Here is a 55,668-nt window from a genome sequence, read left to right as displayed (position 1 = left end):
GTCGACGACCTCGGCCGGGGAGCCCGCCAGACCGTTGGTCTTCAACTCGTCGACCTCGCGGCCGATCGCCGCGGCACGGCGGGCGACCTCCTGGTCGTCCCGGCCCACGCAGACGACGAGGGCGTTGGAGTAGATCAGGTCGTCGGGGTTGCGGCCGATCGCCTCCGCGGCGGCCCGCACCCGGCCGAACTGCCGCTCGCTGTCCTCGACCGAGGCGAAGGGGATGTTGAACTCGTCGGCGTACTGGGCGGCCAGACGCGGTGTGCGGGTCGTGCCGTGGCCGCCGATGAGCACCGGGATCTTCGCCTGCGCCGGCTTGGGCAGCGCGGGCGAGCCGGTGAGCTCGTAGTACGTGCCGCGGAAGTCGAAGGTCTTGCCGACCTCCGTCGCCCACAGGCCCGTGATGATGGCCAGCTGCTCCTCCAGGCGGGCGAACTTCTCCTTGGGGAAGGGGATGCCGTACGCCTTGTGCTCCTCCTCGAACCAGCCTGCTCCCAGGCCGAGTTCGATCCGTCCGCCGGACATCTGGTCGACCTGGGCGACCTGGATGGCGAGCACACCGGGCAGCCGGAAGGTGGCGGCCGTCATCAGCGTGCCGAGGCGGATGCGCTTGGTCTCACGGGCCAGCCCGGCGAGGGTGATCCAGGCGTCGGTGGGGCCGGGCAGACCGTCCACATGGCCCATGTGGAGGTAGTGGTCGGAGCGGAAGAAACCGTCGAAGCCCAGCTCCTCGGTGGCCTTGGCCACGGTGAGCAGGGTGTCGTAGGTCGCCCCCTGCTGGGGCTCGGTGAAGATGCGAAGATCCATGTCTCCATCCTGCACGCCGGCCGGCGCACGGGCGGACGGGCCCCACCGGTGGCCGTCGTCCTTCCGGCCACCGGTCGGGTGACATGTGGTCAGCCCGCCTCCCGCTCCGGCAGTGCCGCCTCCCGCGCCGCCAGCTTCCGCAGCATCTCGCGGACCCGGTCCCTCGACTCGTCGGCGGCGTCGATCGCCTCCATGCACTGCCAGTACGTCGTCTCGTCGGGAGCCGCGCTCGCGACGGCGACGAGGGCGATGCCGGCCTCGCCGAGCAGCACGTCCAGGCACCGCAGCGTCTGACGGGCGTCGTCCAGTCGGGTGAGCCGGGCCGCCCTCAGCTCCCCGGGGTCGAGATCCAGGACGTTCAGCACTCCGCAGCCCCGGCCCGCCAGCTCCATCAGCCCCACTGCCTCGCTGCGCAGTTCGGGCGGTCCGTGGACCGCCAGCCGGCTGCCGATCGCCTGCGCCAGGGCCTGCGCCTGCCACACCTCGGCCAGGGCGACGGAGATCTCACCGCTCCCCGCCAGGGCACGTCTGCTCGCCCGGATGAGCCGCACCGCGTCCATGCGCCGCCCCGCCTCTCGACGCGCTTGCTCGCACGTCCGTCCGAACCCCCTCGTTCACTACCCAGAGTGAAGCCATGTGGGACAAAAAGCTAGAGGAAGACGGAAATCTGCGGACAACAAATCGGTTTCCATCCCGTAAACAGCTACGGAGCGTAGCGATGGAGGATGTCATTCCCCTGCCGGGAACCGCTGTTCGTTCCGGTCGATCTTCTCCTCCAGTGCCGTCAGCGGGTCCACTCCGAGCACCTCGCACAGTTGCAGCAGATACGCGAGGACGTCCGCGATCTCGTCGCGCACGCGGTGGGCGGTCCCGGGATCGGCCATGACACGGGCCGACTCCTCCGGGGTCAGCCACTGGAAGATCTCGAGGAGTTCGGACGCCTCCACGCTGAGCGCGGCGGCCAGGTTCTTCGGGGTGTGGTACGGCTGCCAGCGGCGGGCCGCGGCGAACTCGGCCAGACGCCGCTGCAGCGCGGCCAGGCCGGGACGCCCGGAGCGCTCGGACGGCTCGGACTGCTCGGGTTGCTCAGGCCGCTTGGGCTGCTCGGAGGACTCGGTCACGGCACCAGGTCTATCACCGGTGCCCGGTGCGCGGTTCACCCTCCGCCGACCGCCGCGCTCTCCACGAGCCCGCTCACCTCGGTGCCGGGCGGGGTGAGCAGGAACACATTGCGGTCGACGCGGTGCATCCCGCTGTTCAGGCCGAAGACGACTCCGGTGCTGAAGTCCAGGACGCGCTTGGCCACTTCGTTCTCCGCACCGGTGAGGTCGAGCAGGACCGGGACGCCCGCCATCAGGGTCTCGGCGACCTCACGGGCGTCCGCGAACACGTTCACCCTGAGGACGACGAAGCGGCGGCGCATCTCCGTCTCCGCCTCCGGCAGCGCGCGATGGTCCGCGGAGGACGGCCAGGCGTCGCGGCCCCGCAACGGAACGACCTGGGCGAGCCCTTCCCACTGCTCGTCGGTGACGTCGCGACTGCTCACCGGCTCCCCCTGTCCTGACTCGCGCTTCTCGCCTGCATCAGCCAATTCTTACGCAACGTCACCCGTTCGGCCCAGCAACGACACGGTGCGCGACGACCGGGGCCGAACTTGTCCGAAACGCTGCGCGAAACACTGCACGAGGCACCGACCGGAACACTGCACGCAACACCGCAGGAACACCGCGGACGGTGCCGCGGGAGACACTGTTCGGGGCGCCGCAGGGAACGCGGCACGAAGCGCTGCCCGGCGCACCGCCCGGATTCCTTCCCCGCACCGGTGCGGGGAAACGGCCGTGGCGCGACCGTCACGGACAGCCGCGCCACGGACGGGCTTCGCATCGCAGGAGTGCTCCGGGCGGCTCCGCCCCCCGAAGTCGCCCGGAGCCGCCCGGAAGCCCCCTGAGCCGGTCCCGGAGCTGCTCGGGGACTGCTCCGGGGCCGGCCCGCCCTGCTAACTGGTGCTGCAGGAGACCGTGGGCCAGGTCCAGTTGCCGTTGGTCTGGATGGTCACGCCCCAGTTGTTGCCGTTGCCGTTGGGCCTGGCGACCAGCACCTGGGAGCTGGGATAGCTCGCGCTGACGTTCCAGGTGGCGATGATCCTCGCCGGGTACGGCACGTTCATCGTCACCGTCCAGTTGTTGGAGCCGCTGACCGAGACATTGAGGTTGTAGCGGTCGCTCCACTGCTGACCGGCCGACAGCGTCGCCGTGCAGCCCTGCGGACCGCCGCCGTCGTCGCCACCGTCGTCGCCGCCGTCAGGGGCGACCGCGCGACCGGTCTGCGGGGAGATCATGCCGGTGCACAGACCCTTGGCGGCCAGCGTCTGAGCGATGCGCGGGATCGCGGCGAGGGTGTTGGCGGGCCACTCGTGCAGGAGGATGATCTGGCCGTCGCCGAGCCGGGAGACCGCCTGCACGATGGCGTCGGTGCTGGCGCCGTTCCAGTCCTGCGAGTCGACGTCCCAGAGGACCTCGGTCAGACCGTACTTGGCCGCGGCCGCCTTCACCGTCGCATTGGTCTCGCCGTAGGGCGGGCGGAACAGCTTCGGTGTGCCTCCTCCCGCGTTCGCGATGGCCTGCTGGGTCCGGGAGATCTCGGAGTCGATCTGCGACGGACTCTGCTGGGTCAGGTGGGGGTGGGTGTAGCTGTGGTTGCCGACCCACATGCCCGCGTCGACCTGTGCCTTGACCTGGGCCGGGTAGGCGGCGGCGTACTGGCCCTGATTGAACATCGTGGCCCGCAGCCCGTGCTGTTTGAGGGCGTTGAGCAGGGCCGGTGTGCGGTCGTTGGACGGGCCGTCGTCGAAGGTGAGTCCGACGTAGCCGTTGCAGGTGGCCGCCTGCGCGGGGGCCGCGTCGACGATGAGGGTGCCGGCGACGGCCAGCGCGGCGGCGACCAGTGTCGTGACCAGGGACCGCAAGGACGAAAGTGGTTTCCTTCTCACGTGAGGTGACCTTTCGTTGGCCTCTCAGGGGTGTGGAGGGCGGTCAGCTCGTACTGCAGGAGACCGTGGGCCAGGTCCAGTTGCCGTTGGTCTGGATGGTCACGCCCCAGTTGTTGCCGTTGCCGTTGGGCCTGGCGACCAGCACCTGGGAGCTGGGATAGCTCGCGCTGACGTTCCAGGTGGCGATGATCCTCGCCGGGGACGGCACGTTCATCGTCACCGTCCAGTTGCTGGAGCCGCTGACCGAGACATTGAGGTTGTAACGGTCGCTCCACTGCTGACCGGCCGACAGCGTCGCCGTGCAGCCCTGCGAGCCGCCGCCGTCGTTGCCGCCGTCCGAACCGGAGCTGCCCACGGTGATGTTGGAGCTTCCGCTGCTCTGGTAGCCCTCGGTCGCGAGGATCATGTAGTTGAAGGTGCCGAGGTTCATGCCGTGGCGGGCCCAGGCGTCGAAGTGGTTGCCGGTGGTGATGGTGCCGCCGGTCCGCTTGGACTGCCGGACGCTCCAGTACTGCTTGAAGGTCCTGATGCCCTCGATGGAGGGGGCGTCGTACCGCATCGTCTCGTAGATGTCGTAGGTGCCGCCGTCACTGGTGACCGTGCCCTTGTACGTTCCCGTGGGCCGGTAGGTGCCCCAGTTGTCGACGATGTAGTACTCGACGAGCGGGTTGGTCGACCATCCGTAGAGGGCCAGGTAGGCGTTGCCGGACGGGTTGAAGGTGCCCGAGTAGGTGACCGTGCGGCGTCCGCCGGTGCTCCATCCCTTGCCGGCGACGAAGTTCCCGGTGTTTCTCCAGGAGGTGCTGTAGCTGCCGCCGGAGCCCATGTTCATGGAGACGGTGCCCTGGCTGTCGGTCCAGAACGAGTAGAAGTAGCCGTTGTGGGTGCCGGTCTGGTTCGTGTCGACGTAGGTGTCGGCCCTGGCCGTGCCGGGCAGCATCGCCGCCGCGAGGGCGGCCAGTGCGATGACGCAGACACTCCTGATGAGGAACGCGAGGCGGCCGCTTCCACGGCCCCTCGCCTGGACGAGCGCATTCATGTTCGTACGTCCTCCTCGTGGGGGGTGATGGGGTGCGGACAGCACGACGGAACCCCGCGGGCTCGACGCCGCGCATCGCTGGCAATTTTGATTTGCCCACGTCAACTGTCAATGGTTTCGGTAGAAGTTTCGAAACATTCGCCTTACCCGAAGATTCTTGAGTGGGACGAATCCCCAGTTCAGAGTGCACCAAGCCTCGGCGAACACCAGTCACGCACCACGGGCATGGAGCGCAAGATCAAAAATCAGCCCGGCAATTTCGAAAGTTTCGAAGACAAGGCGGCCAGGGCCGAGCGGTTAAAGTCTTCCGGGTTCACTCTGAAACCCGATCGATGTCAGACATGTCAGACAGGGAGACCGTCATGGGGGCCGCCCGCATGAGCAGAACACCGCTACCCGGAATAGGAACACGCTATGACCTGACCACGCGGGAGCGGCGCCGTCTGTCGGTCGTGGCGCACCTGGACGGCTCGCGGACCCTCAACACGTACCGGGAGGACGACCCGGACGCCTGCGCCCTGTCGGTGCGGCTGACCTCGGGAGAGGCGGAGAGCCTCATCGACGCGCTGGCACCGGCGCACCACAGCCCCAACCTGCTGTCGACCACCGAGCTGGGCCTGGTGGCGGAGCGGATCGAGCTGGCTGCGACGTCCCACTGGAACGGACGGCTGCTGGGCGAGACCCGGATGCGCACGGAGACCGGTGTGTCGATCGTGGCCGTGCTCCGCCGGGCCGAGGCCATCCCCTCCCCCGGTCCGGACTTCCGCCTGGCGGGTGGTGACATCCTGATCGTCATCGGCACGCGCGAGGGCGTCGACGCCGCCGCCACGATCCTTGGGCGGGAGTGAGTCGATGCACTCTTCCGCGATCTTCCTGATCGAGTTCGGTGCGATCATCCTTGCGCTGGGACTGCTGGGCCGGGTCGCCGGACGGCTCCGGTTCTCGCCGATCCCGCTGTATCTGCTGGCCGGTCTGGCCTTCGGCAAGGGAGGCCTGCTGCCGCTCGGGGCCAGCGAGGAGTTCGTGGCGATCGGCGCCGAGATAGGCGTCATCCTGCTGCTGCTCATGCTCGGTCTGGAGTACACGGCCAGTGATCTGGTCTCCAACCTCAAGACCCAGTACCCGGCCGGCCTCGTGGACGCGGTGCTCAACGCGACACCCGGAGCCGTGCTGGCGCTGCTCATGGGCTGGGGGCCGGTCGCTGCCGTGGTGCTCGCCGGTGTGACCTGGGTCTCGTCCTCCGGTGTGATCGCCAAGGTGCTCAACGACCTGGGCCGGGTGGGCAACCGCGAGACGCCGGTCATCCTCAGCATCCTGGTGCTCGAGGACCTGTCGATGGCGGTCTACCTGCCGATCATCACCGCCCTGCTCGCCGGGGCCGGTCTCGCGGCGGGCAGCATCACCCTGGCCATCGCCCTCAGTGTCGCCGGGCTGGTCCTGCTGCTCGCCGTGCGCTTCGGCCGCCACATCTCCCGGTTCGTCTCCAGCGACGACCCCGAGAAGCTGCTGCTGGTGGTGCTGGGCCTGACCCTGCTGGTCGCCGGTGTCGCGCAGCAGCTCCAGGTCTCCGCCGCGGTCGGCGCCTTCCTGGTCGGCATCGCCCTGTCCGGCGAGGTCGCCGAGAGCACGCACCACCTGCTCACCCCCCTGCGGGACCTGTTCGCCGCGATGTTCTTCGTCTTCTTCGGCCTGCACACCAACGCCGCGGACATCCCGCCCGTGCTGCTGCCCGCCCTCGCCCTGGCGGTCGTCACCGCCCTGACGAAGATCGCCACCGGCTACTGGGCGGCGCGGCGCGCCGGGGTCTCGCCCAAGGGCAGCTGGCGGGCCGGCGGCACCCTCGTCGCCCGCGGCGAGTTCTCCATCGTCATCGCCGGTCTCGCCGTCACCGCGGGGGTCAATCCCGCCCTCGGCCCCCTGGCCACCGCGTACGTGCTGATCCTGGTCGTCCTCGGGCCGCTCACCGCCCGCTACACCGAGCCGATCGCCCGGCGCTTCACCAGCCGCCGGGAGGCCGTCCCCGTGTCCGCGACCGCGTCCCAGGACTCGACGGCCGCCACGGCGTCGGCCTCGGACACGGCGGCGGACGACCAGGCCCCGGCCGGCCGGTGACGACCGAAAGCGCCCGCCCGTCCGGGCACGGATCCCGCTCCTTACCGGGTCCGGCGGCGGGGGCCGCAGCAGCTCCGGTACCGCCGCGCAGAACGACGGCCCCGGGCGGCACGCCGCCCGGGGCCGCCGCCTGTACGGAGCCGTGCGCGCCGTTCACCCAGCCGCGTGCGCTGCTCCCCGGCAGGGTGCACGGCCCTGCGGCGGCCCCGTCGGCGACCGTCCCCCGCTGCGTCCCTCTCCCTGCCCGTCCCTTTGTGTCCCCCCGCGGCTGTGTCCCCCTGCGGCCCCGCGGGTCTCCCTGCGCACCTCCTGGCGCAGAAAGTCACGCGCTGCTGTCCTTGCCGTCCTTCCGACGCGGGTTGCGGGCGGCGAAGTCGTCCGCGATGTGGTCGAAAGTCGCCCAGCGGACGCCTTCGTGGGCGTTGATGCGGTCGATGAGCCGCTCCAGCATCAGCAGGACCTGGGGGCGGCCGGACACGTCGGGATGGATGGTCATGGTGAAGACGGCGTAGTCCATCTCCCGGTGCACCCAGTCGAACTGGTCGCGCCACATCTCCTCGATGTCACGGGGGTTGACGAAGCCGTGGCTGTTCGGGCTGGCCTTGACGAACATCATCGGAGGCAGGTCGTCGAGGTACCAGTTGGCCGGGATCTCGACGAGGTCCGTCTCGTGCCCCCGCGTCAGCGGCTTCATCCAGCTCGCCGGCCTGCCGTAGTCGATCCTGGTCCAGGAGTCGCCGACCCGGACGCAGTGCGGCTCGAAGTCCCGGTGCATCAGCGAGTGGTCGTACTTGATCCCCCGCTCCAGCAGCAGTTCGTCGGTGACCGGGCTGAACTCCCACCAGGGAGCCACGTATCCGGTGGGACGGCGGCCGGACCGGGTCTCGATCAGCTCGACGCAGCGGTCCAGGACCGCGGCCTCCTGCTCGCGGCTCATGGCGATCGGGTTCTCGTGGCTGTAGCCGTGGAGCCCGATCTCGTGGCCGGCGGCGACGCAGGCGTCGAACTCCTCCGGGAAGGTCTCGATGGAGTGGCCGGGCCAGAAGAAGGTCCGGGTCAGACCACGGCGCCGGAACAGTTCCAGCAGGCGCGGCACGCCGACCTCGCCCGCGAACAGGCCGCGGGAGATGTCGTCGGGCGAGTTCTCGCCGCCGTAGGAGCCGAGCCAGCCGCCGACGGCGTCCACGTCCACTCCGAAACCGACGAGGATTTCCTTGGGCATCGCAGCTCTCCTTGCCTGAGGGCACTGGGGGCACTGGGGGCACTGGGGGCACAGGGAGTACGGATCCGAGCGACATGTACCGCTCTGCACATATCCGCCTGGTTCTGCAACCATCTATTCCTTTTTGCGAAGAGCGGACCTGGCAGTGGGGGCGGGCCGCGGGGCGACGGCTCAGGAACCGTCCCCGGACAGCGGGTCCTGTCCGGCGAGCCAGGCACGGACGAGCTCCTGCGGCGACCGGCCGGGTACGGCACTCGCGGCGGCCAGGAGCAGCCGGGCCTGCCAGGGACTGAGGTCGCCGGCGAAGAGGGCACCGGCCCGCCGCAGCTCGGCGCCTGCGCTGGCGTAGAGGGGCACGACCGGGCCGGAGTGCACCCGTGAGCAGACGAGCACCGGGTGGCCCGCCGCGACCGCGTCGCCGACCGCTGCCACCAGCTCGGGGCCGGCGTTGCCCGCACCGGCCGCGGCCACCACGACTCCCGTGGCGCCCGCGTCCAGGCTGGCCCGGACGAACAGTCCGTCCGCGCCGGGGTAGACCGGCACCACGTCCACCCGGGGCAGCCGGGAAAGGCCGAGGTCGAGGGGGAGCCGCGGGCTGGGGCTCGGCCGCCACAGCGGCACCACGCGCCCGTCCACCACGCGGAGCGCCGGTCCGCGCCCCGGCGCGGTGAAGGCGTGCGCCGACAGGGTGTCGCTCTTGCGCACCCCGCGGGCGGGGAAGGCGAAGCCGTCGAAGACCAGCAGCGGGCCGTGCCCCCCGGGCCGTGTCGTCGGCGGCCACGGCCAGGGCGTCGCCGAGGTCGGCCGGGCCGTCGGCGGCACGGTCGTCGAACGGACGCTGGGCGCCGGTCAGCACGATCGGCCGCGGATCGTCGAAGGCGAGGTCGAGCAGGAAGGCGGTCTCCTCCATCGTGTCGGTGCCGTGGGTCATGACCACTCCGTCGGCGCCGTCGCGCAGTGCGTCACCCACCTCGCGGGCCGGCGCGAGCAGATCGCCGGTGTCGAAGGCGTAGCTGCCCCGGGTGCTCACGTCCCGGACGTCCACCTCCATGCCGTCGGGCAGTGGGCCGACCGACGCGACCAGTTCCTTCGCCTGCACGGCCGGCCGGCGGCCCTCCGCCTCGGACCGGCTCGCGATGGTGCCGCCGGTTGCCACGATCCGGATACGGCGCATGGGGCCCTCTCCTCGCAGTCGTCCGCTCCGGGGCCCGGGTACCGCGTACTGGTCCGGCCCAGACATTCACGGGCATGCACAAAGGTGCGCAGCACAGCGACATGGCGACGGCGATCGGCCATGTGCCCGAGGAAGAAGACCCGAAAGGGTGCCGGGCGCCCTTCTTCCCGGGGTGCCTCGCCCGGCGCGGTCCGGAGGATCCGCCCCGGACGGGCGGGATCGCGCGGCCATGCGGCCGACCGGCGCAGGTCTCGTACTCGGCGGCCTTCGGGATGCCGATCGACCCGGTGATCCCGAAGGTGATCTTCTTCAGTTGATCGATGACGATACGGAGCCGGTGGTGCCGGACGACGGCCGGAAAGTGCTCATGTCGCCGTCCCGGACGCTGCCGCAGCTCGTCCCGCGTGCCTGGCCGGAACCGTCGTGCACTCGGCCCACACCGTCTTGCCGGGACCGAGGCGGTCGCATACGCCCCAGTCGACGGCGAGCGCGTCGACGAGGAGCAGGCCACGGCCCCCGCCCTCGTCGGGACCGGGGGACGTGCGCGCAGGCAGGGCGGGGTGGGTGTCGGCCACCTCGATCCGGACGACGCGCCGATCGTCGTCGCAGCAGAGGAACAAGGCGAAGCCCCTACCCGGGACACGGCCGTGAAGGACGGCGTTCGCGGCGAGTTCGGCGACGACGAGGACGACGGTGTCATGCACCTCGGTCCCGCGAGGGTGACCCCACTCGGTGAGCTGATGCGCCGCGAGCAGCCGGGCGAGGCGGGCACCGCGCCGGGTGGCGGAGAAACGCTGGGTGAACGAACGGGCGTGGGCGGGACGTTGTGTGCGTGGTGCTGACATGCGGGCCACCCTGCCGGGAGCTGACGCCCCGTCGGCAGGTCCGGCACCGATACAGATCGCGTTGTACCGGTTCACGCAGTGGACCGGGACGGTCGCCGTACGTGAGCATGGACCGGTCTGGCGGGGCGCAGCGCGGACGGCGAACAGTACGGCACAAGGCCGGGCACGGCACGGGTACGGCCCAGTGGTACGGGGAAGGCGGCTGCGATGGTGTCGGACAACGGTGGCGCAGTGGGCGGGGGCTGCGAGCCGGAGCTCTCCGAGAGTCTGAGGACCTTCGGCGCGGTCCTCAAGGCCCTGCGGGAGGAAGCCGGCCTGACCCAGGAGCAGTTCGCGCCACTGGTGCGCTACTCCCCCGCGTACATCGCCAAGATCGAGCAGGGGAAGCGTTTCCCGCCGCGGGAGCTGCTGAAGCGGTCGGACGAGGTCCTGGGCGCGGTCGCGGCACGGGTGCTGGAGGCCGCGGCGAAGAGCCTGACACGGAAGGCCGGCCTGGCCTCCTGGTTCCGGCAGTGGGCGGGCATCGAGGAAGAAGCGATCTCGCTGTACGCGTACGAGTGCCGTGCCATTCCGGGACTGTTGCAGCCCGAGCCGTACATCAGGGCTGTCTTCGACCGAAGGCTTCCCCCTGTCACGGAGGAACAGCTCGACCGTGCCGTCGCCGCCCGTCTCGATCGCCAGCAGATCATCGTTCAGCGGCCCAACACCGCGTTCAGCTTCATCATCGAACAAGCCGTCCTGGAACGGCATCTCGGGGGAAGCCAGGTGACAAAGGCCGTCGTCGATCACCTGCTTGCCGTGAGCCGCCTGCGCAACGTCGAGATCCAGGTCATGCCGCTCAGGCAGGAGGATCACTGCGGAGTCGACGGCCACATGTACTTGGCCGAGACGCCTGATCATCGCTGGCTCGGCTACACCGAAGGCCAGCGGTCGAGCAACCTGATCAGCACGCCCAAGGATGTAAGTGTCCTGCTCCAGCGCTATGGAAAGCTGCGCTCGCAGGCCCATGATTGCAGGGCCACCGTGAGCCTGCTGGAACAGATGCGAGGAGCGCTATGAGCACCACTCAACAGGGCTGGTTCAAGAGCAGTTACAGCGGCAGTGAAGGCGACAACTGCATCGAGGTCGCCCTGCGCCCCGGCATCGTTCTCGTCCGGGACTCTAAGGACACCCGAAAGCAGCCCCTGACCGTCTCCCCCGACGCCTGGACGGCGTTCACAGCACTGGCCGCCAGCTCACGCGTCTGAACCTCCGGCGGGGCGGTGCCCACGCTGCCCCACCGACACCCCACGACTGCTTCGCGTCAGTCGAGATCCAGCTCATGCCGCTCGGTGCCGAGGCGCCTGATCATCGCTGGCTCGGCTACACCGAAGGCCAGCGGTCGAGCAACCTGATCAGCACGCCCAAGGATGTAAGTGTCCTGCTCCAGCGCTATGGAAAGCTGCGCTCGCAGGCCCATGATTGCAGGGCCACCGTGAGCCTGCTGGAACAGATGCGAGGAGCGCTATGAGCACCAGCGAGCCGGCCTGGTTCAAAAGCAGCTACAGCGGCGGCAGTGGCGACAACTGCATCGAGGTCGCCCTGCGCCCCGGCATCGTTCTCGTCCGGGACTCTAAGGACACCCGAAAGCAGCCCCTGACCGTCTCCCCCGACGCCTGGACGGCGTTCACAGCACTGGCCGCCAGCTCACGCGTCTGAACCTCCGGCGGGGTGGCGCTCGCGCTGCCCCACCGATACCTCACCGCTGCTTCGCGCCAAGCGCGGCTTGCTCGGTTCCTCACGTCGCTGCGTCTGTCTCCGCGAGGAGCCTCCGGAGCCACCGTGTACAGAAACAGCACGACGACCAGGAGAACGACCACGGTGAAAACGACGAGAGGCGGGCGCCCCGACGCGGTGGTCATGCGAGGCGTACACAGCCGGGAACAGCCGGCCTTCGCGCGGTCGTCCATCATCGCGAACGCCGTCGCACCAACCTCTCGGCAGGAACTCGCGACTTCCGGTCATTCAGAACCAGAGGGAACACCGCGTAACAGCTCGGCTGGCGACCAGCCCTCGGCATCGCTTCCGTGTGGGACATCCCGGCCATCGCTGGCAGATCGCCTCAGCTTCCTGAGCCAAGGCCTCCACTGACTGCGGCAGCTCGTACCCATCGGCTCACGAGGGGCGGCAATGCCGGGCAACATGCCCGGACGGCCACTCCGTGCGTCACCGTTCAGGGCAAGGCCGAGGGTGGTCCACACCCTTGACCTTGCTGCAGTTTCCTGACGCTCAGTGAGCGCGGCACCTTCGAGATCCGTCCCGTGGCTTCCGGGAGGACGACGGGCAGGACGACCATGATGCCGACCCAGTGCGAGGCGGCCCCAACGGCCGGCTGAGCCTTGCGGAAGCACGAAAGGAACTTCCATGCTCCGGGAGCTTGCGACGAGCGATGCATCCCGTTCGTACGCGCTCCCCTGCCGGACGGGCATCCCACGGTCTGACATCACCAGCCGACAACAACGCCATCGAACGACCGCGGATCCCGGCAACCGGAACCGAACCGCGGACCACCCGGTGGGCACGAACCGGGTCGCCCTGCGACTGAGGAGCCGGACTTCCCGCGTCGGAGCAGGAGCACGATGCAGAGCACGGTCAACAGGACGGCACGACGGCGACGGCTTCAAGTGCGGCCCGGCCCTCGGCCCGGCCTGCGCCCTGTCCGCGCCCTGTCCGCGCCCCGCTCCAGCCCGGCCGGCGCCTGTGCCGCGCGCACAGCAATCAGCCGCCCGACGCCGTCGATGACACGACCGCAGGCCAGAGCCCTGGCCCCTCACTCTTCGGCCGCCGTTCGCCGGGTTCATGTGCGAGCCCGGCGAACGCCGGTGCGTGCGATCAGCCTGCTGCCGTCCTCGGTGAGAAACAGCATGAACGTCCGGGAGCCGTCGGCAGCTCTGATCCGCCCCAGGCGGACCGGCCGCCGGTACCGGCCGAGCAGCTCCACGGCGTGTACCAGGTTCGTGGTCTCGATGCCCCGAAGGCGCGTGTGCCGCAGTCGGCGTCCGTAGATCAGGGCGAGCTGCTCGGCAGGCGCAGTCCCGTCCCAGACCACGTGGGAACCGCCGCGGCGGAGCGCAGCCAGAGCGGCCACGGACGCCTCGTCGTCACCGGCCAGCAGCCGTTCGAACAGTTCCCGCTCCATGCCACCACCCCCACCAGGGGATCCTGCTGCCCAGCAGCTGGATGCAGCAACCGCCCACCCCTTGGCCCCGGCCGCCGGGCGGCCGGGGCTTTTCGAGGTGGACGGTCACCGTCGACCGGGGAGGTCAGCGCTGCAGGGTGAGGACACCCGGCCGCCACGGCAGCAGGTTGTACTCACCGCCCGCGTTGGGGGACTTGCCCTGGTAGAGGAACTGCAGGTTGCAGGGGTCGATGGTCATGGTCTGGTCGGGGTTGTCGCGGACCAGGTCGCCGTGGCTGATGTCGTTGGTCCAGGTGGCGCCGCTGTTGGCCTTGCCCGCGAAGGGGTTGCTCTCGGTGGCGGCCTGCGGGGTCCACGAGCCGCTCAGGCTGGAGGCCGTGAAGGAACGGAAGTAGCGCCCGTTCGCCCCCATCGCCTCGACGATCATGAGGTACTGGTTCTGGCCCTTGACCTTGTAGACCTGTACGCCCTCGAAGAGGTTGGCCTTCGTGTCGCTCATGATCGTCGTGTACGACGAGCCGAAGTTGCCCGGGAAGTTCCCGATCGGCATGCTCGCGCGGTAGATCTTGCCGTTGTCACCGGCGAAGAACAGGTAGATGTTCCGGTCGTCGGCGATCAGGGTCTGGTCGATCGGGCCGGTGTCGGAGTCGGGGATGCTCCCGGTGAACAGCGGCTGCGGGGCGGACCAGCCGTTGGGGTCGGTGGGGTCGCTCGACGTGCGGTAGATGAAGGGCCACGCACCCCACTGGTACGCCAGCACCCATATGTTCTTGGGCGCGAAGTAGAACAGCGTGGGCGCCACCGCGGCCTGGTTCATCCCGAGCTGGCGGGCCGATGCCATGTCCGACCAGTTCGTGAAGGGGCTGAACATCATCGAGCCGTACGACGATCCCGAGAAGTTCGTCCCGTAGACCAGGTACTTGCCGTTGTGCTTCACGGCGGTGAAGTCCTTCAGCGAGACCCATCCGTTCGCCGGCTGCGCCAGCGCGCCCGTCGAGGTCCAGCGGTACGTCGACGGAAGAGAGCACGTGTCGCCGGGCTGAGTCGGGGTCTCGGGCAGGCCGGTCCACTTCTGGTGGCTGCCGCCGTTGCACGTCCCGATCTGCACTGCCGTGCCGTTGGCCGTACCGGCGCCCGCGGTCTCCAGGCACAGCCCGGACTGCACGCCGACGATCGTGCCGTCGGAGTTGACCCGCCACTGCTGGTTCGCACCGCCGGAACAGGTCCAGATCTGCACCCGGGTACCGGGCGTGGTGGCGTGCCCCGGCACGTCCAGGCACTTGTCGCCGTACACGGTGAGCTGATTGCTGTCCGTCAGCGTCCACTGCTGGTTGGTCCCGCCCCAGCAGTCGTAGATCTGCAGATAGGTGCCGTTGGTCTGGCTGCCACCCGGTACATCGAGGCATCGGTTCGAACCGACACCGCGTAATGAACCGGTGGAAGCGGCCTGGGCCGGGGTGGCCGCGAGCATGGCCGCCAATGCGGCCAGGACCGCGACCGCGGCGGCGAGCACCGCGGACGGGTGCCTTCGGCTGAGACATCTTGTGCGCATGGAGACTTCCTCGACCTCGAGTAGGCGGTTCCGGTCGGCCTCGTCAGAGGGTGGCCGGACTGTCGGTGTCGTGCGGTGGCGGCGGTCGCCGTCGGCATGGTTCAGGGCGTGGAGCGACCGGAGAAGACAAGGGAAGGGCTTGGCGGGAACATGACATGCATGCGATACGCCCCTTCGCGGCTCTGCTCCCGACGACGTGGACCGGGCTCGCCGCTGCTGTGCAGCGGGAGCGACTTCGACACGCTCACGTTCGCAATATCGAACAAGGATTGATATATCGATCGACCCGAATGATAGGAAGCCGGTGAGCGGCGTCAATACCTCTCGCACGTATCGCATGCAATTCCGAAACATTCGGGACGTTCGGAGAGGACTTTCGAACGTCCGGACGATCCCGACGCGATGAATGCCCCACCTACCGCAAAAGTCTCCCGGGCGATCACCCCGAAGATCGCCTGGAGGCAACAGCCCTGCGGCGCCCATCGGCGGCGACACAGGGCCCGCCGTTCGGCTCACCGAACTTCGAAACTTTCGAAGCAAGAACAGAAACTTTTTCTGTGAGAAGTGTTGACGATGCATCGTCAACACCCCAATCATCCCTGTCTGAGGAATCGGCCGCAGCGCGGCCTGCCGAAGCACATCGGGCCCTGGTCAATCCGTGCCGCACGGCAGATCCGCGCACAGCCGTACGACAGACCCGCGTACGCACGCACCTGCACGACCCTGTTCCGTTCCGGTGAGGTTCGCACCAGCGCGTCCTGGTTCTCCGCACGGTTGGAGAGGGACGCGACGCCGCGTGACGATCCCCCGGCTGAGCCGCGATGGACTTACCCATGCCTGTGTCGAGACACCGCCGCTGCCCGCCGTACGCCACCCGACGGCCGACCAGGCCGGCCCGCGCCGGCTGAGACCGCCCCGGTCGCACGACCGCGGTGCCCGGTGAATCCGCGCCGCCGACGCTCCGGCACCGCCCCGTCCATCCGCCGGAGGGGAGCGGACGACGCACCCCCGCGCTGACGCGCTTCCCGCGCTTCAGTCCTTCCGTGATGTCTATCCAGGAGGCACCTTCATGGGCTCACGCGCCCTTCCCAGATCCGTTGTCCGACGGAAAACCCGCGGCCCGCTGCTGGCGCTGTTCGCCGGCGTCCTCGGTGTGGTCGCCTCACTGGTCACGCCGCCGACCGCGCACGCCGCCGAGAGCACACTCGGCGCCGCGGCGGCGCAGAGCGGCCGTTACTTCGGCGTCGCCATTGCCGCGGGCAAGCTGGGCGACCCGACGTACACGACGATCGCGAACCGTGAGTTCAACTCGGTGACGGCCGAGAACGAGATGAAGATCGACGCCACCGAGCCGCAGCAGGGCCGGTTCGACTTCACCGCCGGTGACCGCGTCTACAACTGGGCGGTGCAGAACGGCAAGGAGGTACGCGGTCACACCCTCGCCTGGCACTCCCAGCAGCCCGCCTGGATGCAGAACCTCAGCGGCAGCGCACTGCGCCAGGCGATGATCAACCACATCAACGGCGTGATGACCCACTACAAGGGCAAGATCGCCCAGTGGGACGTCGTGAACGAGGCCTTCGCCGACGGCAATTCGGGGGCCCGCCGCGACTCCAACCTGCAGCGCACCGGCAACGACTGGATCGAGGTCGCCTTCCGCACCGCGCGCGCCGCCGACCCGTCCGCCAAGCTGTGCTACAACGACTACAACGTCGAGAACTGGAACGCGGCCAAGACCCAGGCCATGTACGCCATGGTCCGGGACTTCAAGCAGCGCGGCGTGCCGATCGACTGCGTCGGCTTCCAGGCGCACTTCAACAGCGGCAACCCCTACAACAGCAACTTCCGCACCACCCTGCAGAACTTCGCCGACCTCGGCGTCGACGTGGCCGTCACCGAGCTCGACATCCAGGGCGCCCCGGCGTCGACCTACGCCAGCGTGGTCAACGACTGCCTGGCCGTCTCGCGCTGCCTCGGCATCACCGTCTGGGGTGTGCGCGACAGCGACTCCTGGCGATCGGAGCAGACGCCGCTGCTGTTCAACAACGACGGCAGCAAGAAGGCCGCCTACACCGCCGTCCTCAACGCGCTCAACGGCGACGACACCACCCCGCTCCCCCCGGAGGGCGGACAGATCAAGGGCGTCGGCTCGGGCCGCTGCCTGGACGTGCCCAACGCCAGCACCGCCGACGGCACCCAGGTCCAGCTGTGGGACTGCCACAGCGGCAGCAACCAGCAGTGGACGTACACCGACGCCGGTGAGCTCAGGGTCTACGGCAACAAGTGCCTGGACGCCGCCGGCACCGGCAACGGCGCCAAGGTCCAGATCTACAGCTGCTGGGGCGGCGACAACCAGAAGTGGCGTCTCAACTCCGACGGATCCATCGTCGGCGTCCAGTCCGGACTCTGCCTCGACGCCGTCGGCGCCGGCACCGGCAACGGCACCCTGATCCAGCTCTACTCCTGCTCGGGCGGCAGCAACCAGCGCTGGATCCGCACCTGACGCGACCTGCCTCCGGCACGAGGAACGCCTCGACGACGGACTGCGGCGCGGCTCCTCCCCCGCCTGTCCAGGAACGTCGTCGATGGTCCCGGGTCGCCGCCGTCACGGCGGCGACCCTCGCGTCTTCTCAGGAAAAGGCGGGTCAGGACCCCTTCTTCACGGGTTCCAGGACCGCCACGCACTCCACGTGGTGCGTCATCGGGAACAGGTCGAACGCCCGCAGTGTCCGCACCCGGTAGCCGCCCTCGCGGAAGTACGCCAGGTCGCGGGCGAGGGCGGCCGGGTCGCAGGCGACGTAGGCGATCCTGCGTGCCCCCAGGGACGACAGGCGGGCCACCGTCGTGCGGCCCGCGCCCGAGCGGGGCGGGTCCAGGACGATCAGGTCGGTCTCGGTGATGCCGGTGCGCGGCAGGACGGACTCGACCCTGCCCTGTTCGATGCGGACACGGGGGAAGCCGGCGAGGTTGTGCCGGGCGTCCTGGACCGCGCGCTTGCCGGCCTCGATGCCGAGGACCGCGCCCTTGTCGCCGACGCGGTCGGCCAGGGCGCCGGCGAAGAGGCCGGCGCCGCAGTAGAGGTCCAGGGCCATGTCGCCCTTGCGGGGAAGCAGGCCCTGCATGACCGCCTCGACCAGGATGTCCGCCGCCTTGGGGTGGACCTGCCAGAAGCCTCCGGCGCTGACGCGGTAGGTGCGGCCGTCGGCGCGTTCGCGGACGAAGGGGCGGCCGTGGACCCGGTGGACGCCGCCCGTCTTCTCGTCGACCCGCAGGACGGAGACCGGACGGTTCAGCTCGACCAGCGGAAGGCGGGCACCCGGGCGCGGGGTCAGGATCACCTGACGGTCGTGCGAGCCCGTCGCCGCCACCGCCTCGACCGACTCCATGCCCGTCCAGTCGCGCTGCTCGACGCCCAGCTCGTCGACGCCCTCCGCCGCGATCATGCAGTGGTCGACCGGCTCGACCTCGTGGGAGCGGTGGCGGCGCAGGCCGGCCCTGCCCGTGGCCGGGTCGACCGCGTACTGCACCCGTGTGCGCCACCGCGGGACCTCGCCCGCGGGCAGTTTGTCGCCCTCGGCCGGCACCACCGTGCCGTCCCAGCCGGCCTCCTCGGGGGTGAGGCCCGCGAGCCGCTTCAGCTGCTCGGCGATCACCTCGGCCTTGAGCCGTCGCTGTGCGCCCGGCTTGGCGTGCTGCCAGTCGCAGCCGCCGCAGCGGCCGGGGCCGGCGTAGGGGCAGGGGGGCTCGATGCGGTCCTTGGAGGCCTCGACGACCCGCACCGCGTCCGCGCGCAGGAAGCGGGCGCCCTCCTCGCCCTCCGTCACCCGCGCCACGACCCGCTCGCCGGGCAGCGCGTGCCGTACGAACAGCACCTGGCCCTCGGGCGTGCGGGCGACACAGTGGCCGCCGTGGGCCACGGGGCCGATCTCGACCTCGTACTCCTGGCCCACCAGCGTGCCCTTCTCCGGTCCCACCTGCGTGTTCCTCGGTTCTGTCTGCATGGCGGGGTGACTCCGGATCCAGAAGGGGGGACGGTCTGACAACAGCCCACCAGTCTACGGGAGAGTTCGTCAGTCCTTTCCCGCCGGTGGTTCCTGCTCCTCCTTGGCCCGTTTCCGCCGTTCCCGCGCCTCCTCGGCCCGTTCCTGCCGTTCCTTCTCCTCCTTGGCCCGCTCCCGGGCCGGTCCCCGCCGCACCGATCCCGGTGCGTTCCACTCCTGGTACCGGCGGGCGCGCTGCTTGGCCGCCTCGGAGGAGGCCAGCTGGTAGGGCACCGAGGTCACCATCACGCCCGGGGTGAACAGCAGCCTTCCCTTCAGGCGCAGGGCGCTCTGGTTGTGCAGCAGGTGCTCGTACCAGTGACCGACGACGTACTCGGGGATGATCACCGAGACGACGTCCCGCGGGGACTCCTTGCGCAGGCTCTTGACGTACTCGATGACCGGCCGGGTGACCTCGCGGTACGGCGAGTCGAGCACCTTCAGCGGGACGTCGATGCCGCGCCGCCCCCACTCCTCGCACAGCTTCCTGGTCTCGGCCTGGTCCACGTTGACGGTGAGCGCCTCCAGGGTGTCCGAGCGCATCAGCCTGGCGTAGGCCAGGGCGCGCAGGGTGGGGCGGTGGATCTTGGATACGAGGACGACGGAGTGGACGCGGGAGGGCCGTGCCATGTCGTCGCTCGGGCCCTCGGGGGCGGCGAGCTCCTCGGCGACGCGGTCGTAGTGCCGGCGGATCGCGGTCATCATCACGTAGAAGAGGCACATCGCGAGCACGGCCACCCAGGCGCCGTGCGTGAACTTGGTGACGAGGACGACGACCAGCACCAGGGCGGTGAGCAGGGCGCCGAAGGCGTTGATGGCACGGGAGCGGATCATGTGACGGCGCCTGGCCGTGTCCCGTTCGGCGTCCAGCTGCCGGTTCCAGTGCCTGACCATGCCGATCTGGCTGACCGTGAAGGACACGAACACGCCGACGATGTACAGCTGGATCAGCCGCGAGGAGTGGGCGCCGTAGACGGCGATCAGCAGGGCCGCGGCGCCCGCGAGCAGCACGATGCCGTTGGAGAAGGCGAGCCGGTCGCCGCGGGTGTGCAGCTGGCGGGGCAGGAAGCGGTCCTGGGCGAGGATCGCGCCGAGCACCGGGAAGCCGTTGTAGGCGGTGTTGGCCGCGAGGAAGAGGACCAGGGCCGTGGCCACGGCGAGCACGACGAACGGGATGCTGCCGTGGCCGAACACCGCTTCGGCGACCTGGGAGATCACCGGGTCCTGGACGTAGTCGGGGCCGACCGGGACGCCGTTGCGGAGCAGGTCGGTGGCCGGGTATTCGGCCATGCGGACCTTGGTCGACATGGCGAGGGTGATGATGCCGCAGAACATCGCCACGGCCAGCAGGCCCATCATCAGCAGCGTGGTCGCGGCGTTCTTCGCCTTGGGCCTGCGGAAGCCCGGGACTCCGTTGGAGATCGCCTCGACGCCGGTGAGCGCGGCGCAGCCGGAGGAGAAGGCGCGCAGCAGCAAGAAGACGAGGGCGAAGCCGGCGATTCCCTGGTGCTCCGGCCTGATGTCGAGGTCGGCCGTCGGTGCCCGCATGGTGTCGCCGAGCACCAGTCCGCGGAAGGCGCCCCAGCCGATCATGAGGAAGACGCCCGTGACGAAGACGTACGTCGGGATGGCGAAGAGCGTGCCCGACTCCCTCACCCCGCGCAGGTTCATCAGCGTCAGCAGCACGATCACGCCGACCGCGCAGAGCACCTTGTGCTCGACGACGAAGGGGATCGCGGAGCCCAGGTTCTCGATGCCGGCGGAGATGGACACGGCGACGGTCATGACGTAGTCGAACAGGAGCGCGCTGGCGACCGTCAGGCCCGCTCGGGGGCCCAGGTTGGTGCCGGCCACCTCGTAGTCGCCGCCGCCGCTCGGATAGGCGTGCACGATCTGCCGGTAGGAGGCCACCACGGTGAGCATCAGTACGGCGACCGCGACCGCGATCCAGGGGCTGAAGTGGTACGCCGACACTCCCGCGAGGGACAGGACCAGCAGGATCTCCCCCGGCGCGTAGGCCACGGAGGACAGCGGGTCGGAGGCGAAGACGGGGAGTGCGATCCGCTTCGGCAGAAGGGTCTCGCCCAGCCGGTCACTGCGCAGTGCGTGCCCGATCAGGATGCGTTTGGGCACGTCGGTCAGTTTGGACACAACAGAGGATCGTAGACCTTCGCGTTTCCCGCGGCCCATCGTCCTCCACGGCCGTGGACGCCCGGGCGCGGGTGCCCCGGGCGGGGTCTGCCTCGCGGGTGAAATCCGGGGCCGGGGCCCGTGGACCGGGCGGGCGAGGGGTGTGCCGTGCCTGGCTGTCCGGATCGCGTTCCTCGTCGCACTCGAGGCACCCGGAGGTGGCATGTCCTCGACCGCGGAGCCGATCGGCGCCGCCGCCGCACTGCTCGGCCTTCTGACCCTGCGCGGCGCGCGCGGCATCACCCGGCGCCGGCCGTTCGGGGTGGAGTGGGAAAAGCCGGGAGAACCGGGGGAACCGGCAGAAGGCGAGCGGGAGGACCGGGAGGACGCAGGAAGCCGGGAGGAGAGCCGGAGGGGAGCAGGGTGAGAGGCTGGAAGCCGGGAACCGTCCGGCATGCGGCAGGGGGGTGCCCACCGCGCACAGCACGTGTGTAGCTTGTCCCTCTGTCTGAGACCCTGATGGGGCTGAGCAGTAGCTGTTGACACCGGAAGGACGGTCGTGCACATCGTCATCATGGGCTGCGGGAGAGTGGGCTCCGCTCTCGCCCAGACCCTGGAGCAGCAGGGGCACACGATCGCGGTGATCGACCGGGATCCCACCGCCTTCCGCCGACTGGGTCCCGGATTCGGCGGCCGCCGGGTCACCGGGATCGGTTTCGACCAGGACACGCTGCGCGAGGCGGGCATCGAGGAGGCCGGTGCCTTCGCAGCCGTCTCCAGCGGCGACAACTCGAACATCATCTCCGCGCGGGTGGCCCGCGAGACGTTCGGGGTGCAGAACGTCGCGGCCCGGATCTACGACCCGCGCCGTGCCGAGGTGTACCAGCGTCTGGGCATCCCGACCGTGGCCACGGTCCGCTGGACCGCCGACCAGATGCTGCGCCGTCTGCTGCCCTCGGGCGCGGAGCCGTTGTGGCGCGACCCGACCGGCGGCGTCCAGCTCGCCGAGGTGCACGCCTCCCCGAAGTGGGTGGGGCACAAGATCAGCAGGCTGCAGGAGGAGACGGGCGCCCGGGTGGCGTTCCTGACCCGTCTCGGCGAGGCGATCCTGCCGACCTCGCAGACGGTTCTGCAGGAGGGCGATCTTGTGCACGTGATGATGCGGACGGGCGACGTGGACAAGGTCGAGGCGGCCTTCGCCGAGGGGCCCCGAGAGGAAGGCGGTCGCTGACATGAGGGTCGCCATTGCCGGGGCCGGCGCGGTCGGCCGCTCGATCGCGAGCGAGCTGCTGGAGAACGGCCACGAGGTCCTTCTCATCGACAAGGCGCCGACCGCGATCTCGGTCGAGCGCGTCCCGCGGGCGGAGTGGCTGCTCGCCGACGCCTGCGAGATCACCTCGCTGGACGAGGCGGCGCTGCAGCGCTGCAACGTGGTGATCGCCGCGACCGGCGACGACAAGGTGAACCTGGTCGTCTCCCTGCTGGCGAAGACGGAGTACGCCGTGCCGCGGGTGGTGGCCCGGGTGAACAACCCGAAGAACGAGTGGTTGTTCAACGAGTCCTGGGGCGTGGACGTCGCCGTGTCGACCCCGCGTCTGATGTCCGCTCTGGTGGAGGAGGCGGTCAGCGTGGGCGATCTGGTCCGCCTGATGCGCTTCAGCCACGGCGACGCCAACCTGGTGGAGCTGACCCTGCCGGAGGAGTCGGCGCTGGCCGGCACCCGGGTCGGCGACGTCCAGTGGCCGGAGGACACCGCGCTGGTCACCATCATCCGCGGCACCCGTGTGCTCGCCCCGTCCCGGGAGGACTGCCTGGAGGCGGGCGACGAGCTGCTGTTCGTGGCCGCGCAGGACCGGGAGGAGCAGCTGGAGGATCTGCTGTCGGTCCGCCGCAAGGACTGAGGCCCGGCGGACCGGAAAACCGGCGGACGAACGACGGCGAGGGGCGCCCGGGGATCCCCGGGCGCCCCTCGCCGTGGTACGAGCCGTGGTGGGGCCGTGGGTGCGGACCGTGTCCGCCGTGGCGGCAAAGGCCGCATTCACGTCCGGCGGCGGTGGCGGCCTCCGGCCGGTGCCTCGCCGTGTTCCCCGCCTTCCCGTGCGAGGGCCGCCCTTTTCTCCTCCTCGGCCCTCTCCTGGGCCTCCATCTCCGCGAACACGTCGATCGGCGGGGGCGCCTTCGCCAGGAAGACCCAGGTCAGCCAGACCGCCAGCAGGAAGGGCGGGACCTTGAGCGCGACCAGGACCCAGCCGAACTTCGTGGTGTCGGCCCACCAGTACAGCGGGAAGAGGATCGCGCACTTGCCGAGCAGGATCAGGCCCCAGGCCCAGCTGGCCTTGGCGTACGCCTTCTTGCGGCCCGGGTTGCGGGTGCGCCAGGAGAGGTTCTCCCGGAAGACCGGGCCGAGCATCAGGCCGATCAGCGGGACCCCGGCGAGGGTGGTGATGATGTACGCCAGTCCCAGGCCCAGGGTGTAGAGCATCCCCGGCAGGTAGAAGTCCTTGGCGTTGCCGGTCATCATCGCGAAGACCACGCCGAAGGCGACGCCGAAGACTCCGCTGAAGGCGTGCTTGACGGTGTCCCGCATCGCCAGCCGGACCACGACCAGCACCAGCGAGACGGCCAGGGCGGCGATCGCGGACCAGTGCAGGTTCTTGTTGATCGTGAAGATGGTGACGAAGACGAGGCCGGGCACCACCGTCTCGACCATGCCCCGGACTCCGCCGAACGCCTCGAACAGCGCGGCCTCCGTCACCGCCCGGTTGTCGTCGGCCGTCGTGTCTTCGGTCGGCTTGTCGAGTGACGTCACCGGCTACTCCCGTCCGAGAGGTCGCAGTTCGTATTTGGGGTTGAACAGCACCCGGCGGCCCCGGTTCATCGAGATCCGGCCCGATGCGATCAGCTTGCGTCCCGGTTCTATTCCGACGATGGAACGCCTGCCGAGCCACACCACGTCCAGGGCGCCGGAGCCGTCGAACAGCTCGGCCTCCAGGGTCGGGACCCCGCCGCGCGGGCGCAGAGTGACCGTGCGCAAGGTACCAGTGACCGTGACGACCTGCCGGTCACGACAGTCGCAGATCCGCGTGCAGCCCGCGGTCTCGGTGTCCTCCCGCAGTTCCTCGGACTCCAGGTCCTCCTGCGACGAGGAAAGCCGGCCGAGCATCCGCCGGAACCGGCCCGCCGGCTTTTCGGGACGAGGAACAGCACCCATGCCTGAAGCGTACCGGGGGGCGCCGACCGCGGTATAACCGCTCGCTTCCCGGGGCGAGGGCCCTGGAACGAGGGCCCTGGGGCAAAGAAGCCCCTGGAGCGAGCCCCTGGCCGGCGCGGTGGCGCCGTGCCGCGGGGCGCGGCTCACCGGTGCGTCACGGCCCGGCCCCCGGCCCGACGAGCGTCACGGTCCGGCTCACGGTCCGACGATTCTTCCGTCGCGCAGCTCCAGGACCCGGTCGGCGTGCTCCATCAGGGTCGCGTCATGGGTGGCGACCAGTGCGGTGACGTTCTCGCTGCGGACGACGGCGCGCAACAGCTCCATCACGGCGCGGCCGGTCTCCGCGTCCAGCTGGCCGGTCGGCTCGTCGGCGATGAGGAGCGCCGGCTCGTTCGCGAGGGCGCGGGCGATGGCCACGCGCTGCTGCTGGCCGCCGGAGAGCTCCGTGGGCCGCTGCCGGGCGTGGTCGGCGAGGCCGACCAGGGACAGCAGCAGCTCGACGCGCTCCTCCCGCTCGCGCGGGTCGGCGCGGCGCAGTCGCAGCGGCACGCCCACGTTCTCCGCGGCCGTGAGGATCGGAATGAGCCCGAAGGACTGGAAGACGAACCCGATGCGGTCCCGGCGCAGTGCGAGCAGGCCCTCCTCGCCGAGCTCGGACAGGTCCTGTCCGTCGACGTGGACCCGTCCCTCGTCCGGTGTGTCCAGCCCGCCGACGATGTTGAGCAGGGTGGTCTTGCCGGAGCCCGAGCGCCCCTTGAGGGCGACGAGTTCACCCCGCGGCAGCTCGAAGGAGACCCCCCGCAGGGCGTGCACGGCGCCGGCGCCCCGCCCGTAGGACTTGTGGACGTTCTCGACGCGCACCATGGTCTCGGTGGCGACCTGGCTCATGTGCCCTCCCCGCTGCGGTCCCCCGTGGACCGCACGCCAGTATCACGGTCCCCGCCGCTCCCCTCAATCCCCGGTTCGGTCCCGGTCTCCCGGACGGGCATGCGCCCGGGTGCCCCTGGCGGGCGTGCGTCCGGTCTCCCCGGCGGGTGTGCGACCGCCGGGATCCCTTCGCGCGGGGGCCGCCTGCGGCGGGAGGCCGTGGGTGCCGGAAGGCGGCCGTGCACCGTGAAGGGCCGCCCCCCGGGAAGACCGTGCGGGGTACGGCCCTCGAACGGCCTGTGCCGAGGTGACGGCGGCGGCCGCTGCCCCGGGGAGGGACCGTTCCGACGCCGCGGGAGCCGGGCGTGTTCTCCCCCGGGTCCCGCGGGCAGAAGGCCGCGTCCCCGCTCGTCCGGACCGGCGGGGTGCCGTGGCACCCGGGCCGGCGGAGTGCCGTGGCCGGGGCCCCGTCCGGGCCGGCCGCGGGGCACCGCTCACCGGGGCCGGGCCGATCCGGACGCGCTCCGGGCCCGGCCCGAACGGCTTCCTCAGCGGACCTCGGTGATCTCCGGGCCGCGCTGGAACTGGGCCAGGCCGCCGGAGAAGCGGGACTGGCCCTCCTGCTGCTGGGCGCCCTCGGGCACCATCTGCGCGTCGTTCGGCAGCTTCAGGACGATCGGATCGCGGGGGGCCATCGGGCCGTCGCCGCGGACCACGACCGTGTCCCGGAAGATCTGCTCCAGCAGCCCGGCCGCCTGCGGCTGCACCGCGCCCTGACCGGAGATCACTCCGCGCAGGAACCAGCGGGGGCCGTCCACGCCGACGAACCGCACGACCTGGAAGCCGCTCGTGCCGTCCGGCAGCTGCACCGGGACCTGGGCGCGCAGCTCCCAGCCCAGCGGCCCCTCGACCTCGTCCACGATGCCGCCCTGCTGGGTGATGCCGGCGGCGATCTCCTCGCGCACCTCGTTCCAGATGCCCTCGCGCTTGGGCGCGGCGAAGGCCTGCAGCTGGATGGCGCTGTCCTGCAGGACGACGGTCGCCGCGACGATCGCGTCGCCCGCGACCTCCACCCGCAGCTCCATGCCGTCGACGCCCGGCACGAACAGGCCTCCCAGGTCCACCCGGCCCGCGCCCGGGTTGCGCACCTCGGAGATGTCCCAGGGCCCGTCGGGCCGCGGTGCGGGCTCGAGCCTCACCCGCTCGCGCTCGCCCTCCTCGTCCGCCTCGGTGCCGACGTTGTCGACGACCTGCTCGGCCTCGCGGGCCGCGCTCCTGGCGGCACCCCTCTTCTTGCGACGTCCGAACACGTCACTGTCCTTCCCGGTCACATACGACCGAAGCGTATCGATTCCCACCCGCCGGACCGCCCACGGCGGCCCGGCCGTCCGTGCCGCTCGTGCCGTCCACGGCGGCGTGTCCGCCCGTGGACCCGAAGCCCCCCTCGGCCCGCGCCGAGTCGGGAAGCTCCGCCGCCTCCTGGAAGCAGACCCTCTCGACCTGCTGGACGACCAGTTGGGCAATCCGGTCGAAGCGCTCGAACCGCACCGGCTCGCGCGGATCGAGGTTCACCACGATCACCTTGATCTCTCCACGGTACCCGGCATCGATCGTCCCCGGGGCATTCACGAGGGCGACACCGCAGCGGGCCGCGAGGCCCGAGCGCGGATGCACGAACGCCGCGTACCCCTCGGGCAGGGCGACGGCCACGCCCGTGGGCAGCACGGCCCGTTCCCCCGGCGCCAGTTCGCACGCCACGGTGGTCCGCAGATCGGCACCGGCGTCGCCCGGATGCGCGTACGCCGGAAGCGGTACGTCGGGGTCGACACGCCGGACCAGCACATTCAGCGGCCTGCGGCTCACGGATTCACCTCGAAGGCACGGGCGCGCCTGACCTGGTCCGGGTCGTTCATCGCGGCCTGGATCTCCTTCTCGCGGCCGTGCTCCACGAAGTGGTCCACCTTGACCTCGATGAAGAGCGCGTCGGCGCGCACGGCGACCGGCCCGTCGGGACCCCCGATGCGGCCGGTGGCCGTGGAGTAGATCTTCCGGCCGGCCACCGCGGTGACCTCGGCCTCCAGATACAGGGTCGCGCCGACCGGCACCGGCCGCACGAAGTCGGTCTCCAGCCGTCCGGTCACGGCGATCGTGCGCAGCAGCCAGTTCAGCGAGCCGAGGGTCTCGTCGAGGGCGGTGGCGAGGACACCGCCGTGCGCGAGACCGGGCGCGCCCTGATGGGCGGGCTGCACGGTGAACTCGGCGGTGACGCTGACGCCCTCCCCGGCGCGTGCCTGGAGGTGCAGCCCGTGCGGCTGCTCGTCGCCGCACCCGAAACACTCCTTGTAGTGCGCGCCGAGGAGCTCGCCGGGCGCGGGCGCATCGGGGTGCCGTATGGGTTTCACGGCGTCGGCAGGGGGCTGAAGCGCTGCGGAAGTACCACTCACAGGCGCAGACCTTACCCGCGCGTCGGCGCCGACCGGACACCGTGCCAAGCTTGGTGCATGCAGCTCTCCGCGCAGCCGTACGAAGAACGTCTCACCGCGCCCCGGTCCTGGTGGCTGATCAGCCTGCTGATCGGCGTCTCGGTCGGCCTGATCCTGCTTCCCCTCGGCATCCTGCCGATGCTGGCCGGCCTGGCCGGCGGCACGGCGGTGACGGCGATCGCGGTGAGCTCCTACGGATCGGTGCGCATCCGGGTCGCGGGCGGCCTGCTGATCGCGGGCGAGGCGAGGATCCCGGTCACGGCGCTGGGCGAGGCCCAGGTGCTGGACGCGGAGGAGGCGCGCGCCTGGCGCACCTACAAGGCGGACACCCGGGCCTTCCTGCTGCTGCGCGCCTACATTCCGACGGCGCTGCGGGTGGAGGTCACCGACCCGGAGGACCCGACGCCGTATCTGTATCTGTCGACGCGGGAGCCGGAGCGGCTGGCCGAGGCGCTGCGGGCGGCGCAGGCGGCGGCGAAGCCGGGGGCCGCGTAGGCGCGGCACCGGTCCGAGGGCCGGGGCGGCACCGGTGCGGGGACGGACGAGGAGGAGTGCGGGACTGTCCGGGCCTGTGACGGCGCCACGGGAGCCCCCTTCTTGTCCCCCTGACCCTCTTTCTCCCGGACCCCTTCTTCCGGCCTCCTCGGGGCCGTCGCGGTGGTCGTGGTGCCCGCCGGGGCCTTCCGGTCGCTCGTCGGCGGGTTCCCGGGCCGGGTCCGAACGGCACACTCCCACAGGGCCGCGTCGAGGGTGGACGGCCTGCGCAGCACGTCGACGCCGTGCTCCTCCGACCGGGAGGACGGACGCACGGCGCTGCGGGTCTTCAGATGTCCGGGGGCCGCGTCCCGTACGCCCCGTGGGGCTCGGTGATCAGCTCGGGCTCGACCGCCGTGACCTTGGTGAGCTCCGCGGCCGGACCGGTCGGCGTCGCGGGCGGTACGGGCGGCACGGCCGCCGCCCCGACGCCGGCTCCGGCCGCGGAGGAGGCGGTCACGGCGCCCGTCGTCGGCTCGTCCGCGAGCTGTGCGGGCCCGAGGCCCGGAAAGTGCCGCCGGAGCGTGGCGAGGTCCCGTACGGGGACCGGTGGGGGCATGTCGGCGATCCGGCCGGCGAGAGGTTCGAGGGGCCGCCCTGGCGCGGACCCCGCTTCCGCGGACGCCGTTCCCGGCGGCCTCCTTCCCGACCCTGCTCCGAGCGTCGCGGCCCGGCGTACGGCGGGCGCGGCGCCTTTCGCAGGAGCGGCGAAGGCACCGCGCCCGTAGACGGGAGTGAGCGAGGCCGATCCCGGCGGTCCGGTCGTGCCGGATGGACGGAATGGGCCTCGCTCGTCGTCACGCGCGCCGTGAGAGCCGTCGGACGGTCCCGGGTTCGTTCGGTCCGCTTTCCCGAGGAGCTTCCCGTGAAATCTCCCGCGGGAGAAGCGGTGCTTCCAAGGAGGGGTCGAGCCGGACACGGCCGACCCTGCCTCAGTCGCAGTCTCGGCAGATCGGCTGACCGTTCTTCTCCCGGGCCAGCTGGCTGCGGTGGTGCACCAGGAAGCAGCTCATGCAAGTGAACTCGTCCTGCTGCTTGGGAAGCACCCGGACGGCCAGTTCCTCGTTGGAGAGGTCGGCGCCGGGCAGCTCCAGGCTTTCCGCGGCCTCGAACTCGTCGACGTCCACGGAGGAGGCCGACTTGTCGTTCCGCCTGGCCTTCAGTTCTTCCAGGCTGTCCGAGTCGACGTCGTCGTCGGTCTTGCGTGGGGTGTCGTAATCGGTTGCCATGTCGCTCTCCCCCTCTGGGTGTCTGCGGTGTCTCCAGCGCACGTAACGCGTGAGAGGCCGGACTTGTGCCCGACCCGAGGCGGAGATTTTGCCTCACATCAAGGTCTGTTACTCAATCGACACCCAACCGCACTCCTCAAGAGTGATCGGCTCGGGTGGCGATCGGGACCGTACACGGTTCGGATCCGGCGCTTCAAAGCGGTCTCCCCGTGTACTTCCCGTGGTCAGGACAGCCGAAAACCCGGATTTTCCTGGCTTTTCGGCTGCCGCTGCGACCACGGAGAGTAGATGACCGGAAAACCGCCCATGTGATCGATCACACAGGAAGAAGCGGGGGGCGGACCCCGAGAATTCCGCGCAAAGCGAACACTCCCCCGCGTGTCGGCGCCCGGTCTCAGACGGGAAGCGTGACCCGCATCACGAGTCCGCCCCCCTCGCGGGGCTGAGCCGTGATGTATCCTCCGTGCGCTCTTGCCACGGAGCGGGCGATGGACAGGCCCAGGCCGACGCCCTTGTCGCTGCCCGTGCGCTCGGTGCGCAGCCGTCTGAAGGGCTCGAAGAGGTTGTCGACCTCGTACGCCGGGACCACGGGCCCGGTGTTCGTGACCACCAGGACCGCCTGGCCGTGCTGGATGTCGGTCACGACCTCCACCCAGCCGTTCTCGGCGATGTTGTACCGCACCGCGTTCTGCACCAGGTTCAGCGCGATCCGCTCCAGCAGCACGCCGTTGCCCTGCACGACCGCAGGCTTGCGCTCGCCGCGGATCTCGACCCCCTTCGCCTGGGCCTCCGCATGCACCTGGTCGATGGCCTGGGTGGCCACCTCGGCCAGGTCCACCGGCTTGCGCTCGACGATCTGGTTGTCGCTGCGGGCGAGCAGCAGCAGGCCCTCCACCAGCTGCTCGCTGCGCTCATTGGTGGCCAGCAGGGTCTTGCCGAGCTGTTGCACCTCCACGGGCGCGTTCGGATCGGACAGCTGCACCTCCAGGAGCGTGCGGTTGATCGCGAGCGGTGTGCGCAGCTCGTGGGAGGCGTTGCCGACGAAGCGCTGCTGGGCGGTGAAGGCCCGCTGCAGCCGCTCCAGCATGTCGTCGAAGGTGTCCGCGAGCTCCTTCAGCTCGTCGTCCGGGCCGTCCAGCTCGATCCGCCGGGACAGGTCCGAACCGGCCACCGCGCGGGCGGTGCGGGTGATCCGGCCGAGCGGCGCCAGCACCCGGCCCGCCATCGCGTAGCCGAAGGCGAAGGCGATCACGGCGAGGCCGAGCAGCGCCAGCAGCGAGCGGCTGAGCAGGCTGTCCAGGGCCTCCTGGCGTTGATGGTCGATGCACGCGCTGATCGCGGCGTTGAACTCGGCGAGCGAGAGGTTGCTCGCGTTGTTGACGGCGGGACAGTTCTCGCTGGCGACCCTGATGGCGGTGCCGTCCACGATCTTGAACAGCGGCCTGTTCCCCGTGTTCAGCGCCTGTGCTGCCAGCAGATAGATGATCAGCAGCAGCAGGATGCCGGCGATCAGGAACATGCCGCCGTACAGCAGCGTGAGCCGTATCCGGATGGTCGGGCGCAGCCACGGGAAGGGCGGCTCCGGCCTTCTGGGGTCCCAGGTGGGTTTCGGGGGCGCCTGGGGCGGCGCGGGAGTGGCGGCCACGGCGGATCAGATCCGGTATCCGGAGCCGGGCACGGTGACGATCACCGGGGGCTCGCCGAGCTTGCGGCGCAGCGTCATCACCGTGACGCGCACGACATTGGTGAACGGGTCGGTGTTCTCGTCCCAGGCCTTCTCCAGCAGCTGCTCCGCGGACACCACCGCGCCCTCGCTGCGCATGAGCACCTCCAGCACGGCGAACTCCTTCGGCGCGAGCTGGACCTCCCTGCCGTCACGGAAGACCTCACGACGGTTCGGGTCGAGCTTGATCCCGGCGCGCTCCAGGACGGGCGGCAGGGGCACGCTGGTCCGCCGGCCCAGGGCACGCACGCGTGCCGTCAGCTCGCTGAACGCGAACGGCTTGGGCAGATAGTCGTCGGCGCCGATCTCCAGGCCCTCCACACGGTCGCTGACGTCGCCGGAGGCGGTCAGCATCAGCACGCGCGTGGGCATGCCGAGCTCGACGATCTTGCGGCAGACGTCGTCGCCGTGCACCAGGGGGAGGTCGCGGTCGAGGACGACCACGTCGTAGTCGTTGACGCCGATGCGCTCCAGGGCGGCCGCACCGTCGTACACGACGTCGACGGCCATGGCCTCCCGGCGCAGTCCGGTGGCCACCGCATCGGCGAGCAGTTGCTCGTCCTCGACGACGAGTACGCGCACGTCGCTTGTCCTTCCTGTGTCCGCCCGCGCGGCGCCGTTCAGGCGCGGCACGGGCAGGGGTTGCCTTCACGGTTCTGTGCGTCTCCATCCTGCCCCTTTTGGCCTAAGTCGGCTGTAAGCCGGGGGCGGGGAACCAGCCGCCGTGAAGGAAGTGAAGATCGGATGAAGGGTGCGGGAATGGCGGATTTTTTCGCCGGATCGAGGTTTCCCCGGGAGGAAGCCTGGGGAGGACGGCTTTACACCCCGCGATCACGCTCTGCATGTGCCGTGCCACCATGCGGCACTCCGCGATCCGCTTGCGCAGAGTGGGTGTGGGTGTCCGACGTCGCCGCCGCCCCGCGGGGCAGCGCATCGGACGCCTGCCGAGGCGTGATCGCCCCTTCCGAACGGCACACCCCCGTGCCACCCGACCCACGACCCAGGACGAGGGGGCGCAGCATGGACGCTTTCACCGCAGGACTTCTGCAGCGCATAAGGGCGACCGAGTCCATCCTGACGCGGGCTCGCGACGAGGGCGACGACTTCCTCGTCGAGGTGGAGCTGGGCGAACTCGACGACCTGCGCCGCCTCGCCGCCGAGCACGGTGTGGAGGTCGGCACGTCCGGCGCCTGATCGACCTGCACGCGAGCGGGGCCCCGGCGAATCCAGCGCCGGGGCCCCGCTCGTTCGGCAAGGACGCATCCGCTCGTGGGATCTGCGGACGCGGACCGCACGCAGGGACGGCGTACGGCGGCCCGGTCGCCCGCGGGCGCGGAAGCCGGCGGACGGGGAAGGCCGGTCGTGCTCGGCGCCGCGCGTCTCCGTGGGCCTCTGCGCTCCCCGCGCTCCCCGCGCTCCTCCGCGTGTTCCGCACTCCCCGCGCTCCCCCGGGCCCGCGGCGGGCGGAGGGACCCTCGTCGTGCAAGGGCCTCATGGCCCTCGCGCAGGGCCCCCTGGTCCCTCGACACGCAACGCGCCCGCTGCTTTCCCGCAGTCGGCGGGTGGAAGCAGCGGGCGCGAAGGGGCTCGCACCCCCGGGAGACGGGCTCCGGACGGGGCCGTGCCCCCGGCCGGGGCGCCTGCCGCGCAGGTCACGGCGCTGTCCGCCGCGCGGGTCAGTCGTGCCAGGCCCCGTACTCGTCCAGGAGCCGCTGGAGCGGCTCGAAGACGCCCGGGGTCGCCGCCACCATCAGCTCCCCCGACGGGGGCTCTCCCGGGCGGCCGCCGGTCAGGGCGCCCGCCTCCCTGGCGATCAGGTCGCCCGCGGCGAAGTCCCAGGGGTTCAGACCGCGCTCGTAGTAGCCGTCCAGACGGCCGGCCGCCAGGTCGCAGAGGTCCGTCGCGGCCGAGCCGCTGCGGCGGATGTCGCGCACCTGCGGGATCAGACGGTGGGCGACCTCGGCCTGGTGGGCGCGGACCTCGGTGACGTAGTTGAAGCCGGTGGAGACCAGGGCCTGGTCCAGGGGCGGAGCCGGACGGCAGGCCAGCCCGCGCTCGCCGGACCGGCCGCCGGTGACCCAGGCTCCCCGGCCGCGTACGGCGTGGAAGGTCTCGCCGCGCATCGGCACGGTCACGACCCCCACGACGGCCTCGCCGTCCTGCTCGGCCGCGACGGACACGGCCCAGGCCGGCAGGCCGTAGAGATAGTTCACCGTGCCGTCGAGCGGGTCTATCACCCAGCGGACGCCGCTCGTGCCCTCGGTGACGGCACCCTCCTCGCCGAGGATGCCGTCGTCGGGGCGCCGGTCGGCGATCATGCCGGTGATCAGTTTCTCCGCGGCGATGTCCATCTCGGTGACGACATCGATCGGGCTGGTCTTCGTGGCGGCCACCGCGAGGTCGGCGGGGCGGCCGTCCCGGAGCAGGTCTCCGGCGCGTGCGGCGGCCTCGAGGGCGAGCCGCAGCAGTTCCGTGTGCAGGGCGTCGGTCACGGGGCTCCTCAGGCGTAGGGGCTGTCGGCGCCCGCGGCGGCGGGACGGGACTCACGGGCCGGGCAGCAGCCCACCGGGCAGAGGTGGTGGCTCGGGCCCAGGGTGCCGAGGGCGCACGGGGTGACCTGCTCCCCGCGTTCGACGGCGGCGCGCTCCAGGACCAGGTCGCGGATGGCGGCGACGAACCGCGGGTCCGCGCCGACGGTGGCCGAGCGGCGCACCGGCAGGCCCAGTTCCTCGGCCTTGGCCTTGGCCTCGGTGTCGAGGTCGTAGATGACCTCCATGTGGTCGGAGACGAAGCCGATGGGCGCCATGACGACCGCCGGGACGCCGGCCGCGTGCTGCTCCTCGAGGTGGTCGCAGATGTCGGGCTCGAGCCACGGGATGTGCGGGGCGCCGGAGCGGGACTGGTAGACGAGCCGCCAGGGGTGGTCGACGCCGGTGCGCTCGCGGACGGCGTCGGCGATCAGCCGGGCCACGTCCAGGTGCTGGCGGACGTACGCCCCTCCGTCGCCGTGTCCCTCCACGGGGCCGGAGGTGTCCGCGGCCGAGACCGGGATCGAGTGGGTGCAGAAGGCGATGTGCGCGCCGTCGCGGACGTCCTCGGGAAGGTCGGCGAGGGCCTGGATCACACCGTCGGTCATCGGCTCGACGAAGCCGGGGTGGTTGAAGTAGTGCCGCAGCTTGTCGACCTTCGGCAGCTCGAGGCCCTCGGCCTGGAGGGTGGCGAGGGCGTCCGCGAGGTTCTCGCGGTACTGGCGGCAGCCGGAGTAGGAGGCGTAGGCGCTGGTGGCGAGGACCAGGATGCGGCGGCGGCCGTCGCGGACCATGTCCCGCAGGGTGTCGGTGAGGTAGGGCGCCCAGTTGCGGTTGCCCCAGTAGACCGGCAGGTTCAGGCCGTGGTCGGCGAAGTCCTCGCGGAGGGCGGCCAGCAGGGCACGGTTCTGGTCGTTGATGGGGCTGACCCCGCCGAACAGGAAGTAGTGCTCGCCGACCTCCTTCAGCCGCTCGGTGGGAATGTTGCGCCCCCGCGTCACGTTCTCCAGGAACGGAATCACCTCGTCCGGCCCCTCGGGGCCGCCGAACGAGAGCAGGAGCAGGGCGTCGTACGGGGTGGGATCGAGCACGTCAGCCATGCCTCGATCCTGCCACTTCGCCCGAACGACCGGGATCCCGGCCCGCGCCGGAACAGCCCGCTTGTAAGCTGTACAGGCTATCTTCACGCCTTACCGGATCCCCGGAGACCCTGTGCCCAGCCCTTACCGTGCCCTGTTCGCCGCCCCCGGCTCCAAGGGCTTCGCCGCCGCGGGGTTCATCGGCCGTCTGCCCCTGTCGATGATGGGCATCGGCGTGGTGACGATGATCTCCCAGCTCACCGGGCGCTACGGCCTCGCGGGGGCGCTGTCGGCCACCATCGCCCTGTCCGCCGCCCTCATCGGCCCCCAGATATCCCGGCTGGTCGACCAGTACGGGCAGCGCCGGGTGACGCGGCCCGCGACGCTCGTCTCGCTGGCCGCCGCGGCGGGGCTGCTGCTCGCCGCGTCCCTGCGGTGGCCGGACTGGGTGCTGTTCGTGTGCGCCGCCGGGATCGGCTCGGTGCCGAGCGTGGGCGCGATGGTCCGCGCGCGCTGGGCGGCCCTGTACCGGGGAACCCCGCAGCTGCACACGGCCTACTCGTTCGAATCGGTGGTCGACGAGGTCTGCTTCATCTTCGGGCCGATCGTCTCCATCGGGCTGTCGACCGCCTGGTTCCCGGCGGCGGGGCCGCTGCTGGCCGCCTGTTTCCTCGCGATCGGCGTCTTCTGGCTGACCGCGCAGCACTCCACCGAGCCCGAGCCGCACCCGCGCAAGCAGTACGGCGGCGGTTCGGCCCTGCGGTCGGGCGGACTGCAGGTGCTGGTGGTCACCTTCGTGGCGACCGGGGCGATCTTCGGAGCGGTGGACGTGGTCACCGTGGCCTTCGCCGACGAGCAGGGTCACAAGAGCGCCGCGAGCGTGGTGCTCGCCCTGTACGCGGCCGGGTCCTGCACGGCGGGCATCGTCTACGGACTGCTGCGCTTCTCGGGGCCGCCCGCCCGTCGCTGGTTGCTGGGCATCTGCATGATGGCCGTGAGTATGATCCCCCTCCTACTGGTCGGAAACCTGCCGTTTCTGGCCGTGGCGCTGTTCGTCGCGGGCCTGTCCATCGCTCCTACGATGATCACGACAATGGCCCTCGTCGAGGAGCACGTACCACGCGCGCAGCTGACCGAGGGCATGACCTGGGTGAGCACCGGGCTGGCGATCGGGGTGGCCCTGGGTTCCTCGGTGGCCGGCTGGGTGATCGACGAGGCCGGGGCGCGGGCCGGGTACGGGGTTGCGGCAGTGTCCGGAGCCGCCGCGGTCGCGGTCGGTTTCCTCGGGTACCGCCGGCTCAACAGGCCGGTTCCAGGTCGGGGAGGCTCCGTTGAACAGCACAACGAGCACGAAGAACGGCACATGGCGTAACTGGGGCGGCACCGTCGGCATCCGCCCCGCGCGCGAGGTCACGCCGGCCTCCGTGGAGGAGCTGGCAGCAGCCGTGCGCAAGGCCGCCGAGGACGACCTGCGAGTGAAGGCCGTCGGCACCGGTCACTCGTTCACCTCCATCGCGGCGACGGACGGCGTCATGATCCGTCCGGACCTGCTGACCGGCATACGCGCGATCGACCGTGAGGCGATGACGGTCACCGTGGAGGCCGGCACCCCGCTCAAGAGACTCAATGTCGCTCTCGCACGCGAGGGCCTGTCGCTCACCAACATGGGCGACATCATGGAGCAGACGGTGTCCGGGGCGACCAGCACCGGCACCCACGGCACGGGGCGCGACTCGGGCTCGCTCGCCGCCCAGATCAAGGGTCTGGAACTGGTCACGGCGGACGGCTCGGTGCTCACCTGCTCACCGGAGGAGAACCCCGAGATCTTCACGGCGGCACGCATCGGACTGGGGGCCCTCGGGATCGTCACGGCCATCACCTTCGCCGTGGAGCCGATCTTCCTGCTCACCGCCCGCGAGGAGCCGATGCCGCTCGAGCGGGTGCTCGCGGAGTTCGACCAGCTCTGGGCGGAGAACGAGCACTTCGAGTTCTACTGGTTCCCGCACACCGGCAACACCATCACCAAGCGCAACAACCGCAGCCCCGGCCCGGAGAGACCGCTGGGACAGCTGTCCGGCTGGTTCGAGGACGAGTTCCTCTCCAACGGGGTGTTCCAGGTGGCCAATCTGGTGGGCCGTGCGGTGCCCGCCACCATCCCGTCGATCGCCAGGATCGCCAGCCGGGCGCTGTCCACGCGGACCTACACCGACATCCCCTACAAGGTCTTCACCTCCCCGCGCCGGGTGCGCTTCGTGGAGATGGAGTACGCCGTCCCGCGCGCGGCCCTGGTGGACACGCTGCGCGAGCTGAAGGCCATGGTCGACCGCTCCGATCTGAGGGTGAGCTTCCCGGTGGAGGTGCGCACCGCGCCGGCCGACGACATCCCCCTGTCCACGGCCTCGGGCCGCGACAGCGCCTATGTGGCGATCCACATGTTCCGGGGCACCCCCTACCAGCGGTACTTCACCGCCGCCGAGCGCATCTTCGTCGCGCACGAGGGCCGGCCGCACTGGGGGAAGCTCCACACCCGGGACGCCGACTACTTCGCCGAGGTCTATCCGCGCTTCGGCGAGTTCACGGCGCTGCGGGACCGGCTGGACCCCCACCGCCGGTTCCAGAACGACTACTTGCGGCGGGTGCTGGGGGCGTAGCGGTCGCCCGAGCGGCGGGGCGGCGGCTCCGGCCCCGGCCGGATCGCCCGCCCCGGCGCCCTCCGGGGCCCGTGCTTCCGCCGTTCTCGGTGCTCCCGCCGCCGTCCGCGGGTTTCGGTGCCGGCGCCGGGCCGTCCTGCTGCCGCGGGAGCGGTGCGCGGCGGCCGCTCGTCACCTCGCCGCCCCCTGCCGCCGCCGAAGGTGACGGGTGACGCCCGCGAGTTGAGAGGGGCTCAGACCGATCCTGTGCTCATCCTTCTTTCTGCCGTTCTTCTGCCGTCCGCGTCCGGCTCCTCGTCGCCGACGGACCTTCCCCGCGCTTGCGGTCCCTTCCCTCTTCTGCCGTACACGGCCGCACCTTTCACATGTGGTCGGCCGACCGCACGAGAACCGCATGAGAAGGGAGCGAGAAGGAGGGACGCGAACGAAACCGTTAGTTCCGATTCCGGGGATTACGTGAAGTACGCCACGTTCATGATCGAAAAAACCGGTCGGGGGCGGCCAAGTCCCGCTCCTTGCCAGAAGTTGGGCGGCGTGCCAATCCACGCACGTGGTCCGAATGGAGTACGGTTGTGAGCCCTGGGGCCCGGCCTCCCTTTGGGGTGTCCGCGGCTCTGCCGGATTGCCGGGAGGGGGCTGGTTGCACAAGGTGACGAAGGTGGTCACTCACCGTTGCCAACGGGTAACCGTGCCATAACGGCGATCCAGGGCCCGCGCCCGACACGCCGGGCAACTCGGCAAGGTTGTGGCAGGCTGCACCCGGGCAGGCCACACTCGACTAGCGGAAGCAGCGACGCACGTGACGTCGGCAGGCACCACCCGGGAGGTCCCCATGCCCGAACTGCGTGTCGTGGCCGTCTCCAATGACGGCACACGGCTGGTGCTGAAGGCTGCGGACGGCACGGAGTACACGCTTCCGATCGACGAACGGCTCCGCGCCGCCGTGCGCGGCGACCGTCCCCGTCTCGGCCAGATCGAGATCGAGGTGGAGAGCCATCTCCGCCCCCGCGACATCCAGGCCCGGATACGAGCCGGTGCGACCGCGGAGGAGGTCGCCCAGCTCGCCGGCATCCCCGTCGACCGTGTACGGCGCTTCGAGGGCCCCGTGCTCGCCGAGCGCGCCTTCATGGCCGAACGGGCCCGCAAGACCCCGGTCCGCCGCCCCGGCGAGAACTCCGGCCCGCTGCTCGGCGACGTCGTCCAGGAACGGCTGATGCTGCGCGGCGCCGAGAAGGACACCGCCCAGTGGGACTCCTGGCGACGGGACGACGGCACCTGGGAGGTGCTGCTGGTCTACCGGGTCGCGGGCGAGACGCACACCGCGAGCTGGATGTACGACCCGCCGCGCCGTCTGGTGCAGGCCGTCGACGACGAAGCACGCGCCCTGATCGGCGAGACCGACGACCTCGGTGTGCCGGGGCCCACCTACCCGTTCGTGCCGCGCATCGCGCGTCTGCCGCGCGAGCGCGCCTTCGACCGGGACCGCGACCGTTCGGTGGTGCCCGCGCAGTCCTCCGAGCCGGCCGAGGAGAGCGCGGGGGAACGCGACTCGCTGACCAGCCTGCTGGAGGCGGTGCCGAACTTCCGCGGCGACCTCGTGGTGCCCGAACGCACGTCGGAGCAGGGGGAGGAGTCCGGGAAGGAACCGGAGGCGGAGGAGCCCCCGGCCCCCGCGGCCTCCGCCGGCTCCGCCTACGCGGACGTCCTCATGCCGCGCTCCGTCAGCAGCCACCGCGACCGTCTGATCGGTGCCACCGACCGCCAGGCGGAGGCGGACGGCGTCCGTCCCGGCCGCCGGGCCGCGGTCCCGAGCTGGGACGAGATCGTGTTCGGTACGCGCCGCAAGAAGCAGGAGTAGCAAGATCACAGGCCATGGGCGGAGGGCCGCGCCCACCGGGTGCGGCCCTCCGCCCGTGCGTCCGTGCCGGCCTGCGGCCGGCGGCCGGTCACTGCGGGTCCGGGCCCACCGCGACCGGCCGGGACGGGTCCGACGACCACTCCGACCAGGAGCCGACGTACAGCGCCGCCGGGATTCCCGCGACGGCCAGGGCCAGCACCTCGTGCGCCGCGGAGACGCCCGAACCGCAGTAGACGCCGACCTGCCGGCCGTCGGCCGCTCCCAGCGCCTTGAAGCGGGCCGCGAGTTCCCCGGCGGGCAGGAAGCGCCCGTCCGGGCCGGTGTTCTCGGTGGTGGGCGCGGACACCGCGCCCGGGATGTGCCCGCCCACCCGGTCGATCGGCTCCACCTCGCCCCGGTACCGCTCCCCCGCGCGCGCGTCGAGCAGCAGCCCGGAACGCGCCAGCTCCCCGGCCGCGTCGGCGTCGAGCAGCGGCAGCGCCCCCGGGACCGGCGAGAAGTCGCCCTCGGCCGGCTCGGGCCCGGGCGCGGCGCTCAGGGGGCCCTCCCAGGCCGCCAGCCCTCCGTCGAGGACCCGTACCTCGGGATGCCCGGTCCAGCGCAGCAGCCACCAGGCGCGGGCCGCCGCCCAGCCCAATCCGCCGTCGTAGACGACGACCGGCCGGCTCGCGGACACCCCCGCGCGGCGCATCGCGGCGCCGAAGACCTCCAGGTCGGGCAGCGGATGACGGCCCTTCTCGCCCGGCGCCGAGGCCAGTTCGCGGTCCAGGTCGACGAAGACGGCGCCGGGGATGTGCCCGGCCTCGTACGCGGCACGCCCGTCGAAGGGCGGCTCACCGGGCGCCGTGAGCTGCCAGCGGACGTCGAGCAGCACCGGCGGACGCGGTCCCTCCAGAGCGCTCGCGAGCTCGGATGCGGAGATGATGGGGTTCATGGCCACCATCCTTGCGCACGGGGTGGCCGCAACGCCCGACTCCGGCTACTCTGCCCGCCGAACAGGTCCGGTCACGACGCGTACGGGACCGGACACACGCCGTACAGCAGACCGACCTTCACCGGCACGCACGGAACAATCACGGGAAAACGGGCAGCACATCGCGTACCGGGCCCCCCGCGGACGGGACACCGCCCCCGGGGAGGCCTTCAGGGACGCCTTCCGGGAAGGCGGAATCGATGCGGCCGCCAGCACAGGCCGAGAGATGGACGGACATGACCAAGGCACCGGAGCCGGCCGGCCCGGACGGCCGGGCACCCACTCGGTGCGCGCCCGGCACGCCGTGCTGGGTGAGCCTGACGACCCACGACCTGACCACCGCCCAGACCTTCTACGCAGCGCTCTTCGGCTGGGAGTTCCGGCCGGGCCCCCGCCGGCCGGGCCTTGGCGCACGGGCCCTGCTGGACGGTCACGAGGTGGCGGACATCGGGCACTTACCGCCCGTTGAGCGTCTGCCCGCCGCCTGGACGCCCCATCTCGCCTCGGACGACGTGGATCTGACGGCCGAAACGGTACGCCTGCGCTGCGGCACGATCGGGGTGGGGCCGCTGGACACCGACGGCTCCGGGCGCCTGATGATCGGCTCCGATCCGTCGGGCGCGGTGTTCGGCGTCCGGCAGACCTCCGCCCACCTGGACAGGGGGATCACCGGCGTGCCCGGCGCCCCCGTGTGGAACGAACTGGTGACCTGGGAGACGGAGGGGGCGGTCGCGTTCTACGAGGCGCTGTTCGGCTACAAGGGGAAGGCGACGTCGGCCGACGGCCCCGACCGGGTGACCCTGCACCTGGACGGACACCCGGTCGCCGGGGTGCACCAGGCGGACCGCGCCCTGCTGCGCGACCGGGGCCCGCACTGGCTGACGTACTTTCAGATCACCGATCTGGGCGACGCGCTCGAACGGCTCACCGGTCTCGGCGGCCGGGTCCTCACCCCCGCCCATGACACACCTCACGGCCGGGCGGCCACGGTGACCGACCCGGACGGCGCCCGGTTCGCGCTGATCCAGGACCCGCGGTGACTTCGGCAATCCACGTTGACAGCGGATGCCGCCCAAAAGGGTGATATCGACGGCACCCCCGGTGACAGCATCATGACGCAGGCCGGTACGACTGCCATGCGGCGGCGGTGCCGTGTCGCGTCCCGCGGACGGGGCGGCGACGGCACGAGCGGCATGGAGTCCCGGCCCACACGGGCGACGGCGTCGTCAGGGCCGTTCCCCTTCCGGGGGCAACGGCGCGTTCTTGCGCACCGTTGCCCTTGAGCGGTGGCCGGGCGTGTCCGGGCAGGTCGCCCGGACGTTCCGGGCCGGGGCCGCGCGGGCCGCCGCACGCGCTTCCGTCGAGGAACCTCCCACTCCGTTCAGGTTCTCCCAGCCGTTCACCCACGTCGTGTCGTGGTGCACGGGAGAACACCGTCGGTGACGATGGCGGGATGATCACCGGCGACGTGATCCGCCGGCCGCCGTCAGCCGAACGGAGGAACGTGAGAACAACGATGTCCCGGATCGCAGCCCTCGCCGTGGCGGGTGTCCTGGCCACGGCGGTCTCGGCGGGCGCCGCCCCCGACCGGTCCGCCGCCGACGGTGCGGGGCCGCAGCCCCCCAAACCGACCGCTCCACCGGGAGCCGCGCTCGACGGTGAGGCCTGGGCGTGGACCCAGCTGACCAGCCGCGGCACCCAGATCCGCTACGTGTCCACGGACAGCAGCCAGAGCTGTCCCACCGTGCGTTACACCCTCGGAACGGCCAGGAACCCGTTCCAGATGCACCGGGTGAGCACCCCCATGGGGTCGCAGTTCCCCACCACCGTGTGCGAGTTGACGGTACCCCTGACGGCCACCGACGCGGTGCTCGAGCAGACGACGGTCCGCGCGGCCACGCTGCACCCCGCGAACCGGCAGCTGCCCCTGCCGAGGTGGACACCCACGACGCGTCCCGGCAGGATCGGCGTCATCGGCGACACCGGCTGCAGCCTCCCGGTGACGGGCCCCGCCCAGAACTGCGCGACCGGCTGGCCCTTCGGGCGGATCGCGACCAGCCTGGCCAACGGGAACCCGGATCTCGTGATCCACGTCGGCGACTACCTCTACCGGGAGGACCCCAACAGGGCGAACGACAAGCCGGCGAACCCGGGCTGCCGGACGTCCGCCGATGCGGCCAGCTGGGACTGCCTCGTCGCCGATTTCTTCCGGCCCGCCGAAGCGCTGCTGGCCAGGGCGCCCGTCGTGTTGGTCCGGGGCAACCACGAGGACTGCAACTTGGCGGGGCAGGGCGGCGCGGGCGGGGCATGGTTCCGCTACCTCGCGGACGATCTCCGCAGCAACGGCAGTTGCAGCAACTTCACTCCACCCGCGTTCCTCCGCGCCGGCACCCTGAACCTCGTCTCCGTGGACTCCTCGCTCGCCGACCCGGGCGACAGCGGGAACATGGCGAACAGAAACCTCTTCACCAACCAGTTCGAGGCCGTGAACCGGGACGCGGGACTGCCGCAACACGCCACCCAGGACTATTTCGTCCTCACGCACAAACCGTTGTGGATGGTGAAGCAGGCCGGCTTCGCGCCCGGCAATGTGACATGGGCAACGCCCGTCCTCGACAGCGCCGTCGCGAACACCAGCCTGCACGCGCTGCGCGAGAACGTGCGGCTGGTCCTGTCGGGACACATCCACATCTACCAGATGCTCGACTTCAACACCGCCCGGCCGCCCCAGCTGACCGTGGGTTCCTCGGGCGCTCCGCTGGACAACGGCCCGAACGACGCGAACGTCGTCGGCAAGATGTTCGGCAGGCTGCCCCAGCCCGTCCACCAGTCGATCACCCAGGAACAGAACCCTCCCGGAGGGATCGGAGTGTTCGGCTACGCGGAGCTGCTCGACACCGGCAGCACCTGGACCCTTGTCTTCCGTGACACGAACGGTTCCGTGAGGGGCCAGACCTGCACCCTGAGCACGAGCACGGCCAACAAGTCCTTCACCTGCGTCTGAGCCGCCCGCCGGGCCGGCGGCCCGGAAGAGCCGCGGGCGGCCGGCCCCACCCCGCACCGGACCCACCGTTGCCGGTGGGTCCGGTGCGGTCTGCCGGAGTGCCCTGCCGAAACCGGCCTCGACGACGACCGTTCACCCGTGAGCCGGGAAGTCCGGGCGTTCGTCGAGACCGGCCCCAGGGCCGTCCTGGCTTCGCTGCCCCCAGTCGTCGGGGGTGCGCCGGATGACCTCGACGGTGAAGACATCACGGATGGAGGCGGCCGACCACGGTTCAACCGGCGGCTCGGAGAGTACGAGGCAGAGGCGGTCGGCCCTGGTCGGCAGGATGTGGTCGGCTTCCAGGAGCCGCGCCGCGCCTGCACGGAGGCCGGCATGGGACGTCCGGCCGGCGCCGGGAACCTCGTAGAGGGCAGGACCGTGTCGGTGACGCACCTGACGTCGACGACCGCGGAGCCCTCGGGCTGTCGGTCCGCGCGCAGGAGAGCCGCCATCGGTTCGAACCGCACGGCTTCATGTGTCCTGCAGACGCGGTCGGCGGCGACGGCCGCCTCCACGTGCTGGAGCAGGTCCGCGGCCGGCTCGGCCGTGTGCGGGGTGGTGGCCACGCCCTTGAGCAGGGCTGCCGGAAGTGGACCAAGGCCGGCCGACCGGCTTCCGCGGATGCCGCGCTCGTGCATGAGGGGGCGCACGCAACCTTGCAAGGGGCGCGTGGGTGTGCAGGGGGCGCGGTGGGTGCGGGAGGCGCCCCGGTCCGGAACCGGGTCGCCTCCCGCCGCCGTCCTCCCCATCCCGTCCTGCTTCGCCTCTCGCCCTCTGCGCACAGGAGGATCCGCCGATGGGCCGTCGGTCTCCGCTCGCTCGCCCGCCCCGCCTTGTCCGCCGAGGCCGCCGGCAGGTGCACTACGAGGGCGCGGTCAAGGCCCTCCGTCAACGGCCGATCGTTCTCGCCACGGACGCCTCCGTCGCCGCCGACAAGGTGGGCACCGGCTACCTCGCCACCAGCGGCGAGACCGGACTGCGCGCCCACGTCTACCCGCGGCACCTCGTCAGGGCCCGGGCCCGCGTGGTCGTCACCGAACTCCGGGCGGTCTACTGGGGGCTGCGGCGTGTCGTCGCGGCGCACCCCGGGCAGCCCGTCGAAGTGCGCGTCGACAACCTCGCCGCCCTGGGCTTCCTGCACGAGTGGCAGAACGGCGGCAGCCGGATGCCGGACGGGTACGAGACCCGGCTGCGCGCACGGGGCCGCCGGCCCAGCCTCGTCGAGCTGCAGATGTACGCGGAGCACACGCCCGGCCTGACCTTCGTCCACGAGAAGGCCCATGTGGGCAATCCGCTCAACGAGGCCGCCGACTTCCTGGCCAAGCTGGGCCTGCGCTCCCTGCGCGGCACGGTGCCGGCCACCGAGATACCCCGGCTGGTCCCGCTCTGGGCAAGCGGGGCCCTGGCCGAGTACCGCCGAAGCCGGAACCGGAACTGAGCCCCGCACCTGTCGCCGTCCCGGCCGGACGTGCCGGTGCCCGGACATGCCGGTGTGCGGTGGGTCCGCCGGGGGTTCCCGGGTGCCTCGCGGAGCCGGGCGGCCCCGGCGGCGGGCGGCCGGGCCCGGGCCGGTGGCCGCTCCGTCGTTCCGGGGCTGTTCCCGGGGCCGGAATAGCCGTGGACCGGCCTGTGTTGCCGCAGGCATGGCGACGAACGCACCGCAGCCCGAGGTCCTGCGCTACACCGCCTTCTCCACCACCCCCGACGGCGGGAACCCCGCCGGTGTCGTCCTGGACGCCACCGGTCTGGACGACGGCGACATGCTGGCCGTCGCCGCCGGCCTCGGGTACTCGGAGTCCGCGTTCCTGACCGCGCCTCCGGAGGATCTCGGCGGCCAGGAGGGACGCGCGTACGGCATCCGCTACTTCAGCCCCAAGGCCGAGGTGCCGTTCTGCGGGCACGCCACCGTCGCGGCCGCCGTCGCGCTCGCCGAGCGGATCGGCCCCGGCAGGCTGGTGTTCGCGACGCGCGCCGGCACCGTGCCGGTGGAGGTGACCGAGGAGAACGGGACGCTCAGGGCCACGCTCACCAGCGTCGAGCCGTACGTCGAGAAGGTCGACGAGGACGACCTCGCGGAGGCGCTCGCCGCGCTCGACTGGCCGGCCGCCGACCTCGATCCCGCCTTCCCGCCGCGTGTCGCGTTCGCCGGTGCCCGCCATCTCGTCCTCGCGGCGGCGACACGCGCCCGTCTCGCGGACCTCGCGTACGACTTCGCGCGCCTCGAGGCCCTGATGCACCGTCTGGACCTGACCACGGTCCAGCTGGTGTGGCGGGAGTCGGACACCGTCTTCCACGTCCGTGACCCGTTCCCCGTCGGCGGTGTCGTCGAGGACCCGGCGACCGGTGCCGCGGCCGCCGCGTTCGGTGCGTACGCCCGTGAACTCGGCCTGGTCCCCGAGGACGCCGTTCTCACCCTGCACCAGGGCGAGGACCTGGGCCGTCCCGGCGAGCTCACGGTGACGCTGCGCGCGGGCGACCCGCGCGTGCGGGTCAGCGGGACGGGGACGCGCATCGGCTGAGCGTCGTCCCGGTCAGGCGGGGAGGGGGATGCGTACCGTCTCCACCCAGCTCGGAGGCTGCGGTGCCGCGGAGCCGATCAGGGCCGCGATGAGACGGCAGGAGGGGATCTCGTCGGGCCAGGGCGTGAGGCCGTCGGTGAGGACGACGACGATGGACGGGCGGTCCCGTGCCGCGAGCGCGGCGTCGATCCCGACCCGCATGTCCGTGCCGCCGCCGCCGGCGAGGCCGATCTGCTCGGTGGCCGTCACCCGGGACACGGCGTGCACATCGGCGTCGCACGCGAGAACGGTGACGCGGTTGCCCTGGATGCCGACCTCGCGCAGCACGCCCGTCACCTCTCCCAGGGCGGCCGCGAGTTCCGCCTCGCCCATCGAGCCCGAGGTGTCGATGACGACGGCCACCCGGGGCAGCGGACGGCGCAGGCTCGGCAGGACGACGCCGCGCAGCGCCGGTGTGCGGCGCGAGGGGCGGCGGTAGGTGTAGTCGACGGCCCCGCCGGCCCATGCGGCGGCCTCCCGGACCGCTCCGGTCAGCGCCTGCCGCCAGTCCACCGTGGGCTCCAGGACCTCCTCCGCCCAGCGCTGCCAGCCCGCGGGCAGGGTGCCGCGGGCACGCTGGTGGGCGCGCATCGCCTCGGCGGTGTGCCGGCGCAGTGCCTGGGCCTCGACCTCGCCCAGCCGGGCGGGGCCGGCGGTTCCCGGAAGCTCCCAGGGCACCGGGCGGCCGTGGGCTCCCGATCCGCAGTCGTGCCCCCGCACCTGCGGCGGCAGCTGCTCCAGGTAGACCTCGAACAGCTTCCCGCCGGGCAGGCCGAAGAGGCGGGGCTCGGCACGTCCGTCGGGCAGGCGCAGACCGTCGGCGAGCAGGTCGTCGTTGATCTCGCAGTCCTGGGCGACGTTGACGCGGTGCCAGTCGCGCTGCTCGGCGGCCGGGAGCCGGTCGGCGCGGCCGTGGTGGTCGCGCAGCAGATGCGCCACCTCGTGCACCCATACGCCCGCGAGTTCCTCCACGGGGGTCGCGTCGACGAAGGCGGGGGACACATAGCAGCGCCAGTGCCGGTCCACTCCCATCGTCGGCACCTCACGGCAGGGCACGACGGTCAGGGCGTACAGGGCCGACGCCAGATAGGGCCGGTCGCTCGCCGCCCGGTAGCGGGCGGCGAGCAGTTTGGTCATGTCCAGGTCCCCGCGGGATTCCCTCATGCCCCCTGCATGCCCTCCTTCGTGCCCTCGGACCTCACCGGCCGCCGGGCAGGGCCCCGGACATCTGCAGCAGTTCCAGGAATCCGTCGATGCCGGGGGGCACGGGCCAGTCCAGTTGGCGCATCGCCGCGAGGTCGGTGGCGGCCCGGGCGGCCACGTCGGGCACGCCCGCTTCCACGGCCTTGGCCAGGACCGCCCAGCCGGCCTCCCAGCGGGGCCGGGTGAGGTTTCCCTGGATCGCGGCGACCACCGCGATGAGGAAGGCCAGCTGCCGGTCGCCGCGCTGGGGCAGGGCGAAGGCGTCGGGATCGGCGAGGACCCGCTCGGGGTCCGGCAGGTCGAGGTGCTCCAGATACGACAGCAGTTCGATGCCCGCGCCGTCCCCGACGGCGCCGGTGAGCGCGGCGGCCAGTGCCTCGCGGCCGACGCCGGCCGCGTATCCCGTCGCGAGCAGCCGCAGCGCCATCTCCCAGGTCCGCGGGGACGGCCATGCCCGGCCCCGGCTCTCGGCGTCGGCGGGGATGTGGTGGACCAGGCCCGGGCGGGCCGTGAGGAAACCGGAGACGGCGCCGCGGGCCCGAGCGACGGCACCGGGCACCTTGGCCGGGTCGACCACGGGGATGGCCACCTCGGGCCAGGTGCCGGCCATGCCGCGCGCGACCGTGGCGGGGTCGTGGGTCCAGGTGAGGTGGATGAAGCGGTTGGCGAGCGGCGGGCTGAGATGCCAGCCGTCCGCGGCGCTCGACGGCGGGTTGGCGGCGGCGACGATGCGCACCGCCTCGGGCAGGACGAGGCTGCCGACCCGGCGTTCGAGCACGACACGCAGCAGCGCCGCCTGCACGGCCGGTGGCGCGGAGGACAGCTCGTCGAAGAAGAGCAGGCCCTGTCCGGCGCGGGTGAGCCGGACCGCCCAGTCGGGCGGGGCCATCGGGACACCGGTCGCGGCCGGGTCGTCCCCGACGATCGGCAGTCCGGCGAAGTCCGACGGCTCGTGCACGCTGGCGATGACCGTCTCCAGGTGAAGGCCGAGTCCGGCGGCGAGCTGCTCCAGGCCGGCCGACTTGCCGATGCCCGGTTCGCCCCACAGCAGAACGGGCTGATTGGCCGTCACGGCCAGGGCGAGCGCCTCCAGCTGGGGGCTGGTGGCGGGCTCGGTCCGCCGGGCGCGCAGCCTGTCGAGGAGGTCGTCCGCGGCGGCCAGCGGTCCCGGCCCGGTGCGGGAGGTGGGGGTGGTGCTCACGAGTCCTCGCCCTCGCCGTCGTCCTCGTCGTCCTTGGCGTCCTCGCCGCCCAGGTTCTCGTAGACGTACGCCTCGTCCTCCTCGGCGTCGTCCATCATCTCCTCCCACCAGTCGGCGCCGATGCCCGGATGTTCCTCGAGCACGCGCTGCCGCAGGAAGGCCAGGTCGGAACGCTTGTACCGACGGATGATCTGGGCCAGCGAGAACTCCTGGTGGTCGACCACGTCGATCCGGGCGCCGGCGGCGAGGAACGCCTCCACGAGGGCCCTGGAACCGCCGTCGTTGACCGCCGTGAACAGCGGTGTGCGCTCCCGGTGGTCCCGGGCCTCCAGGTCGAGGCCCTCCTCGAGCAGCCGGGGCAGAAGCAGCTCGTGGTCGAGCAGGTGCAGCATGTGCAGCAGCGTGCGCCGGGCACCGTCGCGCGCCCGGGGGTCCATTCCCGCGTCCAGGAGGGCGAGCACGCCCTGGGTGTCGCCGTGCTGGGCGCGCAGGAACAGCTCCCGCTGCTGGGCGCGCAGTGCCTTCGGCAGCCGGCCGGTTCCCGACGTCCATGTCTGCTGGACGGCGAAGCACCCGGCGACGGCACCGCCGAACGCACGCAGGGCCTGCTCGCGCCGCTGTTCCTCGTCGCTGTGCGGCATGTGGAGCAGTCCGCCCTTGCGGAAGCCCACCTCGTGCCATTCGCCGCGGCACCTCACCCGGACGGGGGCGAGGGGGGCGGGACCCGGCGGTCCGGCGGCCTCGTCGGTGACCTGGAGCGCGGGGAACAGCGCCTCACGGACCAGCGGGTGCAGGTGTTCCGGCTCGACTCCGCCGGTGCGCATCAGGTCGAGGTCGGGGAGCCTGCGCCAGAGTGCCTCGGCCAGGAAGGGCACGTCCTTGACCTTGTCCGGGTGGACGGCCCTCACCCGCAGCCCGGCGCGTCCGCCCGCCGGTTCCAGCAGGATGTGCGTCCACCAGTCGCCGAAGATGCGGAAGCGGTTCCCGACGCCCTCGTCCGCCAGGCGGCGGACCTCCTGCTCCAGGCGGATGTGGTTGAGCGCGCGCCTGCCGAGGAGCAGCTCCGGATCGCTCCGGGACCACGTGGGAAGGTCATGCAGAGGCGTCAGGTCGGCCTCGATCCCGGCCGCGGCGAAGGCCCCCCGGACCTCTCCCCTCTGGTGCAGCAGGGTGATCCACTCGGCCCGTGCCACCGCGTCCTCGGGGCCGGGGTCGGCCGTGGGCAGCTCGTCCGCACCGCGTGGTCTGCCGTCGGGGTGGAAGAACGGCGGCCGTTCGCGGCCGCCGCACCGCTCGCGCAGTTCGGCGGTGTGCCGTGCGTCCCACAGGTGCCGGGCGGTCCGCCAGTCCTCGGTCCGGTCCCCGAAGACACCGACGGCCCGCTCGTCCTCGATCGTCCGAAAACGCAGGGTGAGCCGCTGCGGGCCCTCCCTCATCGGGGGCGTGGTGAGGTGGAGGTACGGCGTGGTGCGGGGGCTCTCGCCCGCTTCCACCGGCCGGTAGCGGGCGAGGACCACGGTCCGGCCGGTGGCGAGTGTGGTCCGTCCGCCCAGCAGCCGGGGCAGATGCCAGTGCACCAGGTCCGGGACCAGGTGGCGCAGGTCGTCCTCCAGCGCCGCGGCGACGTCGGGGCCCCACTGCTCGCCGACCTCGGACAGGTCGACGGCGACGTCCACGTTGGCCGCCGCGCACGCCCCCCGCCAGTCGCCGGCCAGACGGCGTTCGGTCGCACGCTCGATCATCCGCCGGGGCACCGCGTAGCGGCGGATCCGCCGCCAGCACGCCGCCTCCTCCGGCGGAAAACAAGGGAGTTCGGGGCGGGGGCTCACCGGTAGACACTTCCTATCGCGCGCAGGTCGGGGTGAGCCTTGCTCACGGGCCGCAGGCGCCGGGCGAAGGAGCGCTTCACCTTCCGGGGCAGCCCGGGTCCCAGGCCGACGTACTCCAGGGGCGAGTCGTCCGGCACGGCCGCCAGCAGGGCCTTCGCGCCCCGTCCGGTGAGCCCGGTGTGGCGCAGCTCGAGCCGGCGCAGCGGGCTGCCCGGAAGCGCGGCGGCCAGAGCACGGGCCCCTTCGTCGCCGGTGGTGTTGGCGGGGGCGCCGAGGCTGCGCTCCGACGGCGGCCGTCCCAGGTCGAGCGCCTCGATGCCGTCCAGGGCGTCGGCGAGGGCATGCGCCCCGGCGGGGCCGATGCCGTTGCCGCCCAGTCCGAGGCGCACCGGCCGCCCGGAGCCGGCCGCGGCCGCGAGGACGGCGGCGCCCTTGTCGCCGAGGTGGTTGGCGGGCAGGTACAGCTCACGCACGCCCGCCTCGCGGATCAGCGCAGCCAGCAGCCCGGCGGCGTCGGGGGTCAGGCCGTTCCCGCCGAGGAAGAGGCGTTCCACCGGGTGCGGGCGGCTGGTGAGGGCGTCCAGCAGGGCGCGCAGCCCCGCGGTGGTGACGCCGGTGTTGACCAGGTCGAGGGTGCGCAGCGTGGTGTTGCGGCGGAGCATCGCGGCGAGCGCGAAGGCACCGTCGTCGCCCACCGGGTTGCGCTTGAGCCACAGGGCGCGGACGGTCCCGTCCGCCGACAGCGCGTCGGCGAGCGCGCGGACGCCTTCCGGGCCGATGCGGTTGCAGCCGAGGTAGAGCGTGTGCAGCCGGTGGCCGTCGACGAGCGCCCGGGCCACCGCCGACGCCCCTTCGTCGCCGAGGGAGTTGGTGCCGAGCAGGATGTGCCGGGCGTGCGGCGAGGTGGCGGCGACGGGCATCAGACGGGCGGCGCCGGCCGCTCCGAGCCCCTGCTTGCACAGGTCGACGCGTCCGTCCGCGCACAGGGTGCCGAGCGGGAAGGTCTCGTCGGTCTCGACCGCTTGCGCCGACGTCAGCCGGTCCAGCAGCGGGTCCAGCCCGGAGGGGTCGTTGAGCGGGACGTCCGGGGCTTCGATCGCCGGGCAACGCACGGGTGTCGGCTGCGTCATCTTCACTCCACCGGTCCATCGCCGGTGCCCGGCTCGCCGAGGGCGGCATCGCCCTCCGCCCGCCCGGAACGGACCGACGCCAGTCAACTTTCCGCCAGGACAAGGGTGGCAAGGCTGGTCGGATTCGAACCGACGTCCTCCAGCTTGCTGCTAGGGCGCGACGACCTCTGCGCTACAGCCTTGCCAAGGGGGGATCATAGTCCTGTCCGTTTTGAAGTTGATCAGACCTCAACTTTTTTGCCGTTCCTTGCCCTTCGTTCTCCGCTGGGCCCCGGTCTTCCGAGGACGCCCGAAGTCCCCCGGCGGCCCGGAACCGTGGCGGCACCGGCCGCGCCACCGCCTCCGCGGACGACCGCCCGGGAACCGGCCGCACTCCGATCGCGCAAGCACACCCGCCGGTCTCGACCGGATCCAGAAGGTGCTGAAAGACTGCCGACTCTCCGCGGACAGCCCATCACCTCCAGGGAAACGATCCATCATGACCAGACGCATCCTCACAACCGCTCTGCTGCTCGGTGCCCTGCTGGCGCCGGGCAGCACCGCGGCAGCTGCCGGGGAAGCCGCCGCACCTGTCGTCACCGGAGCGGTCTTCAACAACCCTCGGGGCACCACGGCCCAGAAGAACGCCGTCAAGAACCACATCATCGGCGCGATCAACGCCACACAGAGCGGGCGGACCATTCGCGCCGCCCTGTACGCGCTGACCGACCAGGACTACGCGGACGCGCTGATCGCGGCGCACAAGCGGGGCGTCCAGGTCAGGGTCGTGCTGGACTCCGCGTACGCGGACCGGCCCGCCGCGCAGAGCCTGCGGGCCGCGCTCGGCAGCGACACCTCGGGCGGCTCGTGGGTGCGGGTGTGCACCACGGGCCGGGCCTGCATCGCCGACGCCCCCGCGGAGGTGAATCCGATCAACCACAACAAGTTCTTCACCTTTTCCCGGATCGGGGCCCCGGGCGAGGCGGAGGACGTGGTGATCCAGACCTCCGCCAACCAGACCTCCCTCAACGTGGAGAAGTACTGGAACAACGCCTACACGGTCGTCGGCAACACCGAGCTGTACTCGGCCTACGTGTCGTACTTCAACGACCTGGCGGCCATGCGGAAGAACGGCGACTACTTCCGCCAGGGCAAGGTGGGCACGGCGAAGTACTACTTCTTCCCGCAGGCCACCGGTGATCTCGTGGTCGACGTGCTGAACAACGTGACCTGCACGGGCAACACCTCGGTGGGCTCGGCATCGCACAAGACGGTGATACGGGTCAGCGCCTTCGCCCTGCACCGGGACGCGGTGGCGCGCAAACTCCGGGCGCTGGCGGACCAGAACTGCTGGGTGGAGGTGGTGTACGCGAACAGCAACGACGTCGGGATCATGCAGGGGCATCCCCGGCTGAAGCTGTACCGGCTCAACACCGCGGACGGTTATCTGGTGCACTCGAAGTACCTGATCATCGAGGGCAACTACGCGGGCCACCGGGACACCAAGTGGACCTTCACCGGCTCGCACAACCTGGACCACTCCTCGCTCCGGGAGAACGACGAGGCCCTGCTCCGGCTGGAGGGCGCGGCACCGCACGACGCCTACAAGCAGAACTTCCTCGACATGCGGGCCGCCGCCACCCCCGTCGGCTGACGCCGGCGGACACGGTTCGCCGCCCGGGCGCCGCATCCGCCGGCCGAAGCGGTGCCGGAAGGGACACGGGCTCCGGTGCCGGGGCGTCTTGGCACCCGGGCCCGCCGTGTGCTCCGGCCGGCTGCGTCACCGTCCCCGCGGACGGCCGGCCGGAAACCGGACGCGCCCCGCTCGTACGGGCGCACCCGTCACCTGAGCAGGAATCAGCCGAAGCCGGGGGGGAGTCAGTCCGAGGACACGGGCAGGGTGTCCGACGACCGTGCGGCGGCACGGGCCGAGGCGGCCGTCATGCGCAGGCGGTGGTGACGGCGGCACAGGACCTCGTAGCCGATCTCGTCCGTGGAGCTGGTCACGTCGCCGACGACCACCTGGGCGCCCTCGACGACCATGACACCGCCCACCGTACGGGCGTTGTGCGTGGCACGGGCGCCGCACCAGCACAGGGCCTCGACCTGGAGCACCTCGATCCGGTCGGCCAGTTCCACCAGACGCTGGGACCCGGGAAACAGCTTGGTGCGGAAGTCCGTGGTGATGCCGAAGGCGTAGACGTCGATCCCCAGGTCGTCGACCACGCACGCGAGCTGGTCGATCTGCTCGGGCGCGAGGAACTGGGCCTCGTCCGCGATCACGTAGTCGGCGCGTCCGCCCCGGGAGAGGTGGTCGACGACATAGGCGTACAGGTCCATGCCGTCCTCGGCCTCCACCGCGTCGGTGACCAGGCCGAGACGGGAGGAGAGCCTGCCCTGTCCGGCGCGGTCGTTGCGGGTGAAGATGATGCCCGCCAGCCCGCGCGTGGAGCGGTTGTGCTCGATCTGCAGAGCCAGTGTCGACTTCCCGCAGTCCATCGTTCCGGAGAAGAACACCAGCTCGGGCATGGGCGAGAAGGCACCTTTCGGTGAGTGTGCGTGCGGATGCGGTGTGCGGACGGTGACGTCAGGAGCGTACTTCGAGCAGCGGGACGAGCTGCTCGGCAGGGGTCATCGAGCCGTGGTTGCCGACCATCGAGGACTCGTTGGGCTCCCGCTGGGAGGCGATGAGCAGGACGTCGTCGCGGGCGGCGGCGACCACGTCGCCGATCCTCCCGTACACGCGCTCGTCGATGTGCGGCCCGAACCAGCCGGCCGCGATCGCCTCGTCGCGGGAGGCGACCCAGAACTGCTCGCCGAGCACCTCGCGCCAGCAGGCCAGGACGTCGCCCTCGGCCCCCGGCACCGCGTAGACGTGCCGGGCGCGTCCCTCGCCGCCGAGCAGGGCGACTCCGGCGCGCAGCTCCCACTCCTCGTCGAAGTCGTAGCGGTGCTGCTCGTCGAACGGGATGTCGACCATGCCGTGGTCGGCGGTGATGTAGAGCGCGCTGCGGGGCGGCAGCTGCTCGGCCAGGCGCTGGGCGAGCCGGTCCACGTGCATGAGCTGGCCGCGCCAGGTGTCGGAGTCGACGCCGTAGCGGTGGCCGGCGCCGTCGAGTTCGGAGTAGTAGGTGTAGACGAGGGCACGGTCGGCGGCGGCCAGCTGCTCGGCCGCGAGATCCATCCGCTCCTCCCCGGTCAGCCGTCCCAGGAACGTTCCACCGCTGAGCGCGATCCTGGTCAGCGGGGTGTCCTCGAAGAGCGGGGAGGACACCTGGGCGGCGTGCACCCCCGCCCGGTGGGCCAGCTGGAAGACGCTGGGGTACGGCTGCCAGACGTCCGGCTCGGTGTACGGCTGCCAGCGCAGCTGGTTCATCAGCTCGCCGGTGGCCGGGTTGCGCACGGTGTAGCCGGGCAGGCCGTGGGCGCCCGGGGGCAGGCCGGTGCCGACGGAGGCGAGGGAGGTCGCCGTGGTGGCCGGGTAGCCGGCGGTGAGCGGACGGCCGGTGCCGCCGCGGGAGCTGCCCAGCAGGGAGGTGAGGAAGGGGGCGTCCTCGGGGTGCGCCTTCAGCTGCTCCCAGCCGAGGCCGTCGACCAGGAAGACGCAGGCGCGGTCGACGGGGGTCAGCTCGGGGATCGCGGCGGTCATCTCCGGCACGCCCATGCCGGCGGCCAGCGTGGGCAGCAGGTCGGCGAGCGAGCCGGACCCGTACTGCGGGACGGGCGCGGACTCGACGGCGAGGGACTGCGGCCGGTTCCAGGCGGTGGCGTCGTCGGAGGCGGGCACGGGGCGCCCGTGGTCCGGGGCGGCGGAGGACGGGCGCGTCATCAGCGGCCCGGGTTCGCGGTGGCCTCGGAGATGGCCTGTGCGAAGGCCAGGGCCTGACGCACCGTCTCCGGTCCGTCCCCGGCCTCGCTGACGCGCAGGCTGAGGTCGTCGGCCGTCGAGTTGCCCGTGTAGCCGTGGTCCGCCTCGCAGTTGGGGTCGCCGCAGGCGGCGGGCTCGAGATCGATGCGGGAGACGGCGCCCCAGCCGATGGTCAGCACGATCTCGCGGGGCAGGGTGCCCGGCGTGTACTGCTCCGGGTTGGAGACCACGCGGCTGACCACGACCGAGGAGATCCGGTCGAGCCGCACCGACTCGGTGGAGGTCGTGGCGTACGGCGTCGGGGAGGTGTTGTCGGCGGCCTGCTCGTCGGTGTGGCTGACGATGAAGCGGGTGCTGGTGAGGACGAGCACCGTCACATGCCGCCGCACCTCGTTCTGGTCGAATGTCGTCTCCTGGTGGACCAGGTACGACCGGATGGGCTCGCCGCCCACGGCGGCCTCCACCGCCTCGGCCACGAGAGCCGGGTAGTAGCCGCTGCGCTCGATCGCCGCACGCAGCCCCTGGGTCGTCGTACTGGTCTTGGCCATGCGGTCCATCCTACGGTGGCGCGCCGACTGCGAGGCACCGCCGTGGGCGGGGGCCCCGCTCAGTACACCGGGAGGGTGCGCGGGC

The 55,668-nt window shown here is 71.5% G+C and carries 53 protein-coding genes, 1 tRNA gene and 2 pseudogenes (1 of these 56 only partly in view); 21 read left to right on the top strand and 35 right to left on the bottom strand.

Going from position 1 to position 55,668, the window contains the following annotated elements; translation table 11 throughout:
• From CCN35_RS02745 to CCN35_RS02720, 6 genes are all read right to left on the bottom strand, one after another.
• On the bottom strand, positions 1-807 hold the 5' portion of the coding sequence (locus CCN35_RS02745; protein ID WP_086791393.1) for an LLM class F420-dependent oxidoreductase. Its footprint begins 117 nt before the window's first position; 807 of the gene's 924 nt are visible here — the first part of the coding sequence; the start codon lies at positions 805-807; its stop codon lies beyond the left edge, outside the window.
• Positions 808-896: 89 nt separating this feature from the next.
• On the bottom strand, positions 897-1,367 hold the full coding sequence (locus tag CCN35_RS02740; RefSeq protein WP_067398455.1) for a DUF6099 family protein: 471 nt from the start codon (positions 1,365-1,367) through the stop codon (positions 897-899).
• A 168-nt stretch (positions 1,368-1,535) separates the two neighbouring features.
• Positions 1,536-1,847, bottom strand: coding sequence for a nucleotide pyrophosphohydrolase (locus CCN35_RS02735; RefSeq protein WP_067398533.1), 312 nt, complete (start codon positions 1,845-1,847; stop codon positions 1,536-1,538).
• Positions 1,848-1,963: 116 nt separating this feature from the next.
• On the bottom strand, positions 1,964-2,353 hold the full coding sequence (locus CCN35_RS02730) for a cell division protein SepF (RefSeq protein WP_067398452.1): 390 nt from the start codon (positions 2,351-2,353) through the stop codon (positions 1,964-1,966).
• A gap of 450 nt (positions 2,354-2,803) precedes the next feature.
• The gene (locus CCN35_RS02725) at positions 2,804-3,763 is read right to left on the bottom strand and encodes a polysaccharide deacetylase family protein (protein ID WP_245862984.1); all 960 of its coding nucleotides are present in this window, start codon (positions 3,761-3,763) and stop codon (positions 2,804-2,806) included.
• 76 nt (positions 3,764-3,839) lie between these two features.
• Positions 3,840-4,835: a glycoside hydrolase family 11 protein gene (locus CCN35_RS02720; protein WP_086791389.1), complete on the bottom strand. Its 996-nt coding sequence runs from the start codon at positions 4,833-4,835 to the stop codon at positions 3,840-3,842.
• Positions 4,836-5,212: 377 nt separating this feature from the next.
• Here CCN35_RS02720 and CCN35_RS02715 point away from each other — a divergent pair, with 377 nt between their 5' ends.
• Together CCN35_RS02715 and CCN35_RS02710 are read left to right on the top strand one after the other, a co-directional pair.
• Positions 5,213-5,683, top strand: coding sequence for a cation:proton antiporter regulatory subunit (locus CCN35_RS02715; RefSeq protein ID WP_483883414.1), 471 nt, complete (start codon positions 5,213-5,215; stop codon positions 5,681-5,683).
• 4 nt (positions 5,684-5,687) lie between these two features.
• Complete coding sequence (locus CCN35_RS02710; protein WP_086791387.1) at positions 5,688-6,947, top strand: cation:proton antiporter; 1,260 nt, start codon at positions 5,688-5,690, stop codon at positions 6,945-6,947.
• Between the two features lie 322 nt (positions 6,948-7,269).
• Here the strand turns inward: CCN35_RS02710 and CCN35_RS02705 are convergent, their stop codons facing one another.
• From CCN35_RS02705 to CCN35_RS29140, 3 genes and pseudogenes are all read right to left on the bottom strand, one after another.
• The gene (locus CCN35_RS02705; protein ID WP_086791385.1) at positions 7,270-8,169 is read right to left on the bottom strand and encodes a polysaccharide deacetylase family protein; all 900 of its coding nucleotides are present in this window, start codon (positions 8,167-8,169) and stop codon (positions 7,270-7,272) included.
• A 171-nt stretch (positions 8,170-8,340) separates the two neighbouring features.
• Positions 8,341-8,712, bottom strand: coding sequence for an L-asparaginase family protein (locus CCN35_RS29145; protein ID WP_245862982.1), 372 nt, complete (start codon positions 8,710-8,712; stop codon positions 8,341-8,343).
• A 271-nt stretch (positions 8,713-8,983) separates the two neighbouring features.
• Positions 8,984-9,343 (bottom strand): annotated as a pseudogene (locus CCN35_RS29140) (asparaginase domain-containing protein); the annotation flags it as partial.
• A gap of 101 nt (positions 9,344-9,444) precedes the next feature.
• Between CCN35_RS29140 and CCN35_RS30155 the strand changes: the two are divergent.
• Complete coding sequence (locus CCN35_RS30155) at positions 9,445-9,660, top strand: hypothetical protein (RefSeq protein WP_086791383.1); 216 nt, start codon at positions 9,445-9,447, stop codon at positions 9,658-9,660.
• A gap of 48 nt (positions 9,661-9,708) precedes the next feature.
• Here CCN35_RS30155 and CCN35_RS02690 read toward each other — a convergent pair whose 3' ends face one another.
• Positions 9,709-10,188 (bottom strand): ATP-binding protein, encoded by a 480-nt coding sequence (locus CCN35_RS02690; RefSeq protein ID WP_067393120.1) that lies wholly within the window; start codon positions 10,186-10,188, stop codon positions 9,709-9,711.
• A 207-nt stretch (positions 10,189-10,395) separates the two neighbouring features.
• On the opposite strand from CCN35_RS02690, the gene CCN35_RS02685 reads away from it, so the two are divergent.
• From CCN35_RS02685 to CCN35_RS02670, 4 genes and pseudogenes are all read left to right on the top strand, one after another.
• Positions 10,396-11,247: a helix-turn-helix domain-containing protein gene (locus tag CCN35_RS02685; RefSeq protein ID WP_086791381.1), complete on the top strand. Its 852-nt coding sequence runs from the start codon at positions 10,396-10,398 to the stop codon at positions 11,245-11,247.
• Complete coding sequence (locus tag CCN35_RS02680) at positions 11,244-11,435, top strand: DUF397 domain-containing protein (RefSeq protein ID WP_067393130.1); 192 nt, start codon at positions 11,244-11,246, stop codon at positions 11,433-11,435. Before CCN35_RS02685 ends, CCN35_RS02680 begins: the two co-directional genes overlap by 4 nt.
• Before the next feature lie 56 nt (positions 11,436-11,491).
• Positions 11,492-11,698 (top strand): annotated as a pseudogene (locus CCN35_RS29130) (hypothetical protein); the annotation flags it as partial.
• Positions 11,695-11,886 (top strand): DUF397 domain-containing protein, encoded by a 192-nt coding sequence (locus CCN35_RS02670; protein WP_086791379.1) that lies wholly within the window; start codon positions 11,695-11,697, stop codon positions 11,884-11,886. The pseudogene CCN35_RS29130 and the gene CCN35_RS02670, both read left to right, overlap by 4 nt.
• 1,138 nt (positions 11,887-13,024) lie before the next feature.
• Here the strand turns inward: CCN35_RS02670 and CCN35_RS02660 are convergent.
• Together CCN35_RS02660 and CCN35_RS02655 are read right to left on the bottom strand one after the other, a co-directional pair.
• Entirely contained in the window at positions 13,025-13,366 is a 342-nt protein-coding gene (locus CCN35_RS02660) for a hypothetical protein (RefSeq protein WP_086791377.1), read from the bottom strand.
• Positions 13,367-13,490: 124 nt separating this feature from the next.
• Complete coding sequence (locus CCN35_RS02655; protein ID WP_067393137.1) at positions 13,491-14,918, bottom strand: non-reducing end alpha-L-arabinofuranosidase family hydrolase; 1,428 nt, start codon at positions 14,916-14,918, stop codon at positions 13,491-13,493.
• A 1,069-nt stretch (positions 14,919-15,987) separates the two neighbouring features.
• Here CCN35_RS02655 and CCN35_RS02645 point away from each other — a divergent pair.
• Positions 15,988-17,421: an endo-1,4-beta-xylanase gene (locus CCN35_RS02645; RefSeq protein ID WP_067393139.1), complete on the top strand. Its 1,434-nt coding sequence runs from the start codon at positions 15,988-15,990 to the stop codon at positions 17,419-17,421.
• A gap of 142 nt (positions 17,422-17,563) precedes the next feature.
• Here CCN35_RS02645 and CCN35_RS02640 read toward each other — a convergent pair whose 3' ends face one another.
• Positions 17,564-18,919: a class I SAM-dependent RNA methyltransferase gene (locus CCN35_RS02640; protein WP_086791375.1), complete on the bottom strand. Its 1,356-nt coding sequence runs from the start codon at positions 18,917-18,919 to the stop codon at positions 17,564-17,566.
• Positions 18,920-18,988: 69 nt separating this feature from the next.
• Positions 18,989-21,109, bottom strand: a complete 2,121-nt coding sequence (locus CCN35_RS02635; RefSeq protein WP_079129674.1) for an APC family permease — start codon at positions 21,107-21,109, stop codon at positions 18,989-18,991.
• 202 nt (positions 21,110-21,311) lie between these two features.
• Between CCN35_RS02635 and CCN35_RS02630 the strand changes: the two genes are divergently transcribed.
• The 3 genes from CCN35_RS02630 to CCN35_RS02620 all read left to right on the top strand — a co-directional run bounded on the left by CCN35_RS02630 (position 21,312) and on the right by CCN35_RS02620 (position 22,989).
• Positions 21,312-21,515 (top strand): hypothetical protein, encoded by a 204-nt coding sequence (locus CCN35_RS02630; protein ID WP_086791373.1) that lies wholly within the window; start codon positions 21,312-21,314, stop codon positions 21,513-21,515.
• A 132-nt stretch (positions 21,516-21,647) separates the two neighbouring features.
• Positions 21,648-22,319 (top strand): potassium channel family protein, encoded by a 672-nt coding sequence (locus CCN35_RS02625; protein WP_067393148.1) that lies wholly within the window; start codon positions 21,648-21,650, stop codon positions 22,317-22,319.
• Between the two features lies 1 nt (position 22,320).
• Positions 22,321-22,989 (top strand): potassium channel family protein, encoded by a 669-nt coding sequence (locus tag CCN35_RS02620; protein WP_067393150.1) that lies wholly within the window; start codon positions 22,321-22,323, stop codon positions 22,987-22,989.
• A gap of 137 nt (positions 22,990-23,126) precedes the next feature.
• On the opposite strand, the gene CCN35_RS02615 is transcribed toward CCN35_RS02620, so the two are convergent.
• From CCN35_RS02615 to CCN35_RS02590, 6 genes are all read right to left on the bottom strand, one after another.
• Entirely contained in the window at positions 23,127-23,897 is a 771-nt protein-coding gene (locus CCN35_RS02615) for a DUF3159 domain-containing protein (protein WP_067393153.1), read from the bottom strand.
• A gap of 3 nt (positions 23,898-23,900) precedes the next feature.
• Positions 23,901-24,299 carry an OB-fold nucleic acid binding domain-containing protein gene (locus CCN35_RS02610; RefSeq protein ID WP_079129675.1) on the bottom strand — a complete coding sequence of 133 codons (399 nt, stop codon included), beginning with the start codon at positions 24,297-24,299 and terminating at the stop codon, positions 23,901-23,903.
• A 195-nt stretch (positions 24,300-24,494) separates the two neighbouring features.
• Positions 24,495-25,187, bottom strand: coding sequence for an ABC transporter ATP-binding protein (locus tag CCN35_RS02605; RefSeq protein WP_067393158.1), 693 nt, complete (start codon positions 25,185-25,187; stop codon positions 24,495-24,497).
• A gap of 527 nt (positions 25,188-25,714) precedes the next feature.
• On the bottom strand, positions 25,715-26,476 hold the full coding sequence (locus tag CCN35_RS02600) for a DUF3710 domain-containing protein (RefSeq protein WP_067393162.1): 762 nt from the start codon (positions 26,474-26,476) through the stop codon (positions 25,715-25,717).
• 1 nt (position 26,477) lies between these two features.
• On the bottom strand, positions 26,478-27,029 hold the full coding sequence (dut, locus tag CCN35_RS02595) for a dUTP diphosphatase (RefSeq protein WP_067393165.1): 552 nt from the start codon (positions 27,027-27,029) through the stop codon (positions 26,478-26,480).
• A complete protein-coding gene (locus CCN35_RS02590) occupies positions 27,026-27,610 on the bottom strand; it encodes a PaaI family thioesterase (protein WP_067393168.1) in 585 nt (194 codons plus the stop codon). The genes dut and CCN35_RS02590 overlap by 4 nt, the downstream gene beginning before the upstream one ends.
• Positions 27,611-27,667: 57 nt before the next feature.
• Between CCN35_RS02590 and CCN35_RS02585 the strand changes: the two genes are divergently transcribed.
• Positions 27,668-28,144, top strand: coding sequence for a DUF3093 domain-containing protein (locus tag CCN35_RS02585; protein ID WP_067393171.1), 477 nt, complete (start codon positions 27,668-27,670; stop codon positions 28,142-28,144).
• 328 nt (positions 28,145-28,472) lie between these two features.
• On the opposite strand, the gene CCN35_RS02580 is transcribed toward CCN35_RS02585, so the two are convergent.
• The 4 genes from CCN35_RS02580 to CCN35_RS02565 form a co-directional block, all read right to left on the bottom strand.
• Positions 28,473-28,742, bottom strand: coding sequence for a hypothetical protein (locus tag CCN35_RS02580; protein WP_067393174.1), 270 nt, complete (start codon positions 28,740-28,742; stop codon positions 28,473-28,475).
• Between the two features lie 373 nt (positions 28,743-29,115).
• Positions 29,116-29,412 carry a DUF4193 domain-containing protein gene (locus tag CCN35_RS02575; protein WP_067393177.1) on the bottom strand — a complete coding sequence of 99 codons (297 nt, stop codon included), beginning with the start codon at positions 29,410-29,412 and terminating at the stop codon, positions 29,116-29,118.
• Between the two features lie 394 nt (positions 29,413-29,806).
• Positions 29,807-31,057: a sensor histidine kinase gene (locus tag CCN35_RS02570; protein WP_067393181.1), complete on the bottom strand. Its 1,251-nt coding sequence runs from the start codon at positions 31,055-31,057 to the stop codon at positions 29,807-29,809.
• Positions 31,058-31,063: 6 nt separating this feature from the next.
• Positions 31,064-31,717 carry a response regulator transcription factor gene (locus CCN35_RS02565; protein ID WP_028424348.1) on the bottom strand — a complete coding sequence of 218 codons (654 nt, stop codon included), beginning with the start codon at positions 31,715-31,717 and terminating at the stop codon, positions 31,064-31,066.
• A gap of 438 nt (positions 31,718-32,155) precedes the next feature.
• On the opposite strand from CCN35_RS02565, the gene CCN35_RS28605 reads away from it, so the two are divergent.
• Positions 32,156-32,329: a hypothetical protein gene (locus CCN35_RS28605; protein ID WP_169721327.1), complete on the top strand. Its 174-nt coding sequence runs from the start codon at positions 32,156-32,158 to the stop codon at positions 32,327-32,329.
• Between the two features lie 482 nt (positions 32,330-32,811).
• Here CCN35_RS28605 and CCN35_RS02560 read toward each other — a convergent pair whose 3' ends face one another.
• Together CCN35_RS02560 and CCN35_RS02555 are read right to left on the bottom strand one after the other, a co-directional pair.
• On the bottom strand, positions 32,812-33,627 hold the full coding sequence (locus CCN35_RS02560) for an inositol monophosphatase family protein (protein ID WP_067393184.1): 816 nt from the start codon (positions 33,625-33,627) through the stop codon (positions 32,812-32,814).
• An 8-nt stretch (positions 33,628-33,635) separates the two neighbouring features.
• Positions 33,636-34,763, bottom strand: a complete 1,128-nt coding sequence (locus CCN35_RS02555) for a ferrochelatase (RefSeq protein WP_067393187.1) — start codon at positions 34,761-34,763, stop codon at positions 33,636-33,638.
• Positions 34,764-34,875: 112 nt separating this feature from the next.
• On the opposite strand from CCN35_RS02555, the gene CCN35_RS02550 reads away from it, so the two are divergent.
• The 3 genes from CCN35_RS02550 to sepH all read left to right on the top strand — a co-directional run bounded on the left by CCN35_RS02550 (position 34,876) and on the right by sepH (position 39,251).
• The gene (locus CCN35_RS02550) at positions 34,876-36,114 is read left to right on the top strand and encodes an MFS transporter (protein WP_067393190.1); all 1,239 of its coding nucleotides are present in this window, start codon (positions 34,876-34,878) and stop codon (positions 36,112-36,114) included.
• Positions 36,074-37,393 carry a D-arabinono-1,4-lactone oxidase gene (locus CCN35_RS02545; protein WP_067393193.1) on the top strand — a complete coding sequence of 440 codons (1,320 nt, stop codon included), beginning with the start codon at positions 36,074-36,076 and terminating at the stop codon, positions 37,391-37,393. The genes CCN35_RS02550 and CCN35_RS02545 overlap by 41 nt, the downstream gene beginning before the upstream one ends.
• Positions 37,394-38,225: 832 nt before the next feature.
• Positions 38,226-39,251 carry a septation protein SepH gene (gene sepH / locus CCN35_RS02540; RefSeq protein WP_067393196.1) on the top strand — a complete coding sequence of 342 codons (1,026 nt, stop codon included), beginning with the start codon at positions 38,226-38,228 and terminating at the stop codon, positions 39,249-39,251.
• A gap of 88 nt (positions 39,252-39,339) precedes the next feature.
• Here sepH and CCN35_RS02535 read toward each other — a convergent pair whose 3' ends face one another.
• Entirely contained in the window at positions 39,340-40,185 is an 846-nt protein-coding gene (locus CCN35_RS02535; protein ID WP_067393199.1) for a sulfurtransferase, read from the bottom strand.
• Between the two features lie 275 nt (positions 40,186-40,460).
• Between CCN35_RS02535 and CCN35_RS02530 the strand changes: the two genes are divergently transcribed.
• From CCN35_RS02530 to CCN35_RS02510, 4 genes are all read left to right on the top strand, one after another.
• Positions 40,461-41,264 (top strand): VOC family protein, encoded by an 804-nt coding sequence (locus CCN35_RS02530; RefSeq protein ID WP_086791371.1) that lies wholly within the window; start codon positions 40,461-40,463, stop codon positions 41,262-41,264.
• A gap of 476 nt (positions 41,265-41,740) precedes the next feature.
• Entirely contained in the window at positions 41,741-43,228 is a 1,488-nt protein-coding gene (locus CCN35_RS02525; RefSeq protein ID WP_245862979.1) for a metallophosphoesterase family protein, read from the top strand.
• 835 nt (positions 43,229-44,063) lie between these two features.
• Positions 44,064-44,705: a ribonuclease H family protein gene (locus CCN35_RS02515; protein ID WP_143631356.1), complete on the top strand. Its 642-nt coding sequence runs from the start codon at positions 44,064-44,066 to the stop codon at positions 44,703-44,705.
• A 205-nt stretch (positions 44,706-44,910) separates the two neighbouring features.
• Positions 44,911-45,786 (top strand): PhzF family phenazine biosynthesis protein, encoded by an 876-nt coding sequence (locus tag CCN35_RS02510; RefSeq protein WP_086791368.1) that lies wholly within the window; start codon positions 44,911-44,913, stop codon positions 45,784-45,786.
• Positions 45,787-45,798: 12 nt separating this feature from the next.
• Here the strand turns inward: CCN35_RS02510 and CCN35_RS02505 are convergent, their stop codons facing one another.
• The 5 genes from CCN35_RS02505 to CCN35_RS02485 form a co-directional block, all read right to left on the bottom strand.
• A complete protein-coding gene (locus CCN35_RS02505) occupies positions 45,799-46,989 on the bottom strand; it encodes a vWA domain-containing protein (protein WP_086791366.1) in 1,191 nt (396 codons plus the stop codon).
• Between the two features lie 34 nt (positions 46,990-47,023).
• Positions 47,024-48,229, bottom strand: coding sequence for a sigma 54-interacting transcriptional regulator (locus CCN35_RS02500; RefSeq protein WP_067393220.1), 1,206 nt, complete (start codon positions 48,227-48,229; stop codon positions 47,024-47,026).
• Complete coding sequence (locus CCN35_RS02495; protein ID WP_086791364.1) at positions 48,226-50,058, bottom strand: hypothetical protein; 1,833 nt, start codon at positions 50,056-50,058, stop codon at positions 48,226-48,228. Before CCN35_RS02495 ends, CCN35_RS02500 begins: the two co-directional genes overlap by 4 nt.
• Positions 50,055-51,188, bottom strand: a complete 1,134-nt coding sequence (locus CCN35_RS02490) for a leucine-rich repeat domain-containing protein (RefSeq protein ID WP_067393475.1) — start codon at positions 51,186-51,188, stop codon at positions 50,055-50,057. The genes CCN35_RS02495 and CCN35_RS02490 overlap by 4 nt, the downstream gene beginning before the upstream one ends.
• 106 nt (positions 51,189-51,294) lie before the next feature.
• A tRNA-Cys gene (locus CCN35_RS02485) sits at positions 51,295-51,370 on the bottom strand.
• Positions 51,371-51,666: 296 nt separating this feature from the next.
• On the opposite strand from CCN35_RS02485, the gene CCN35_RS02480 reads away from it, so the two are divergent.
• The gene (locus tag CCN35_RS02480) at positions 51,667-52,821 is read left to right on the top strand and encodes a phospholipase D-like domain-containing protein (RefSeq protein ID WP_067393226.1); all 1,155 of its coding nucleotides are present in this window, start codon (positions 51,667-51,669) and stop codon (positions 52,819-52,821) included.
• A gap of 224 nt (positions 52,822-53,045) precedes the next feature.
• Here the strand turns inward: CCN35_RS02480 and CCN35_RS02475 are convergent, their stop codons facing one another.
• From CCN35_RS02475 to CCN35_RS02465, 3 genes are read right to left on the bottom strand one after another with little or no spacing between them, the layout of a single operon-like run.
• Entirely contained in the window at positions 53,046-53,696 is a 651-nt protein-coding gene (locus CCN35_RS02475; RefSeq protein ID WP_067393229.1) for a thymidine kinase, read from the bottom strand.
• A 58-nt stretch (positions 53,697-53,754) separates the two neighbouring features.
• A complete protein-coding gene (locus tag CCN35_RS02470) occupies positions 53,755-54,996 on the bottom strand; it encodes an alkaline phosphatase family protein (protein WP_086791362.1) in 1,242 nt (413 codons plus the stop codon).
• Positions 54,996-55,592 (bottom strand): DUF5998 family protein, encoded by a 597-nt coding sequence (locus CCN35_RS02465; protein ID WP_067393235.1) that lies wholly within the window; start codon positions 55,590-55,592, stop codon positions 54,996-54,998. The genes CCN35_RS02470 and CCN35_RS02465 overlap by 1 nt, the downstream gene beginning before the upstream one ends.
• Positions 55,593-55,668: the final 76 nt, after the last annotated feature.

The sequence above is a fragment of the Streptomyces thermovulgaris genome (assembly GCF_002155915.1).
Lineage (GTDB): Bacteria > Actinomycetota > Actinomycetes > Streptomycetales > Streptomycetaceae > Streptomyces > Streptomyces thermovulgaris.
The sequence above is the reverse complement of the archived record's forward strand: the minus strand, read 5'-3'. Positions and strand labels throughout refer to the sequence as shown.

Coding starts and splice junctions, on each gene's coding strand:
- CCN35_RS02740 (WP_067398455.1), bottom strand. CDS start 1,367: ATGGACGCGGTGCGGCTCATCCGGGCGAGCAGACGTGCCCTGGCGGGG.
- CCN35_RS02720 (WP_086791389.1), bottom strand. CDS start 4,835: ATGAATGCGCTCGTCCAGGCGAGGGGCCGTGGAAGCGGCCGCCTCGCG.
- CCN35_RS02715 (WP_483883414.1), top strand. CDS start 5,213: ATGAGCAGAACACCGCTACCCGGAATAGGAACACGCTATGACCTGACC.
- CCN35_RS02710 (WP_086791387.1), top strand. CDS start 5,688: ATGCACTCTTCCGCGATCTTCCTGATCGAGTTCGGTGCGATCATCCTT.
- CCN35_RS02705 (WP_086791385.1), bottom strand. CDS start 8,169: ATGCCCAAGGAAATCCTCGTCGGTTTCGGAGTGGACGTGGACGCCGTC.
- CCN35_RS30155 (WP_086791383.1), top strand. CDS start 9,445: ATGGCGACGGCGATCGGCCATGTGCCCGAGGAAGAAGACCCGAAAGGG.
- CCN35_RS02690 (WP_067393120.1), bottom strand. CDS start 10,188: ATGTCAGCACCACGCACACAACGTCCCGCCCACGCCCGTTCGTTCACC.
- CCN35_RS02685 (WP_086791381.1), top strand. CDS start 10,396: ATGGTGTCGGACAACGGTGGCGCAGTGGGCGGGGGCTGCGAGCCGGAG.
- CCN35_RS02680 (WP_067393130.1), top strand. CDS start 11,244: ATGAGCACCACTCAACAGGGCTGGTTCAAGAGCAGTTACAGCGGCAGT.
- CCN35_RS02670 (WP_086791379.1), top strand. CDS start 11,695: ATGAGCACCAGCGAGCCGGCCTGGTTCAAAAGCAGCTACAGCGGCGGC.
- CCN35_RS02660 (WP_086791377.1), bottom strand. CDS start 13,366: ATGGAGCGGGAACTGTTCGAACGGCTGCTGGCCGGTGACGACGAGGCG.
- CCN35_RS02655 (WP_067393137.1), bottom strand. CDS start 14,918: ATGCGCACAAGATGTCTCAGCCGAAGGCACCCGTCCGCGGTGCTCGCC.
- CCN35_RS02645 (WP_067393139.1), top strand. CDS start 15,988: ATGGGCTCACGCGCCCTTCCCAGATCCGTTGTCCGACGGAAAACCCGC.
- CCN35_RS02640 (WP_086791375.1), bottom strand. CDS start 18,919: ATGCAGACAGAACCGAGGAACACGCAGGTGGGACCGGAGAAGGGCACG.
- CCN35_RS02630 (WP_086791373.1), top strand. CDS start 21,312: ATGTCCTCGACCGCGGAGCCGATCGGCGCCGCCGCCGCACTGCTCGGC.
- CCN35_RS02620 (WP_067393150.1), top strand. CDS start 22,321: ATGAGGGTCGCCATTGCCGGGGCCGGCGCGGTCGGCCGCTCGATCGCG.
- CCN35_RS02610 (WP_079129675.1), bottom strand. CDS start 24,299: ATGGGTGCTGTTCCTCGTCCCGAAAAGCCGGCGGGCCGGTTCCGGCGG.
- CCN35_RS02605 (WP_067393158.1), bottom strand. CDS start 25,187: ATGAGCCAGGTCGCCACCGAGACCATGGTGCGCGTCGAGAACGTCCAC.
- CCN35_RS02585 (WP_067393171.1), top strand. CDS start 27,668: ATGCAGCTCTCCGCGCAGCCGTACGAAGAACGTCTCACCGCGCCCCGG.
- CCN35_RS02580 (WP_067393174.1), bottom strand. CDS start 28,742: ATGCCCCCACCGGTCCCCGTACGGGACCTCGCCACGCTCCGGCGGCAC.
- CCN35_RS02575 (WP_067393177.1), bottom strand. CDS start 29,412: ATGGCAACCGATTACGACACCCCACGCAAGACCGACGACGACGTCGAC.
- CCN35_RS28605 (WP_169721327.1), top strand. CDS start 32,156: ATGGACGCTTTCACCGCAGGACTTCTGCAGCGCATAAGGGCGACCGAG.
- CCN35_RS02555 (WP_067393187.1), bottom strand. CDS start 34,763: ATGGCTGACGTGCTCGATCCCACCCCGTACGACGCCCTGCTCCTGCTC.
- sepH (WP_067393196.1), top strand. CDS start 38,226: ATGCCCGAACTGCGTGTCGTGGCCGTCTCCAATGACGGCACACGGCTG.
- CCN35_RS02535 (WP_067393199.1), bottom strand. CDS start 40,185: ATGAACCCCATCATCTCCGCATCCGAGCTCGCGAGCGCTCTGGAGGGA.
- CCN35_RS02530 (WP_086791371.1), top strand. CDS start 40,461: ATGACCAAGGCACCGGAGCCGGCCGGCCCGGACGGCCGGGCACCCACT.
- CCN35_RS02525 (WP_245862979.1), top strand. CDS start 41,741: ATGTCCCGGATCGCAGCCCTCGCCGTGGCGGGTGTCCTGGCCACGGCG.
- CCN35_RS02515 (WP_143631356.1), top strand. CDS start 44,064: ATGGGCCGTCGGTCTCCGCTCGCTCGCCCGCCCCGCCTTGTCCGCCGA.
- CCN35_RS02510 (WP_086791368.1), top strand. CDS start 44,911: ATGGCGACGAACGCACCGCAGCCCGAGGTCCTGCGCTACACCGCCTTC.
- CCN35_RS02505 (WP_086791366.1), bottom strand. CDS start 46,989: ATGAGGGAATCCCGCGGGGACCTGGACATGACCAAACTGCTCGCCGCC.
- CCN35_RS02490 (WP_067393475.1), bottom strand. CDS start 51,188: ATGACGCAGCCGACACCCGTGCGTTGCCCGGCGATCGAAGCCCCGGAC.
- CCN35_RS02480 (WP_067393226.1), top strand. CDS start 51,667: ATGACCAGACGCATCCTCACAACCGCTCTGCTGCTCGGTGCCCTGCTG.
- CCN35_RS02475 (WP_067393229.1), bottom strand. CDS start 53,696: ATGCCCGAGCTGGTGTTCTTCTCCGGAACGATGGACTGCGGGAAGTCG.
- CCN35_RS02470 (WP_086791362.1), bottom strand. CDS start 54,996: ATGACGCGCCCGTCCTCCGCCGCCCCGGACCACGGGCGCCCCGTGCCC.
- CCN35_RS02465 (WP_067393235.1), bottom strand. CDS start 55,592: ATGGACCGCATGGCCAAGACCAGTACGACGACCCAGGGGCTGCGTGCG.